The organism is Streptomyces sp. NPDC028368 (assembly GCF_055565615.1).
On the sequence record NZ_JBVHTY010000017.1, the window covers coordinates 1 to 56,618 of the forward strand.

The following is a 56,618-nucleotide window of genomic DNA, read 5'->3' on the forward strand; positions in this document are numbered from 1 at the left end:
AACCCAGACCCTTCACCTGGACGAAAACAGCCGACGAAATCCTCGACAAAATCGCCGCCTACTGCCACCGAATCTCTGACTCAGGTCACTAGGTGCATCGAGTCGGAAACAGGGGGAGCAGTTATGTCCGGAACCCAGAACTACATCAATCACGTTGCTCTTGTGTTGGATGCCAGTTCGTCCATGTCGCAACTGAGCCGCAAGGTCGTCGAAGTCGCCGACCAGCAGATCGCCTATCTGGCCCGCCGATCGAAGGAACTGGACCAGGAAACCCGCGTTACGGTGTACGTCTTCGCAGACAAGGTGGAGTGCGTCATCTACGACAAGGACGTGCTGCGGATGCCGTCCCTGAAGCAGCTGTACCGGGTCGGTGGAATGACGGCTCTGCTGGCGGCCACGCTGAAGTCGCAGCGGGAGCTGGCGCAGACAGCTCAACTCTACGGCGACCACAGCTTCCTGACGTTCGTACTGACTGACGGACAGGAGAATGCAAGTCATCGCTGCCTGGATGCCCCTGCCAGGGATCCGCAGGAACTGGTGCAGGCCGTGGCCAAGATGATCGCGACGCAGGAGGACAACTGGACGCTGGCCGTCCTTGTGCCGGACCAGATGGGCAAGCGCGAGGCCATGCAGTGCGGTTTCCCGAAGGACAACATCGCCATCTGGGACGCCACGAGCACACAGGGCCTGGAGGAGGCCGGGCAGGTCATCCAGCAGGCAACCGAGAAATTCATGGTGGGCCGCGCCCAGGGCATCCGGGGATCACGGGCGGTGTTCTCCACGGGTGCCGACGCTGTCAACAAGGACACCATAAAGGCAGCCGGTCTCACCCCGGCGAATCCGTCCGAGTACCAGCTGCTCCCGGTGGCTCGCGCAGCGATGATCCGGGACTGGGTCACAGAATCCGGGCACACTTTCCGTAACGGTTGTGCATTCTATCAGCTGAGCAAGCCGGAGAAGATCCAGGCGCGGAAGCAGATTGCGGTCCTGGAGAAGAAAACGGACCGGGTGTACACGGGGCCGGAGGCGCGAGCCCTGCTCGGCCTGCCGGACATGGAAGTTCGTATCAAGCCGGACCACAACGACGACTTCACGATCTTTGTGCAGAGCACCAGCGTGAACCGGAAGCTGGTACCGCACACGCGGCTACTGCTGATGATCTGACGCCTCAGCAGCCCCGAAAGCCCCGCCGGTCCGACTGGCGGGGCTCCCTTCGCGGTCGGTATCTCCGCAGCCAATACCCACGACGGTCTCGCCCTGCAACCAACTGGTGCAGTCCATACTTCCCGTCCGCAGCCATCGTGGACCACGCCGACGTCGACCCGGCAAGCTGCACGCCGACAAAGGCTACGACTGCAACGGTGTGCAGACCGTCCGGCACGTGCCCGGACTGCTCGGCTCCAGCCAGGCCGAACTCGTCCCCCAGATCGACTACTTCTGCCAGATCCTGGACGGAGTACGGCCCAACGCCCCCGGCCCCGACCAGCACCTGGCCCACGCTGCGCTCATCGCTACGGGGCAGCCCATCGCGCCCAGCCATTGCAGCAGACGGCCCAGCAGCTGATGCATGAACGAGGTCAGGAAGTGGGCTCCGTCCACGATCAGGGTTCGCCCGGACAGGGCAAGCAGGCGCAGTGCGCTGAAACGGACCGGGAGCGCTGCCATGAGGGCCTGGTCGTACGTAGCGACGGTGCACTGGCCAGAGCGGCCAAGACGTCCCAGTCCGCCGCGTTTTGGTTTGCGGCTCGTGCTCAGACCAAGGTGGAGATGCAGAACGGGTGGCCGGCGGGGTCTAGCAGAACCCGCCACCGGTCGGGGTCCGGCTGGAATTCGGGCGTGACGGCCCCCAGGGCAAGGAGCCGGGCCTGGGCGGCATCCAAGTCATCGACGCCCAGTTCGATGTGGGCCTGCTTTTCCTGGTCAGGGTCCGGCCAGGTGGGACGGCGGTAGTCGGACAGCCGGTTGAATCCCAGTCCGGCCGCGCCCTCCTGGCCAAGCAGGACGAAGTGGTCGGTGGAGAAGACGACGGGCAGCCCGAGGACCTCGCCGTAGAAGCGGGCCAGTTCGGCGGGGTCCGGGCAGTCGAAGGTGACGGCCGAGTAGCGGAAGGTGGGTGCGGAGGTGTTTCCCGTGTTCATGGAGAAGACGCTACGACGGGACCAGGACAGATTCGGTCCTGGTCATGTGGAACACTTCAGAACGTGATCAGCTCATCCGCCCGCCTGCTGCGACTGGTCTCCTTGCTGGCCGCCCGGCCGTCGTGGACGTGCGCAGAGCTGGCCGACCGGATAGCAGTCACCGACCGCACGGTGCGGCGGGACATCGCCAAGCTCCGGGAACTCGGCTACGCCATCGAGTCCGACCCCGGGCCATGGGGCGGATATCGCCTCCGTGCCGGATCCCGGGTGCCGCCGCTGATCCTCGATGACGAAGAAGCACTTGCCGTGGCTGTCGGGCTGCGCGAGGCGGCCCTGAGCGGCGCTCTCGGCGGCGACCAAGCCGCACTGTCGGCGCTGCTGAAACTGCGGCAGGTTCTGCCGCAGCGGATCGCGGACCGGCTGGGTGAGATGGACGCCGCCTTCGTGCACACCCCCAGACCCGACGAGCCACAGATCACGCCCGGCATGCTGCTGGAACTGGCCGCCGCATGCCGCCAGGGTGAGCGCGCCCACCTGTCCTACCGCGACTGGCAAGGCAGGGCCACGGTCCGGGAGGTCGACCCGTACCGCCTCGTCCACACAGGACGCCGGTGGTACTTCGTCGCCCGGGACGTGGCGCGTGGTCAATGGCGGACCTTTCGGGCCGACAGGGTCGACCGACTACAGCCAACCGGGCACCCGGTGGAACTCATCGACCCGCCCGACCCGGCGCTGCTCGTCTCCCGCTCCGTCGCGACCGGCCCCTACCCGCTCTCTGCGACCATCCGCCTCCCGGTGTCCATGAACGAGGCTCTGCGGCTGATCCCATCGACGGTCGGTACGCACCGTCCCGAAGGCCCCGACGTCACAATCGTCGACGTCGGCGGTCCCGACGCAGACGGGCTCGCCAGGTACCTCCTCAGCCTGGCCACACCCCTGCGAGTCCTGTCACCGGAGGCTGTACGGCAAGCCCTGCTGCGCCGTACCCAGGAACTCTTCGAGGACAACGCGAATGGTCAGCCCCGGTAGCGACGTTGCATGAGAACGAGCGCCGAGCCCACATTGCGAGAGCGACGAGCTACCTGATCGAGGAGACACGGCCCAGATAGCGAACAAGGCTTCGCTTGACAGGGAACAGACCCGATCGGTGTAGAGCGTCGTGGTCAGCTGAACACCGCAGCCTCCGAGCAGGAGCCCGTACCAGAACGTGTCGTGCTCGTGCCGCCGGCGGAAGGCGTCCAGCTCGATCGGTTCCAGCGGCAGTATCAGCGGCTCCTCCTAATCCGCACCGCCCAGGACCGCCGTCTGAATCTGCCGCCTGTCACCCCGCACGAACCCTCATCTTTCGCCCCAACTCACCCTGCCCCCAAAGGCGTTGCCTCCGCAGACGTTCGCTGTGTTCAAGCCGTCGGACAAGGCCGGGACTGCCGTCGACCACCGTCACGCGCCCCGGTCGGTCGGACACCGCCCGGACCCCGGTGGCCGGGACGTTCGCGCCTTCTGGCCGGTCTTGTGCGCTTCAAGCGCATGGCCGTAGGGGGCGGAAGGCCTGGAGATTTGAGGGGGCGCGGTCCGGATTGGTTGCGACTCCTGGCCGGCCTTCTCGGCGCGGCGCGGCGCGGCACACCCCACGTGCGGCGGCCGCTGGCGGGCCACGCGGGGCCATCCAGACAGCAGAAAAGACGGCCCGACGCCGTTGCGGGCGTCGCGCCGTCTCCTTGCAGCAGGGCCGGGAATCAGGAGGCGCTGGGGACCTTCGCGGTCCAGGCCGTCAGGGCCAGCGTGCCGTTGTCCACGTCCTCGGCGAACGGTATGACGCTGTGCGCATTGCTGCCCGTCGGGGAGACCTGCAGGTACTTGGCGTGCGCGGTGGAAGCGCCGGTGTGGGTCCAGACGAGGTCGGCGTAGGCAGCCTGGCCGGGCTTGAGGGTGACCTTGTGGACGCCGGGGTCCTGCTCGAAGTACGTGTCACCGTGCCGGACCGTGGTGGTGAGGGCGGTGTGTCCGGCGCCTTCGAGGGCCAGGCCCGCGTACCCGCTGAACGTGCAGCTGCTCGCCCCCCTGTTCACGGCCTTCAGGTAGGTGCCGGCATGGTTCATACCCGCCTGGCTGCCGCCCGCGTCGGTAGCCGTCACCTTCAGCGTTCCCGGCTGGCACGCCCCGGCTGAGAGGGTTGCGGCCGAGGCGACTCCGGCACACATCCCCGCGGCAAGCACGGCAACGGCAGTGGCGGTGACGGCTGTACGCAGACGTCGCATGGTCATCAGCTCCTTCTTTTCCGGCCCGAGCCGGAGGCACGATCGACAGGACACGGCCTCACCCGTGCGTCCCGACGTGCCAGTGAGTCAGTCGTACGCGGCAGGGCCGGAATCCGGGCCCATAGGTGAGGTGACCTTCGGTTCTTCAGAAACAACTCTCCTCCGGCGCGTTGACGCCCCGCTAACGGATCACTAACGGACCGGGCACCCAGCTCACGGACGGCCCGGTCCCTCGTAACGCCGGTATGGCTGCTGTGCAACGTCCCGCGTGCCTACGACGGCAACGGCGCCGGCCGGCCGGGCTCCAAGCGCACCCGGTGGGAAGCGGAGCAGTACCGGCTTCGTGCGAGGCCGGCCGACGGACAGACGTGGGACAGGGATCCGGTCCATGACGCGCTCGAACTGGGTGCAGTCGGCCCGTTGTCCGGGCGTGACCACCAACGACAGCGGGCGGCAGCGGCCGTCCGCGCTCAGGTGGAGCTTGGTGGTGAAGCCGCCGCGCAAGCGGCCGAGCGCCCCGAAGCCGCTCCCACTGCACATCCGGCAGATCTCCCTTATGTCCCGTAGCCCTGTCAACGATTCAGCCGATCGTCGGGGCACTCAGCAGGCGGTGCGCTCCTCGCTGCCGTTGGCCGTCATGGAGGGCCGTCGAGATGGCGCCAGTGAGGCGCCCGACGGGCCGCAGGTGAGGCCCGCGATGAGGTTCTGGCCTCTGTCGTCGAGCACCTGCGCTCTCACGACAGCGTTCGCCCAGCGCTATACCGGACGAAGAACGGGATCGATCTCTGCCAGCATCCCGTGCAGCTGACGAGCTCCCAGCGCAACACGGTCGTCGGTGTCCCGCGACATCTCCTCGCACAGCCGCATCGCATGGTCCCGGTCGTCGGAGAAGATGCCGAATACATCGACGATTGCGGTGTGGATCCAATCGCTGTGATTCGAGTTGGCGACTGCCAGTGCGGACGCGACTATCGTCAGCCCGACCCTGTCCTTTCGCTGAAGCAATGCTTCCGCGGTCCGCCGGGTGACGAAGGTGTCACCCGGGTCGGGCACAAGCTCCAGCAGTGGCCCGAGGGCCTCCTGCATCTCGGCGAACGCTGCCAGGCCGTGACCGGCATCCGCCCGATCACGGTAGTCACGACTTCGCCCGAGCTCGCCCAGTGCCACCACAGCTGCATGCCGGAGGTCAGTGTCCACCTGTTTGCCCCCTCCACGATGCCGGTCAACGTACCATCGAGGCGCCCTACGGGATGGTCGCGAGGACAGGACCTAGAGGACAGGGCCTAGTGGCCATGACCGCCCGCCTGTGGCACCAGACCCCTCTTCTGCTCCGACCGCGCCCGCTACCCCGTGCCGCTGCATGCGGCACGGCAAATGGACCACGACCACCGGAAGTGCCGGCGCGACGCCGTCGACGCGGAGCCAGGGAGCGGGGACGAAGGGGAAGGAGAAGCCACGAAGTAGGGACGACGGCGCCGTGGACGCGGGCGGGAGGTGGGCGGGAGGTGGGGCAGTTGGCTCCGCCTCCCCCGTGGCCCCGCCGGAGTGAACTGATCCGGTTGCAGTCGGCGGACCGCTCGGGTGGCTCTCCCACTGGGGGAAGCGTGTCGGGCGCCCTTCCTGCTCAGTACCGTTTCGAGGGCTGTTCGGCCCCCAATGGCTTGTTACGACGGGCTGAAGTCCCAACGGGTCCCGCGAATCGAGCCGCGGGGTCCGACGTGCAATTCCCCTTACTGCTTGCCTCAGGCCCAGGGAGGCCTACCGCCGGAGGCCCAGCGGGCAAGGCCGCGGCCGTCGATGAGTCGTAGCGCCTTGGGCAGCATGGCGTTGGTGCGCTCGGCGTCTGCTGTGAAGGCGCTGGTGGTGATGATGGCCGCGCCGACGCAGTTGTGGATGTCCCGGTACGTGCCGTTGATCTTCATGACCTCTTCGGAGCCGACGCGGCCTTTCCAGCGCTTGCACTGAAGGAGGTAGCGGTCCCCACTGTGGAGGTGGACCAGGACGTCGAGACCACGGTCGTTCTTGCCGCCGGAGACTTCGGTTTTGCGGACGGCGGCGTCGCGGCAGGCGAGGTCTGCCATGGCGTGTTCGAACTCGGTGTAGCCCATGCTCTGGTAGGCGGCGATGGTGTGGGTGAAATCCCTGCGGGAACCGGCTCCTGCTGTGCCGACCAAACTCGCGGGGAGGCGGAGTCGGCCGGTGCGGGCCAGGTAGATGGTCAGGGCCGCGGCGGCTGCTAGGACAATAACGATGGTGCTGGTGACGGGGTAGGCACTCACGACCGCGATGGCGAAGGCGCCGACGAGAAGGGCCGCGAAGGCCTTGGCTTCGCGTGCACGGCGCCGGGCGGCCTTGCCGCGGGGGCGGCGCTTGGGGCGGTTCGGGCGTCGGGTGGCGGCGGAGCGACGGCGTGCGGGTGTGGCCATGCGGTTCCCCCCGGAGATGCGGTCTGGTCTGCTCAGTGTTGTGTGGCGACGGGCCTGCGGTGGGCAGGCCCGGTGACATTGGCTGGTTGTGCTTCGTGGTTGGCGTCGAGGCCGATCACTCGTCCGTGTCCAGGGCCGAGGCCGGGCCGAAGCCGTACGTGCTGCAGACGGTCCTGCCACCTTCGGCCTGCCGGGCGTTGGGCGCCCTGGGTGCATCCGCGCCCTGTCAGCGTGCGGGGACGAGACGCAGCCCTGACCGAACGGCCAACAGCCCCTACCGGCTGGCCTGGGAGGCACCGTGCACGAGCTGGGTGAGGACGTTGAGGATGCCTTCGCCGACCGGTGTGGGGGCGAGGACGACGCCCAGGGCCAGCACAATGACGACGGTCATCTTCTCGTCGCGGCGGCTGCGGGCTTCGGTGCGCCGGCGGAGCCGGAGGACGACGATGATGAAGAGCAATACAGCAACGTTGATCGTCAGCACCCGACCGGTCCCCCACGGTGGCAACAGCAGTTGAGGGTCACTGTGGCGGAGACGGGGTTGCGCTGGGGCCGGAGTGGAACGGATTGGCGGACTCGCATCGGTCTGGCCTGATCGACGGCCTTGCGCGCCTGCTCGAGCGTCAGGCGTCGGCAGACGGTGTCCGGGGCCGTCGGCATCTCCCTCTGAAAGGTGCTCCCCACGCCTGCGGGGATGCTTCGCGTCCATTGATCGGGACCTGGTTCGCTCCGATCCACCCGCGGGATGGCCCTCGTCGGGGCGTCGCCGGCCCGCCGGGTACCACGCTCACGGCAATCCGGCGTTCTCGCGGGCGGTGCACTCAGATGCTTGCGTTCTGCCCTGATTCCTCGCCGGGGGGGTCGGTACGCACTCACGAAGCGCACTGATTGATTCCGCTACCCTTCCCTGTCTTCCCAGCGGACTATTTCCCTGCCGTTCCGGTTCACTCCTGGCATCTGCTGGTCCTGCATCAAGCCTCGGCGACTGGCGCCTGATTTCAGCCACAGGGATGCATAACCCCCTGCCGCCGAACAAGCCTTCACGGACGAATGAAAATGAGGAGTCTGGAGTCGGTCACGTCCGGCACTGCATACGCCGGGGACGCGACCATTTACACCACCGATTCTCCCGCCGGCGGCCGGACGGCCAGGGAATAAAGTTCTTGGTAAATTACCTGGACAGCGCAAGCGGCACCCGGACAATACCCCAACTGCGTAAAGCGACACCGTGGGCCCGGAGAAACCCTCCGGGCCCACCGCATCAGAAAGAATTCACTACTGCGGTATCGAAATCCTGATGACGAGTCCGCCGCCTTCGCGTGGCTCGGCCGTGATGGTGCCGTCATGGGCGCGCACCACCGAGCGCACGATGGACAGTCCCAGGCCGACGCCCTTGTCGCTGCCGGTGCGCTCGGTGCGCAGCCGCCGGAAGGGTTCGAAGAGGTTTTCCACCTCGTAGGCGGGGACGACCGGGCCGGTGTTGGAGACGATCATGACCGCGCAGCCGGGTTGCGGCTCGGTGGTGACCTCGACCCAGCCGTCCTCGGGGACGTTGTAGCGCACGGCGTTCTGGACGAGGTTGAGCGCGATGCGCTCCAGCAGGATGCCGTTGCCCTGGACGAAGACCTGTTGGCGGACGCCGCGGAACTCGACTCCCTTGGCCTGCCCCTCCTCCCGGTTCTGGTCGACGGCCTGCGCGGCGACCTCGGAGAGATCGACCGGCTTCTTGTCGACCACCTGGTTCTCGCTGCGGGCGAGCAGCAGCAGGCCCTCCACCAGCTGCTCGCTGCGCTCGTTCGTCGCCAGCAGCGTCTTGCCGAGCTGCGCGAGCTCGGGGGACGCGTCCGGGTCGGCGAGCTGGACCTCCAGCAGCGTGCGGTTGATCGCCAGCGGTGTCCGCAGCTCGTGCGAGGCATTGGAGACAAAGCGACGCTGCGACTCGAAGGCCCGGTCCAGGCGGTCGAGCATCTCGTCGAAGGTGTCGGCCAGCTCCTTGAGCTCGTCGTCGGGCCCGCCCAGCTCGATCCGCCGGTGCAGGTCCGAGCCCGCCACCCGCTGGGCGGTACGCGTGATGCGCCCCAGCGGGGACAGCACCCGGCCGGCCATGGCGTAACCGAAGGCGAAGGCGACGATGCTGAGCCCTACCAACGCCAGCAATGAACGGTTCAGAAGGGTTTGTAGTGCCCCGACACGTTGCTGTTCGATACAGCTGTTCAGGGCGACGTTGACCTCGTGGAGGGAAACAGCCGAGGGCAGAGAAGCACATCTGTCACTGCTGACGCTGATGTCGCTACCGGAGATTCCGAGCGACGGGACGCCGTCCTCCAGGGCGTCCGCAGCCAGCATGTAGATGATGGCGAGCAGCACCATGCCGGCCATCAGGAACATGCCGCCGTACAGCAGCGTCAGCCGTATCCGGATCGTGGGGCGCAGCCAGAGAGCATCCCGGTCCAGTGGTTTGGGAGCCCAAGTCGGTTTCGCAGGCACAGTCAGCGGTGCGGAGGATTCGGAGGATGCAGCCATCGCCGGTCAGCCTCGACAACCCGTAACGGGCACAATAGCCAAAACCAGGATGATGAGTGAACGCACTACTGATCCTCTCTCACGCGCCTTGCACCAGAATGGAGTTGTTTTCCCTCCATCCTGCCCAGAAAGCCATAAACCGACGGTAAGAAGTCCCATCAGCAAGAAACCGACCACTCCTTCACGGCCACGGATGCCCGACAGCCGCGCACAGGCCAGGCAGGCTGCCACCACACTCGTGGCGGTGTCGCGTTGTTGTCCCAGACGTAGGCGCGGCGGTCCTGGAACAGGTCGAAGCGGTTGTTGTGGCCGGAGCGGTCCGACAGGGGTCAGCCGCGCAGGTTGACCGGCACGCGGCCGGTCTTCTTCACCGTCACATGCTCGGCGTCCAGGCTCCGGTTGGAGCGGTCATCGCGCCCCGAGCTGTCGTACTGGATCGCACCGAGCACCACCGCAAAGAGCAGGTAGCGACGGCGGCCGGTGGTGATCAGGCGGGCGGCGGCGGAGAAGAGCCGCAGCCGTATCCGGCGTGGCTCCCAGAGGCGGGTTTAGCCGGTCAGGCGAGCAGGGGCAGCCAGGCCGGCAGTTCGAGGGCGAGCTGGACTATCTCCAGCCAGATCCGGTTCTGCGCGGTGTCATGCAGGGGCAGGTTGGTCAGGCCGGTGGTGCGGGCGGCGCGGATGCGGTCCTCGGCCCGCGCCCGCAGGCGGTGGCGCACCTCCAGCTTCGCGATCGGGGTGTCGGCTGTGTTGGTGGCGAAGCAGGCCAGCCGATGGCCGTCGGCGTCGGTGAAGCGCAACTGGGCGCCGGGGTGCGGACGTTCCTTGCGGAACGATCAGCCGCATCCCCTTCGGCCGGCCGTGAAGCTCGTCGCCGCCCAGCGCGGCCGCGAGCGCCACATCCAGCAGGATCTTGCCCGGACCGTGCACCGCCCGCGGCTTGCGCCACGGCTCCAGCGCCGAAGAGATCGCGCGATACGGTCCGGTCTTGTCGGCAGTCTCGACGAGCAACACCGCGCCGGCCTGGCCGACAACGCCGCGACCGCCGCCTCAACGCGGACACACGGGTAGGACCCAAAACGCTGCTTCACCTGGAAAGCGCCTCCGAACGACGCGCGAACAAGGACCGCGACAATCCTCATTCTCGCCGGGCAGAGGCACTTCCCTCGTTCGTGATCACGATCCGAACAGCCCGCCGTACGAAAGCCCGCAGGTAGAGCCCGGTGTCGGAATCGGTCAGTCGTCCCTACCTTGTTGATCGGGATGAGCGAGCCATTCGTAGGGTTGGCTCACCCAGGGGCGCTGGGTGTGGCTTTCAGTCGTCTGCCGTGGTTGTGGCTTCCCACGATTCGCCGCCCGGTGCCCCACGACGACTCGGCTGCTCATTAGGAATTGCGGCATTGATCGCTCAGTAGGGACTCGACAGCGAGGTCGTCCGTGGTGCCTGTACGAACACGACCTGCGGAGAAGCGAGTGACAGCGATCTGGGCCGGTATCGACGCAGGGAAGACCCATCACCACTGCGTGGTGATCGACGACACGGGCAAGCGGCTGCTGTCCCGGCGCGTCGCCAACGACGAGACCGAGCTGCTGAAGCTCCTCGCAGACGTTCTCGCCCTGGGCGACGAAGCGGTCTGGGGCATCGACCTGGCGGACGGCGGGGCCGCCCCGGTCATCGCGGTCCTGCTCAACCACGGCCAGCAGCTCCTCTACATCCCCGGACGCACGGTCAACCGGGCCTCCGAGGGCTACCGGGGTGACGGCAAGACCGATGCCAAGGACGCAGCGGTAATCGCCGACCAGGCCCGCATCCGACGTGACCTCACGCCCTTGCGGCCCGGTGACGAGCTGGTGTCCGAGCTGAAGGTCCTCACCCGGCACCGCCGTGACCTCAGCGACGACCGCACCCGGACCATCAACCGACTCCGCGGCCACCTCACCGAGATCTTCCCCGGGCTGGAGCGCGAACTCGACCTGGACAACGTCGGACCCCTGGTACTTCTGACCGGCTACCAGACCCCGGCCGCCATCCGCCGCACCGGCCGACGGCGTCTGGTCACCTGGCTGCGCAACCGCAAGGTCCGCGGCGCCGACGAACTCGCCGCCAGGGCCGTCCAGGCCGCCGAAGGGCAGCACACCAGCGTCTCCGGCGAGGACATGACCGCCCACGTCGTGCACTCCCTGGCCCGGGAGGTGATGGCCCTCAACGAGAAGATCGCGGAGACCGACAAGCTCATCGAGGGCCGGTTTCGCCGCCACCGCAACGCGGAGGTGATCACGAGCATGCCCGGCATCGGCGTCCTGCTGGGCGCCGAATTCCTGGCCGCCATCGGCGGGGGCATAGGCGCATTCGCCAGCGCGGACCGGCTGGCCGCCTTCGCCGGCGTCTCCCCGGCGCCTCGTGACTCCGGGAAGGTGAGCGGCAACCTGCACCGCCCCACCCGCTACAGCCGACGTCTCCAACGCGTCTTCTACACCTCCGCGTTGATCAGCATCCGCTGCTGCGACGAATCCCGTCGCTTTTACGACCGCAAGCGAGCCGAAGGCAAACGACACAGTCAGGCTGTCATGGCGCTCGCCCGGCGCCGGGTCAACGTCCTGTGGGCACTCCTGCGTGACGGACGGTGCTACGACCCCATACCACCCGTCACCCTGGCCGCTTGACAACTCCATTAGGAATCCTGGGGTTTGCCGAACTCTTCGATCAGCACGGGATACTGCTCCCCACCGTGTCCGGCGGCGATCGCGCGGTCGGCCATCGCCTTGATCAGCTTCGGCAGTTCGGCGTTGACGCCCACCGCCTCGCTCTCCTCGATCAGGTGATCCATCGACCGGGCGTGGGTCTCCAGGGACGCCACCTCGGCCGGGAAGCAGCCGCTGTCGATCTGCTCGGCATGCCCGGGCAGCCATTCGGCCACACTGGCGGCGATCTGCCGGGCGAACGGCGCGTACGTCGCGGCGTCGACACCGGCCGTCCTGAGCAGGGCACTGCCCTGGAGCCAGGCGTTCAGGACGCTCCACATCATGGCCAAGCCGGCCACGTCGTACAGGGACGCCAGCCCATGGTCCGCGCCAAGGTAGGTGACGGTGCCGAGCGCGTCGAGCGTCGACTTGTGTGCCTCGAAGTCCGACTGCGGCCCGCTGTGCAGAATCACCGCCTCGGCGGTCCCGATCGCCGACGGGATGGCCATGATGGCGCCGTCCAGGTAACGGGCACCGCGCCGCTCGGCCCAATGGGCGGCTTCCCGGGCCTGGGCCGAGTCGCCCGAGGTCAGGTTGATCAACATCGTGCCGTCCAGCTCGATATCGCTCGCGCCGAGCAGATCGTGCATGGCCTGGTAGTCGGTGACACAGATGATCGTCAGGGAACCTGCCTTGAGCGCGTCGCCAACCGTTGGCGCCAGCCGTGCCCCCTCGGCCACCAACTGGTCGGCCTTGGAAGCCGTACGGTTCCACACGGTTGTGGGACGCCCGGCTTTGAGGAACGCGCCGGCGAGTGCCTGGCCCATCAGTCCGAGTCCGATGACTGTCACGGGTGTATCGGTTTTGTTGTTCATGGCAGCATCGTCAACGTTGATACCGGTGTGAAGGTCAAGCGAGGTTGCGATGCGGATCGGGGAACTGAGTCGTCGGACAGGCGTCAACACCCATCAGTTGCGCTACTACGAGGCCCAGGAACTGCTGGAGGCAGACCGCGGCGCGAACGGATACCGCGAGTACGACGAGGACGCCGTGCTGCGGGTGAAGCAGATCCGCCACCTGCTTGGCGCCGGTCTGTCCTCCGACGACATCGCGTACCTGCTGCCCTGTGCGGTCGGAGAGGCCCCGGAGCTGCCCGGCTGTTCCGAGTTGCTGGACGCGATGCGGTCACGGATGCAACGACTGGACGATCAGATGAACAGGCTTGCTCAATCCCGCGACGCTCTTGCCGGCTACATCGATGCGGCCGAGCGAATGGGCAACGAGAGCTACCCACCCTTCGACGATGCCGACCAGGAGCCCACCCCCGCCTGAACAGCCGGGATCCCCCATCTTGCGGAACCGTCTCGACCAGCAACACCCAGCCGGCCTGCGAGACCACCGCCGACACCCCGGCCTGGACACGAACACGCGGGGACAGAGCCGCACGCTTCACCTGGTGAGAGACTTCTTTCCCACAGTGGACGGAGCCTTCGACAAGCCCCATCCTCCCAGGTCGGGAGCACGGCCACTCATTCGATCAGCGTCCCAGCCCAAGCGGGAACTGTCAGGGAACTTCTGAATCAGGTCACTCGAGCATGAGCACTGGTTGTTAGTGTCACAGTCATGAGCCTGCCACGCCCGCTCCCCCTCGCCGAGTGGACTATGCGCAACGCCGTCCGTCTTGCCACTCCTGGCCTTGCCGCCCCGCTCGACGACCTGGAGCCGCTGCGCCGACTCGTCGGTGACGCGCGAGTGGTCGCGCTGGGCGAGAACTCCCACCAGATACGCGAGTTCGGGCTGATGCGCGATCGAATGCTGCGCTTTTTGGTCCAGGAGTGCGGATTTACCGTCTACGCAGTGGAGTTCGGGGCCGCCTCCGGCCGAGCCGTTGACGCCTGGGTTAAGGGCGATGACGGTGATCTCGACGCGCTGATCACGCCTCGCAGCGACGGCTATCCGGGCCAGTCCGCCGAGGGCCGCGACACCCTGCGGTGGCTGCGCGCCCACAATGCCACCGCGCCGCATCCGGTCCGCTTCGCCGGGCTCGACGTCCCGGCAGCCGGCGGCTCGCTGGCGCCCGTGCTGGAGCCGGTCGCCAGGTATCTGGCCGATGTCGACTCCGGCGCGGTGCACTATGCGCGTACCGCTCTGGCGCTGTCGGAGCCGCTTGCGGGCGGCTCGGGTCTGGTCCCCGCCCACGCCCGCCTCCGCCTCGATCCCGCAGTCCAGGATCGGCTCTCGGCCATCCTCGGCCGGCTGCTCAATCGGGTCACCGTCATGCGTGAGGTCTATGTCGAGAGCGGCGGCCGCCAGGCATACGAGAATGCCCTCTCGGACGTCTGGGCGGCCTGGCGCACCGACCAGATGCAGCGCGCGATGTCCGAACTGCTCGGCGGCGCACCCGACGCCGCCGACCTTGCTGCCCGAGACCGCTACCTGGCAGACAGCCTGTTGCACCTGCTCGACCGATCCGCACCCGGTACCCGCATTGTCGTCTCCGCGCACAACGCCCACATCCAACGCACCGCCAACCCCGAGGGCGGCCCGCTCGCCCGGACGCCCATGGGATACCCCCTCGCCCAAGAGCTCGGGACGGACTATGTGTCCGTGGCGCTGACCAGCGGTGGCGGCCGGACCGTGGCGAACGTCCCCGATCCGGCGCACCCTTCCGGGATGCGCCAATCTGCAGCCGACGCCCCCGAAGCGACACCTGACAGCGTGGAGTCGCTGTTCGCAGGCGTGCTCGAAGGGCCGGCGCTGGTGGACACCCGCGCGCTGCGCACGCACGCCCTGCGACATGGCCTGCCGGAGCCAACCCGGATCCGCATGGACAACGGCTTCCTGCCCGTGTCGGCCCTGGAGGCCTACGACGCGGTGATCAGCGTGCCACGCACCACTCTCACTGTGGACTTCGCCGAAGCAGCCTCCACATCGCATGCATCTTCACCAGACAGGCCCCAGTGACGTGAGTTGGAGGTTCGTCGTTGGTTGTGTGTGACGCGTCCTGGACCGACGATTCCGCCGTTGTCGGTAACTGATGCCCAGCGGGCTGTGCTTGAGGGGTGGGTGCGTCGGCGCTCGACCGCGCAGGCGTTGGCTCTGCGGTCGCGGATCGTGCTGGAGTGCGCCGCGGGGCATTCGATCATGGGGGTTTCGCGTCGTCTCGGGGTTGCTCCGGACACGGTTCGCACCTGGCGCCGACGCTTCCTTGACCGGGGCCTGGATGGCCTGTGCGACGAGCCGAGCCCGGGGGCCCCGCGGAAGATCACCGACGCGGACGTCGAGCGGGTGATCGTCAAGACACTCGAGGAGAAGCCGGCGAACGCAACCCACTGGTCGACGCGGACGATGGCCCAGGCCACCGGGATGTCGCAGTCGGCCATCTCCCGGATCTGGCGGGCCTTCGCCCTGGCCCCCACCGGTCCCAGAGCGGTGGTTCGCCGAACTGACCGCCAAGAAACTCCGCCGCGGAGTCCACCGCTCCGTCCAGGCCCTTGTCGCCGAGACCGGCGCCACACTCTGATGTGACAACGGCCCTCGAAGGGAAAACTCAGTAGCGAGCTTGGCCGTCACGGACGACCATGCGACGTATGAGTGACCAACCCGCGCGATGGAGCCCTGCAACCGTCTACCCCGACATGTGGGCCGATCCGGACGACGACCCCCGCAACAAAGATGGGGACAGTCCCGAGGGCGAACTGGCCACGCTGCATGACTACCTGACGGACTACCGCCTGACCTTGCGGATGAAGTGCGAGGGCCTGGATGCGAAGCAACTGGCCCATCGGTCGGTTCCGCCGTCGACGATGTCGCTGCTCGGTCTGGTTCGGCACCTCGCCAAGGTGGAACGGGACTGGCGCAACTGGATCAGCGACGGTGACCCGCTGCCGAAGCTGTACGGCGAGAAGGACGCGGACTTCCACGGAGCGGTCGCCGAGCAGGCCGTGGTCGATGCGGCGTTCTCCGATCTGGAGCGCGAGCAGGCCTCGACCGACGCCGCGCTGGCCGAGCACCCGGACCTGGGCGAGCGCGTGGGGAAGAACAAGATCGCAGTTCGGGAGCTGATGGTGCACAGGATCGACGAGTACGCCCGTCACTGCGGGCACGCCGACCTGTTGCGCGAGTGCATCGACGGAAGGGTGGGCCAGTAACGAGGGCGGGATCTACTCCCGCCCCACCAAGCACGTCACCTCGAAGTGAAAGCCTCAGAGGTGGCTGGTCCGTGCTCGCCTCGTTGACCCGGGCATGGGGCGGGGCGATCCGACGTGGCGGGACGCCTGACCTTCTTGCCGGCGGTGGTCTGCGCGGCGCTGGTCTTCGCCACCCTGACCGTCTACGACCTGGTCATCCTCGACTGGATCAGCTTCGCGGGCCCGCGTCCCCGCCTGCCGGCCCTGCCTGGCACGGAGGACATGACGGAGTACTGGGACCGGCGCTTCCAAAGCGTCCTGGATGCTGCCCTCCCATTCGACGCAGGTACCGCGCGCGTCAAGGTAGACGGGCCCGGCGTAGCTGGTGAAGTTGCCGTAGTCCCGTACCGGTGTGCGCTCGTGGCCGACGATGACGTTGCGGTGGGGACGGAAGACGCGGCAGCGGTGGTGGAGTTGGCTGCGACGGATTCCGCCGACGCGGACGCGGGTGCTACGAAGGTGGTGGCGCTGCCCAAGGTCAGGGCCGCCGGCGCCGCAGCCGTGGCCGTGCGGCAAGAGGTCGGTGTTACGCGCACCGCGGCCCGAGTTCGGCGACGAGGGCGCCCGCTACCAGCTCCCGCGCCCGCTCGATCGTCAGCGAGCCGCTGAGCCAGCGTTCACTGACGCCCTCCACCAGTGCGGTCAGCCGCTCGGCCGCGTCGAGCGCATGGGCTTCCGCGACGGCCAGGCCGGCGCGCTGGGCCTCTCGGATCACCTCGGCGGTGTCTTCCACCCAGGTGTGGGTGGAGCGGGCCAGGGTGTCCCGGAGGTCGGTCTCGAAGATGGCGCTGGCTCGCAGTTCGCCCCAGGCCGTGCTGTTCTCCCGTACGCGCGGGGTGTCCTGGAGTTCGGTCAGTAGCAGCTGTTCCAGCTTGGTGCGGGCGTCATGAGTGCCGTTCAGGCCCTCGTCGGTGTACTCCTCGGCCCGGTCGCTGATGAACTCCAGGGTTCTGCGGACGAGGCCGGAGCGGTCTCCGAAGTGGTAGTAGATCAGCGCCGTGGAGACGCCGGCCTCGGCTGCCAGCTTCTCGACGCGCAGTCCCCGTACGCCATGACGGGCGATGACGCGGACGGCCGCTTCCAAGATCAATGCCTGACGGTCGGTCGCACGGTCGGCCACTGCCTCGCACCTCGGAACTCTCGGGAATCGCGTTCACACCACTTGACTGAAAATTCAGTCAGTCCCAGGATAGCGGCACGGCGCCAGGCTGACCGAATTTTCAGCCAGGGAGGAAACCGCGAGCGACCCGATCGGTGCGCTCACCGTGTCGCCGCTCTCGCGAGCACCCAGGTCGCCGCTCAGCGGCGTGACGAAGGAGAACGAGCGATGAATCCGCGTATGCCGGCCGAGTGGGCCGAGCACGAGGCATGTCTGATGGCGTGGCCGAGCCGGGAGTCCCTGTGGGGCGCCGCCTTCGGCTCGGCGCAGCGGGAGTACGCGGCGGTGGCCCGCGCCATCTCCGCCTTCGAGCCGGTGATCATGATCGCCGCGCCGGGGCACGGCGCGGTGGCCCAGGAGAGGTGCGGCGAGGACGTCGAGGTGATCGAGCTGCCCCTCGACGACTCGTGGCTGCGCGACTCGGGGCCGATCTTCGCCTTCACCGAGGACGGGCACCGGGTCGGAACGGACTTCCGCTTCAATGCCTGGGGCGAGAAGCACTACCCCTGGGATGCCGACGACAAGCTGGCCGCGCTGCTGCTGGACCGGCTCGGCATCGAGCGCGTCCACTCCTCGATGGTCCTTGAAGGCGGGGCGATCACCGTCGACGGGGAAGGCACCCTGATCACCACCGAGCAGTGCCTGCTCCACCCGAACCGCAACCCCCGGATGGACCGTGCGGAGATCGAGGCCGAGCTGATGCGGCGGCTCGGCGTGGAAAAGGTGATCTGGCTGCCGTACGGCGGTCTGGAGGACACCGAGACGGACGGCCATGTCGATGGTGTCTGTGCCTTCATCGCCCCCGGCAAGGTGGTCGTCTCCCTCCCCGGCGACCCGCAGCACCCCGACCACGCACGGATGCGGGCCAACCGCGCCGTGCTGGAAACGGTCACCGACGCACACGGCCGCAAGCTGGAGATCATTGAGCTCCCGCAGACCACATATGGCGAGGTCGAGGGGGAAGAGGTCGAGGTCGGCTATCTGAACTTCTATCTGGCCAACGGCGGGGTGGTCGTCCCGGTCGGCGGCGGCGACGAGGACGAAGCGGCACTCGCGGTGCTCGCTGCCGCGATGCCCGACCGTACGGTGGTCGGCGTGCCGACTCCTACGCTGGCCTTCGGCGGTGGCGGCGTGCACTGCATCACCCAACAGCTTCCCAAGGCGTTCGCCGCCGCGGCGAAGGGGGCAACGGCGTGAGCGACGAGACCTACCAACTGCTCACCGCCGCCGGCTCGCCCCTGGGTTCGCCCGCCCGGCTGACGCCGCCGGAGCGGCCGATGCTGCGGGTCGGACTCGTCCAGATGCGCTGGCAGGCCGACGAGAGCGTGCATGACGAAGCGCTGCGTGCGGGGGTCCGGCTCGCCGCCGCGCAGGGTGCCGAGGTGGTCTGTCTGCCGGAGCTGACACGCAGTCCCTACTTCGCGGCCGTCGAGGACCCGATGGCCGAAGGGGCCGCCCGGTATCTGGAGGACCTGCCCGACGGGCCGACGACCCACCTCGCCACCGAACTCGCGGTCGACCTCGGCGTCACCGTGCACGCCTCGCTGTACGAGCGGGCCACCGACGGCGGGCTCGGCTACAACACCGCGATCTGCGTCGCCCCCGACGGCCGGCTCCTCGCCCGCACCCGCAAGAACCACATTCCGGCGTTCCCCGGCTACCGCGAAGACCGCTGTTTCCGGCCCGGCGACAGCGGCTTCCCGGTCGTCGAGGTGGCGGGCGCCCGGTTCGGCTTCCCGACCTGCTGGGACGAGTGGTTCCCGGAGCTGGCCCGCGCCTACGCGCTGCGCGGTGCCGAAGTGCTGGTACACCCCACCGCCATCGGCTCCGAAGTGGACCTGCCCGACTTCGACACCCGCCCGATGTGGGAGCAGGCCATCAGCTCCAACGGCCTGGCCAACGCCCTGTTCATGGTCGTGCCCAACCGGGTCGGCACCGAAGGCGTGAGCACCTTCTACGGTTCCTCCTTCCTCTCCGACCCCTACGGCCGGGTGATGCTCCGCGCACCGCGCGACCGGCCCGCCGTACTGGTGGCCGATCTCGACCTCGACCAGCGGCGGGACTGGCTCGCCTTCGGACTGCTCCATACCCGACGCCCTGAGCTGTACGGGCAGTTGACCGAGCCACTGGCCCTCTGAATCCGCAGAATCAAGCGAGCCATCGAAGGGGTCCGCGCGATGCCGACATCCTCGTTCTCTCTTCGGCCGCGCGGGCCCGCCGCCGGCCGCCGGACCCGTATCGCGGCTGCCGCAGTCCTCTCGCTGGCCCTCGCGGCCGCGGGCTGCGGCACGCCGGCAGGCGCCAACAGCGCCGCGGACCTGCGGCTCTCCCGCGATACGCCGCCGGCCAAAGGGGACATCAAGAGTTTCAACTGGGCGCTGTACGCCGAGCCTCCGGTACTCGACTACCTCTACGCGTTCGACTATCCGCAGAACACGGTGGTGTCGAATGTCTGCGAGAGCCTGATGCGCTGGACGCCGGAGCTGAAGACGGCGCCGGGACTGGCGCGGCGGGCCACCAACCCCGACCCGAAGACCTGGGTCTACGACCTGCGGCCGGGTGTCAGGTTCCATGACGGCGGTGTGCTGACCGCTGACGACGCGGTCTACAGCCTGCGCCGTCATATGGACCCCGAACTGGGCTCGTACTGGGTGGAGGACTTCAAGAACGTGCAGTCCATCGACAAGACCGGCCCGCTCCAGATCACCGTCCGGCTCAAGCGCCCCGACGCGCTGTTCCCGCAGGCGATGGCCAATTCGGCCGGCACGGTGGCCAGTGCCCGCACCATGAAGAAGGAGGGCGCCGCGTTCGGCACCGCCGACGGCGGCCTGGACTGCACCGGCCCCTACAAGCTCGGCAGATGGGACAAGGGCCAGTCCCTCGAACTCGACCGCTTCGACGGCTACTGGGGCCACCGTGCCAAGGCCGGCAAGGTGACCTTCACCTTCCTGCCCGACTCCGCCGCCCGCACCAACGCCCTGCTCACCGGCGAGGTCGACGGCACCTTCGGCGTCCCGCCCGAAAGCCTCTCCCGGCTGCGCGCCGACGACGCGGGCTCGCTCCGCTTCGGGGAAGGGCTCACCACCATCAACCTCGCCGTTTCCCACCTCAAGGGCACTCTCAAGGACGTCCGGGTGCGACGGGCGCTGATGCTGGCGCTGGACCGTCGGGGCTTCGCGAAGGCCGCGATGCGGAATTCGGTCATACCCAGCAGCGCACTCGCCTCGCGGGCGGCGTGGCAGGGCGTACGACAGCGGACAGTGGACGCGGCGTATGCCGAACTACCGTCTACCGCACGGGACTTGACTCGGGCCAAGCAGCTGATCGCGCGGGCCGGCGCCACCGGCAAGAAGATCACGGTGGCCACCAGCCCGATCGGCCCCGACGTCTCGATGCTCGCCATCGCCGTCCAGGACGCCGGCCGCCGCATCGGCCTCGACGTCGAGGTGAAGACCATCGCCCCGGACGCCTTCACCTCGCTGTACTCCGACGCCAAGGCACGCGAGGGCCTGGACCTCTTCCCCTACACGTACTACCTGTCGATCACCGATCCGCTGGGTATGTACACCAACTTCCGCACCGGCGAGTTCGAGAATTACGGGGGCTACAGCGACCCGGCGTACGACAGGACCGCCAATGCGGCGACCGCGGAGTACGACCCGCAGAAGCGGGGCGTGCTCACCGCCCGGCTGCAGAAGATGGCGAGCGACCAGGTGCTCAGCCTGCCGGTCGCCGAATACCCGAACACGGTGTTCCAGAACAAGCGCATCACCGGAGCCCCGACCAGCATCGCCTACATGTACTACCCGTGGGCCGCGGACGTGGGGGCGGCCCGATGATGATCCGCTTCCTGCTGAGGCGACTGGCGGAACTGGCCGCCACCCTCCTGCTCGCCTCGTTCCTGGTCTTCGCCTCCGTCCACCTCGCCCCTGGCAAACCGGAGACCTTCCTGCTCGGCGGGCGCGGCGCCAACCCCCAGGCGCTCGCCGCCATCCGCGCCCACTACCACCTCGATGACCCCTTCCTCGTCCAGTACGTCAAATGGCTGGGCAACGCCCTGACCGGCGACTTCGGGAGCTCCGTGCAGTACCGCAGCGACGTCGCGGCGCTCATCACGGCCCGGCTTCCCACCACCTTGCTCCTCATCGCCATGGCCTGCGTCCTGGTGCTGGTGTGCGGACTGGCCCTGGGCGTGCTGGGCGCGGTACGCGGCGGGCGGACCGACTCCGCGGTCCTGGTGGGTACCTCGGTGGCGGTGGCGACGCCGTCGTTCATCGCCGCGATCCTGCTGTTGGCACTGTTCTCGGTCCGCCTCGGCTGGTTCCCCGCTCTCGGCAGTGGTGACGGCCTGTTCGGCACCCTCTACCACCTGGCCCTCCCCTCGCTCGCGCTCGCGCTGCCCTTCGTCGGCGTACTGGCACGGGTGACCAGGGCCGCGATGGTCGAGCAGTTCGACCGGGAGCATGTCGCCGTGGCCCGCAGCCGAGGCGTCCCCGAAAGGACCGTGATCCGGCGGCATGTGCTGCGCAACGCCCTCGACGCCGTGGTCACCCAAGGCGGACTGACGCTCTCCGGCCTCGTGGTCTGCACGATCCTCGTGGAGTCCGCGTTCGGGCTCGGCGGGCTCGGCGAATTTCTCGCCAAGTCCGTGACCGTCAAGGACTATCCCGTCGTGCAAGCCGTCTCACTGCTGATCGTCGCCCTGTTCGTCGCCGTCAACCTGCTCATCGATCTCGTGTACCCGCTGATCGACCCCCGGGTACGGCTCGGCACGAGGAGTACCGCATGACCGCCGCGAGCGTCCTCGTCCGCCGGCCCGGCCTGGCCCGGCTGCGCACCCGCCGCAACTGGCTGCACCTCAGCTGTCTCGGCTTCGTCGCCTTGCTGGTGATCGTCGCCCTCAGCGCCCCCTGGCTGACTCCCGGCGACCCCAACGACGTCGACTTCGGCGCGGCGCTGGCCGGCCCGTCCACCCACCATCTGCTCGGCGGAGACATCTCCGGCCGCGACACCCTCTCCCGGCTGATCGCCGGCTCCCGCACCTCCCTGCTGGGCCCGCTCGGCGTCGTCGTCCTGTCCACTCTCCTCGGGCTGGCTCTCGGCGTCGCCGCCGCATGGCGGGGCGGCCGGCTCGACGCGGTCCTCTCCCGCGGCAGCGAACTGCTGCTCGCCTTCCCCGGATTGCTGCTGGCGATGCTGCTGGTGGCCCTGTACGGACGGGGGCTGCTCGCCCCCGTGGTCGCCCTGTCCCTCGCCTACATCCCCTTCGTCAGCCGGCTCGCCCGCGGCCTCGCCCTGGCCGAGGCCGAACGTCCCTATCTGGCCGCCTATCGGGTCCAGGGATTCTCCGGACTGTGGATCTGCCTGCGGCATCTGATCCCCAACATCGCACCCGTCGTGATGGCCCAGTCGACCGTCAACTTCGGCTACGCACTGCTCGACCTGGCCGCCCTGTCCTTCCTCGGGCTCGGCGTGCCCCCGCTCACCCCGGACTGGGGATCCATGATCAACGACGGCCAGTCCGCGATCCTGGAAGGACTCCCGCTGTCCGCGGTCGCCCCGTGCGTGGCGGTCGTCCTGAGCGTCGTCGCGTTCAACGTCGTCGGCGAAAAACTCGCCGACCGAGTCGCAGGCAGGCCCTGATGCCCCCACCGCACGCAGCCCTTCCCGCAGCCCCCACACCGGCCGAACGGGACCGGACGGGACCCGTACTGGAAACGGATGGCCTGTGCCTGAGCCTGCCGGAGCTCGCCCGGCCGGTGCTCGCGGGAGTGGACCTCACGGTCGGCGCGGGCGAGACCGTCGCGCTGGTGGGCGAGTCCGGTTCCGGGAAAACCCTCACCTCACGCTCGGCCCTCGGCCTGCTCCCGCCGCACGCCCAGGTCTCCGGCGCGGTACGGGTCGCCGGGCACGACGTCCTCACCATGGCACCGGACCGGCTACGCACCCTGCGCGCACGGACCGCATCGATGATCTTCCAAGACCCGCGTGCCGCCATCAACCCACTGCGCCGCCTGGGCGACTTCCTCACCGAAGGGCTCAGAGCATCCCCCGACGGTCGGACGGACCCGCGCGCCCGGTCCGTCGAACTCCTCGACGCCGTCGGCCTGTCCCCGCGCGTCCTGCGCCAGTACCCGCACGAAGTCTCCGGCGGGATGCTCCAGCGCATCATGATCGCCGCCGCCCTGATGCCAGGCCCCGAACTGCTCCTGGCCGACGAACCCACCACCGCCCTCGACGTCACCACCCAGGCCGAGATCATCGCCCTGCTCGCAGAGCTGCGCGCACGCTTCGACACCGGGCTGCTGTTCGTCACTCACGACCTCGAACTCGCGGCCGCCATCAGTGACCGGGTCTACGTCATGTACGCCGGCCGCATCGTCGAAACCGGCCCCGCACATACCCTCTTCACCTTCCCGCGCCACCCCTACACAGCCGCCCTGCTGGCCGCCACCCCGCGCCTGGACGCACCGCTCGCGCGCCTGACCGCGATCCCGGGACGGCCACCGGACCTTCGCACCGCCCTGACCGGCTGCGCCTTCGCCCCGCGCTGCCCCTACGCCACCGCCGTCTGCGCGACCGAGGACCCGGCTGCGGTGGCACGTCAGGACGGCACGGCGGCATGCCATCACACCGAGGACCTGACACTCCAGGGAGCCACCGCCGATGACTGAACAAGCCGATCCGGCGCTGCAGGTCACCGGCCTTTGCCGGTCCTACGGCGCGGTCCGGGCCGTCGACGACGTGACCTTCACGCTCCCCGAGGGAGGCTCGCTGGGCCTGGTCGGCGAGTCCGGCTCCGGCAAGACCACCACCGCGCGCATCATCACCGGCCTGGAGCGGGCCGACACGGGAACGGTGACGGTACGCGGCCACGACCGCACGCCCCGGCAACGGCAGAGCACGGTGCGCGGCCGGGCCGCCCGGCTGCGCACCGCCCGCGAAGTGCAGATGGTCTTCCAGGACCCGCTCCTCTCGCTCGACCCCCGGATCCCCGTGCGCGCCGTACTGCGCGAGACGCTGCGCCTGCACTTCCCCGGCACTGGCCACGACCGCAGAATCACCGAACTCCTCGACCAAGTGGGCCTGGGCGAGCGGGAGTCCGCAGCCCGGCCGCGCGAACTGTCCGGAGGCCAGCGGCAACGGGTGGCCATCGCACGCGCCCTGGCGGTCGAACCGGCCGTCCTCGTCCTGGACGAGGCCGTCGCCGCGCTCGATGTCTCCGTCCAGGCCCAGATCCTCAACCTGCTCTCCGATATCAGGGAACAGACGAAGATCAGCTATCTCTTCATCACCCACGACCTGGGAGTGGTGAAAGCCGTGACCGACAACGTCGTGGTCCTGCGCGCCGGACGCATCGTCGAACAGGGCCCCACCGCGGACGTCCTCGCCGACCCCGGCCATGCCTACACCCGGCTGTTGCTGGATTCCGTACCCCGCGTCGGCTGGAACCCGCGGCACATCGCCGAAGCCCGGCGCGCACTCAACGCTCCCGCGCACACAGCGGCGGACGGAGCATAGGCGGTCCGGTGGCCTCTGGCGCGAGCAGGGCATACCGGAGGTCCCGCACCCCGATTCGTGAGGCCCTGCTGCTGCTCGCCACCGAGGACCTGGTGCGGCTGGTGCCCAAGCGCGGCGCGCGCACACGTCCGTTACTCTGACTCGCCGACGTCGACAAGATCGCCAGGAATCGGCTGGGAACGAGCACCACGCAGAGGGGACGGGACAGCGGTGAAGACGGACGCGGGCGTCGAGTGGAACCTGCGGAAGGCCGGAACGGGCACGCCCCTTGCGAAGCGGGGCGTCGGCGCCCGCATCGGGGCGGGGGCGCTGGGCGTCCTTATCCTGCTCTTCGGTCTGATCCTCATCGGCGCGGGCTACGAGGAGGGCCCCAGAACGGCGGCCGACGGCACTCCCGGGACGATCACCATCGAGCGCTGCGACAGGGATAACAGGCGTGCCGACGTGGAGTGCTCCGGCACCTTCCGCTCCGATGAAGGCAAGCTCCGCTACAACGTGAAGGGCTTCCAGCCCAGCACGGAGTACGACAAGGGCGAGAACGTCGCCGCGGTGGCCCTCAGCCCGGTGTCGTTCGACCGCGGCGCCTCGGCGCTCTACATCGAAGGTGCGCAGTACTGGTGCGTCGCTGCGGCGATGTTCGGCGTGGCGGTGCTCGTGCTGAGATCCGCCTTCCGCATCAGCAGGCGCCCCCTGCAACGCGGGACGACCGTCACCGGCGTCAGCCTGGTCTTCGGTGGCCTGATGGGCGGCGGCCTCTGTGCCCTTGCAAACTCGATGGCGGCATAGGCCACTTGGGCCGGCGCAGGCACCGCTCGGACTCCTGAACGCCCGCAGGCCGCCGCCCACGAACCCGCCCCGGGCCCCGGGCCCGGCGAACGGGCCGGCCCTCACCCGTCGGCGTCAGCGCCTCCAAGGCCGCTCCGGGCCGTGGCTCAACATCACAATGGAGCCCATGAGCTCAGACGATTTCCCCCGCGCAGAGGGCGTCCGCCTCACGGGCGTCACGAACCTGCCGGCCATCACAAGGGAACCCGATCTGAACGACAACTGGCCGGGCCCGGCAACGCTGGTCGAACGCCGACGGTGTGAACCTCCCAATACCCCAGCTCGAACGCCCCAAGGTTTGGATCCGCGTACGCATCCGCGAGGTCTCCGGCCACCCTGATGCGCCGGCACGGCCGCTTGTGGCTTCCATCGATTGGCCGCCCGATGCCCCGAGCCGGAGCAGGACGGTGCCCGAGCCGGACGCTGCGCACCGCCGTAGCCCCCGCGCGCGGTGAGCGGTTGCCGCATTACGGAGGACGGAGGAACGCGAGCGGGTTACGGACCAGGCCGGCGGGACGCCGCCGGCCTGCACGACTCGCCGACGTTCGGCTTACTGCTCGTGAACGGCGCTGCGTTTCCTTGCCCGGGAAGGCCCGGGTGTCAGCGGAAGATGGATATGGATAAGGATATGGATAAGGGAAACGGAAAGGGATCTTCCATGTCTCACGCTTCCGCTGTCGCTGTCGCTGTTCTCGGCGCAGGCGCACTCGGCGCCGCGATGGCGATGCGGCTCGGAGACAGTGGCCACGAGGTTCGGCTGCGTTCAATCGTTCGTTTGGTCGGTCAGCTGCGGGGCCGCATCGGTCGAGCCTCTTCCAGGGTTGAGGTACACAAATGACGATTGCCGCCCAGGACGGCCCGCGTATCGGTTGGATCGGTGCCGGACGCATGGGCTTCCAGCTGGCTACCCGGCTGCTGGATGCGGGGCACGACGTAGCCGTCTACAACCGGGCCCGCGCCAAGGCCGAACCGCTGGCTGGACGGGGAGCGAGAATCGCCGACCGGCCGGCTGATCTGGCCGACCGGGACGTCGTGTTCACCATGGTGACCGCCTCGGCCGCCCTGGAGGCGGTCACCACGGGCCCCGGCGGTGTGCTGACTTCGCCGGATGCTGCGCCGGGGGTGCTGATCGACTGCTCCACGGTGTCCACCCAGGTGTCCGCGCTGATCCGGAATGCAGCCGCCACGCGGGGGACCGACTTCCTGGCCGCCACGGTGAGCGGGAACCCGAAGGTGATCACCGCAGGCAAGCTGACGGTCGCGGTCTCCGGCTCACCCGAGGTGTTCGGTCAGGTCGAGCCGTTGCTGGCTCTGCTGGGACGTGGGGTGAGCTATGTCGGTGAGGGCGAAGTCGCCCGTCTCGTCAAGATCGCGCACAACGTCTTCCTCGGTGTCGTCACCCAGTCGCTCGCCGAGATCACCATCCTCGCGGAGAAGGGCGGTGTCAGCCGTGCCGCCTTCCTGGAATTCCTCAACGATTCGGTGATGGGCTCGGTCTTCACCCGTTACAAGTCGCCCGCGCTGGTCAATCTGGACTTCGAGCCGACGTTCACCATGCCGCTGCTGCGCAAGGACTTCGATCTTGGGCTCTCCGCGGCCCGCGAGCTGGAGGTCCCGATGCCGCTCGCCGCCGCCACCGCCCAGCTCGTCGCCGGTGCCATCGGCGCGGGGCATGTCGAAGAGGACTTCGCGTCCTTGATCCTCGAGCAGGCCAGGAACTCCGGCATCACGCTGGAAGCCCAGAACGTGCCAGTGGACGACGGTCTGTCACCGCAGACCTGATCCGCCGACCATACGGAAGCGCCCACGCCCACGCCCCCGCCCACCGCTGGTACGACACAGTGAACGTGCCCGCGCGCGGCGAAACCGTCATCCGCATCCACTTCACCGACTTCACCGACTTCACCGACTTCACCGACTTCACCGACTTCACCGACTTCACCGACAAGACCGTCGTGCGCTGATCGCCGTTACACCGTCAGACAGGGCAGTGGTGCCAGGTGACGTGCAGTCCGTCGTCGAGAGACAGAGGGCCTCGACGGCGTCGGTGCTCCCGCGCCGGTTCTGCAGCCCGCTGCGGCTCAGCCGGAACTCGCCAGCGGCACGGCGGCACCGTCCTCTGCCACCGCAGTCGTCTACTTCCGGCGCCCGGGTGTGTGGTTGAACAGCAGGTTCAGCAGGAAGGCGGCGACGGTCGCGCTGGTGATGGCACTGCCGCCGATGATCTGCACCCAGGTCGGGAAGGCGTGGTAGAACGACGGCGCCACCACCGGGAGCATGCCCACGCCGATGGAGACGGCGACGATCAGCAGGTTATTGGTGCCCTCGAACTCCACCTTGCGCAGGGTGTTGATGCCGACCGAGGTGACGGTGGCGAACATGACCAGTCCGGCCGCGCCGATGACCGGCCCCGGCAGGGAGGCGACGATCTCGCCGAGCTTGGGGATGAGGGCAAGGACGACGAGGATGCCGCCGGCGACGGCGGCAACGTAGCGGCTGCGGACCTTGGTCATGCCGACCAGGCCGACGTTCTGGGCGAAGACGGTGTCCAGAAAGCCGTTCATGATGCCACCGAAGATGCCGGAGACGCCGTCGGCGGCCAGGCCGCGGGCGAGGTCGCGCGGGGAGAGCGGGCGTCCGGTCATCTCGCCGACGGCGAGCATGTCGGCAGTCGACTCCGTGAACGCCACCAGCATGACCATGCACATGGAGATGACGGCGGCGACGGGAAAGTGCGGGGCACCGAAGTGGAACGGTGAGGCGAGACCGAACCAGTCGGCGCCCTTCGCGGAGGAGAAGTCCGTCAGGCCCATGGGGAGCGCGATCAGCGTACCGACCACCAGGCCGAGCAGGACGCCGAGTTGGGCGACGAACCCGCTGGTGAAGCGGTTGATCAGAACGATGAGCAGCACGATGCCGCCGGCCAGGGCGAGGTGGCTCGGAGCGGCGTAGTCCTTGGCGGTGGAGTCCTGTCCGGCGATCAGCCCGGCCGCCACGCCAATCAGGGACAGCCCGATGACGGTGATGACGGACCCGCTGACCAACGGCGGGAAGAACCTGACCGCGCGGGCGAACGGCACCGCGACCAGCAGCCCGAAGACACCGGCGGCAATCATCGATCCGTAGACCGCCTGCATGCCGTACTCCCCCGCGATGAGGACCATCGGGGTCACGGCGGTGAAGGTGGCACCCGCGACGACCGGCAGCCGCACACCCAACACCTTGCCGATGCCGAGCGCCTGAAGGAGCGTCACCAGGCCGGCCACCAGCAGGTCGGCGTTGATCAGCAGGCCGATGGTGGAGGTGTCGAGCTTGGCCGCCGCCCCGAAGACCAGCGGGACGGCGACACAGCCGGTGTACATCACCAGCACGTGCTGCAGACCGAGCAGTCCCAGCCGGGCAGGTGGCAGGACCTCATCGACCGGGTGCCGGGCTGGGGCCACGGCTTCGGGCGCGGTGGGGTCAGGGGTCTGGGTCAAGGAGAGCCTCCGGGGCGGGGTTGGCGCGATGTCAGGAGAGGGGGGAGGTACGGGGAGGCGGCGTGCGAGGGGACACAGCCGGCACGGGGGCGTGGGGGCCTGACGACCAGAACAGCGGGTCAAACTTTTTGTTGATCTCGTTTCGCCGGCGTTTCCGCGATCGAACAGCGGTGTTGCTTTTGCTGAGGCCCGGCGTTCGCGATCACCCGCAGTACCCCGGACGCCCACTGTTAACAACAGCGGAACGGTCGCGATACGGCAATGCGTCACCGTCACTTCCATCGACCCCGACGACTGGGCCATCCTCGCCCAGCACTGGTATCCGGTCGCGCTGTCGAGCGAGATCGGCGACGAGCCGGTCTCCGTGCGTCTCCTCGACGAACCCCTCGTGGTCTACCGCGCCGAGTGAGGGCGGCCGCTGCACCGACGTACCCGCGCACCCCGCCTCGAAGATCCCCGCCCGGCTTCAACCTGCGCAGCTACCCCACCGTCGAGCGCTACGACGAGGGCTTCCAGCAGATCAACTGCCCCTCGTACGAGAACAGCTGGTGGACGGCCGGAGCGGGTGCGGTCGGATCGGCCATGGGGCGAAGTCTCCTTCGGGGGCGAGTGGAATGGTGCTCAAGCTGTCCGGGAGCAGTCCGCGGCCGGACACAGGCTCTGCGTGAACGGCGTGCGGGTTGTCGACGGCTGGGAACAGCGCGTGCCGTACGGTCCGTTCAGCGTCGACGACCAGGATCAGGCGTTTGTGCCGCAACCGGCCCGCACCGCGGAGGGTCTCGGGTCCAGGTCGGTCACGCAGGGCTTCCCCGCGGGGCGGCGTGGTGGGCGGACTCGCCCAGCGGCCTCCCCGCCGAGTCGCTCCGCCGGCTTCCTGCGAGACGAGCGAGGCGGACTCCCGGCAGGCCCAGGGACCGGTACCGCCATCCGAAGATCAAGGCACGTACGCTGATAGACATGGTTGAGCATCGAATGGTTGACGTGAACGGCGTTCGGCTGCACATCGCCGAGCAAGGCGACGGCCCCTTGGTGGTGCTTCTGCACGGCTTCCCCGAGTCGTGGCACTCCTGGCACCACCAGTTCGGCCCTCTGACCGATGCGGGCTTCCGAGTGGTCGCCCCCGATCAGCGTGGATACGGACGCAGCGACCATCCCGAGGACGTCGACGCGTACAGCATCCTCCACCTGGTCGGCGACGTCGTCGGACTGATCCAGGCCCTGGGCGAGGAGAAGGCGTACGTCGTCGGGCACGACTGGGGCGCGCCGGTCGCCTGGCACACCGCGCTGCTGCGACCGGACATGGTGCTCGGGGTGGCCGGCCTGAGCGTGCCACCCCCCTTCCGGGGCACGCAGCCGCCGCTGGCCGCCATGGACAAGAAGTTCGGCGGCCGCTTCTACTGGAACTACTTCAACCGCCCCGGTGTCGCCGACGCCGAGTTCGCCAGGGACACACGCACCACCCTCCGGAAGTTCTTCTACTCGGCTTCCGGCTCCGCTCCTCACTCCGGCGAGGTCAAGCAGCCGCTGATCGAACCCGGGCAGGGCTGGCTCGAGACCATGCCGGACCCCGAGGTACTGCCGGAGTGGTTCACCGAGGACGATCTCGACGCACTCACCGAGAGCTTTTCCAACGGTTTCACCGGGGCCCTCAACTGGTACCGCAACCTCGACCGCAACTGGGAACTGACCGCTCCGTGGCACGGCGCCGTCGTCACCCGGCCTGCCCTGTACATCTACGGCGACCGCGACCTCGTCCCCGCCTTCCCCGGCACACCCGAACTCATCGAGCGCCTCCCCGGCCTCATGCCCAACCTCCGGCGCGAGCCCCTCAAACTGGCCGACTGCGGGCACTGGACTCAGCAGGAACGCCCGGACGAGGTGAACGCGGCGCTCATCGAATTCCTCAGGGCCTGTGCCTGAGCCTGGCCTGGCCAGGCGAATCGTCGAACCAGGTACCGGAGCCGGCCCTCTCCGCCGTCGTAGGCGGCTGTGAGGTCGAGGTGGACGAGGTGTCGCTCCTCCTCGTATCGGCCGGCGCAGTCCATTCGGCCTGCGCCGGCCCCTCGCCTTCAGGCGTCGGATTGGCCTTCCGCGATCTCGTCCAGGAGGTGTGGGCCGTTGTTGCGGACGTTGTTGACCGCGGTGGACACGGCGCGGGCATCCAGGTGGCCGGCGGCGGGGGCTGCCAGCAGGGCGCGCAGTTCGCCGGGGTCGTGGTGGGCGGGGTCGAGCCAGGAGCTCCAGTCGTCGGAGGCAATCGTCAGGGGCATGCGAGGGTGGACGCGTCCGGCGGCGTCGGCGGCCTCGGTGGTGATGATCGTGCAGGTGGTCCACCAGGCACCCGGGGCGTCGTCATCGGAGACGGCAGGGTCGCGCCAGAACTCGTACAGCCCGGCGAGCGCCATGACCTGGCCGTCCTCGGGGCTGATGAAGTACGGCTGCTTGCGGGCCTTGGCCGTCTCGGTCGCGGCGACGGCCTGCCACTCGTAGAAGCCGTCCGCCGGCAGCAGGCACCGGCGCTTGGCGAACGCGCGGCGGTAGGCAGGCTTCTCCGCTACCGTCTCCACCCGGGCATTGATCATTTTCGCGCCGACGTTCAGGCTCTTCGCCCACGACGGCACCAGGCCCCAGCGCAGCGATCGCAGCTGCCGGGTGACCTCGCCGGTGTCGTGGTCGATCCGTTCCAGGACCGACCACACGTCGTCGGTCGGGGCCACGTTCCAGCTCGGATCCAGTACCTGGCCAAGATCCCAGCGCGTGACGTCGAACAGGTCGACCAGATCCTGCGGACGGCGGGTGGAGGCATATCGGCCACACATGCCTCCACCCTGCCACGCCATGGCCCGTCGGCCGGCACGATGTCCACCTGCCGTACGGGGGGGCATCGCCCCACACCTCAGTGACACGGGCTTACCGCGGAGACGACGCCGATCTGATGCAGACCTCCGTTGACGCGGTCGACCAGGTATGACCCGTTTCCGGCCGGCATGAAGTCCGGATTCCGGGTGCGCAGATATTCCTTGGACGTCCAGGAGACGATCCACACCAGCTCGTGCTCTTCTCCATGCGCCACGGTCATGCGCATCGGGTCCAGGCGCGCCGACAGTTCCTTCTGGTAGTCGCCAGGCACCGACCGGACCCCGGCGGCCCTACTGAATGTGAGGGCAGATGCCCACCACCATCTTCGACCAGTCCGCCCGACACGCACGGGCATGCCGTCGGCGACCGCGTACTGGCGGGTCACGCCCTGGCTGCCGAGTCCCCGGAAGCGGAGGGGACCGGGCCGCCGACCGCCTCGAACCCGCGTGCTCAGGCAGACGGCCGGTCCGCCGAACGAGGTGCGGCGGCGGCGCGGGCTATCTGCTGCGCGACACGCGCCGCCGGTTGCGCGTCACCGGACCGGTCGCCGGCGGCCGCGGGGACCGTGAGACACACCGCAAGCGCCAGCGGCCTCCCGTCTCGGGAGCGGGTGAAGGAAACGGACCAGGCGGCCGCTTCGCCGCGGCCGTCCGCGTCCGGCCGCAACTCCCACCCGGTCACACCGCCCGCCGCCGAACCCCGCAGAGCCGACCGCAGCTGATCGGCGGTCTTCCGCCCCACGACCCCGCCACCTCCCGTGGCGACATCCTTCGGCCCCTGCGAGCTGCCGTCGGCGCGGATCACCTGGGTGACCAGTTGCGGATTGACCTGCCTGCCGCCGCCCGCGATGACGGCCATCACGCGGGCCATCTCGAGGGGCGTCGCGGTGACCCCCGCGGCCCCGTCGCCGACGGCGGCCAGATCCGCCGCGCTGAGAGCCTTGCGTGGGTAGTTGCTCGGCCAAACGCGCACGGGCATGAGCAGTTTGCCGTCGTTGAAGCCGAACGTCTCGGCCATCGCGGCGAGATCCCTTTGCCCTACATCGACCGCCATCCGTGCAAAGACGTTGTCGCACGCATACCGGAGCGCGGTTCGTATGGATGCGTTTTTGCAGTGGGCGCGATCACCGGTGAACTTCCCGGTGCCGCCGGGCGCTGCGTAGGAGACCGGACTGTGCGTCGCCTCGTCCACGGAGGCGTACAACCCCTTCTCCAGGGCCGCGGCCGCGACGACGAGATGGAACGGATCGCCGGGAGGCGGGGCGTCGCCGCGCACGGGACGGTTCATCAGCGGTTCGTTCTCGTCGCTGTTCACTTTCTTCCACGCGGTCGCGTCGTCATCGTGGTTGCCGCTGAAGGCACTGGGGTCGTACGACGGGGCGCTGAACAGCGCCCGGATGTGGCCGGTCCGCACATCCAGGGCGACCGCGGAGCCCTCCCGGCCGTGTAGCGCGTCGGCGGCGGCTTTCTGCACCGCCGGGTCGATGGCCGTCACCACATTGCCCAGCGGGCCGCCCTTGGGAGAGGTGGGGCGCAGTACGTCGTCGTAGACCCCCTCCAGTCCCGCCTGCGCGAACGCCACCGACCGGTAACCCGTTACGGCGGCGTACAACTCCCCGTCCGTGTAGGTGCGTTCATAGGGAACCTTTGCCAGCCCGGTCGGCTTGGAACCGGTGATGGCCCGCCCCGCGACGATGATGTTGCCGAGCCCGGCCTTCGGCGGCCTCGGCGGCGACTGCTTTTCACGCGGTGTGCCGGGCGGCTTCCCGGAGCCCGCGTGGGTGTCTCCGCCTGCCGTGCAGCCCGACAACGGGGCCGAGAGGAGTGCAAACAGGGCGGCGGCAACCGAGGCCCGGAGGCGCTTCGTCGAGGGCATGACGATCATCCTAGAAGGACGGTGCGTACAGGTGGGCGTCGTTCGGGAGGACGTCGTTCGGGAGCACGTCCTTCAGGAAGGTGCCGGCCAAGAGGGTTCCGCCCACACGCCTTAACCACAGCGGCCGTTGAGCTGCCGTGGGCCCGCCGGTAAGCGCAGGGGGCGAGCCCGAGTCCGGGTAAGTGCACCCGCCGTGGCCGACGCGTTCGGTCGGCGCCCTCTTCGACGTCAGCCCTGGTCGGGTTGAAGCGGCCCGTTGAGGCCCGCAGGGTCGTGGTTACGGGTCAGCGGTCAGCTTTCACCTGACGCCGTCAGTCACGCGTGGAAAATGCCTGGACGTCTGCGAGCGACCGCGACTACGGTAAGCACACGCCCGTGATCACAGATAAGGAGGCGAGAGCGATGCTCACCACAACAACTGTGCGCTCCCGCCCCGTCCACCGGGCGTCCCAGGTCTGATCCGGGAGCGCGTCACTCTCCCGAAGGATCGCTTCACCCATGACTGAACTGGTCATCCGTCCGCTCACCGCGGGCGAGACTCCCCTCTTCGCCTCCCTGCCCGACCCGGGCATCGTCGGCCGCGCCGTCCTCGGCCACACCTACGGCATGATTGCCGACGGCGGCGAGTACCGGCCCGAATGGACCTGGGTCGCTCTGCGCGACGGCGTCGTTGTTGCCCGCGCGGCCTGGTGGGCCAAGCCCGGGGACGAAAAACCCATCGCCCTCGATTGGTTCGACTTCACCGACGCCAAGGCCGCTGTCCAACTGCTGCGCGCCGCACCTTTCCACGCCGAGTACAGCCTGCTGCTGCCGGCTGGCTGGCGCGAGAAGCCAGACGTGCGGGCCGCAGCCGAGGCCCGCACGGCCGCAGCCGAGGCGGCCGGGCTCCGGAAGCTGGTCGAGCGCTACCGCTACACCTGGACCTCCGACTGCCCGCTCCCCGAGCGCACCGGGCGCCTGGAGTACCGGCCGGAGCCGGACGACAACGTCATCCGGGGTGTGGTACGCCGTATCCAGGAAGGCTCCTTGGACGCCCACGACCTGCACGGCATCGCGGAGTACGGCAGGGACGGCGCCGTCGAGGAACTCCTCAACCTCCTCACCTGGATGCCTTCCCCACGGGACTGGTGGCGCCTGGCCTACACCCCGACCGGCGAAATAGCGGGCTTCCACGTCCCCGCCCGCAACCCGTCAGGCTCCTGCATCGGCTTCATCGGCGTCCTCCCCGAGCAGCGCGGCCACGGCTATGCCTACGACCTGCTGGTCGAGTGCACACAAGACCTGGTGGCGCGGGGCGCGACGCGTATCGCGGCCGCCACCGACCAGGGGAACTTCCCGATGGCAGCACATTTCGCGACAGCGGGTTATCCGGTCAGCGAGGAGCGCATCGACTTCGTCTGACCGCCCGACGGCTCGTAGCCGGAGACAGGTTACCCGGAACCGCCTCCGGACATTGACCGGACATTGATGCGCCCAAAGAGGCTGTTCCGGACGGAGCGGGCCGCCACAACTCCAGGAGCGGACACCGCCCTCGTTCGCATGCGGTGTCCACATACGACAGCTCAACGTACGTGGACACCGCAAGATCCGCCCCAGCCGGTACGAAGCCGCCGTCAACAAGCACATCGGCAACATCTTCAATAAACTCGATCTGCCGGTGGACACGGACGGGCATCGCCGGGTCCTGGCGGTGCTGGCGTTCCTCAGAGCATGAGCTGCTACGCACCGCCCATCCCCGTCGACATCATGCGACATCATCAAGGTGGATCACGACGGCTGAACGGGCGCATATCTTCCACTAACTTCCACGGCACGGTGGCCATCGTTGCTCTTCGCCTCTGGCTTCGCTCGTGATCCGCCTGACGGCCCTCAGGGCCAGTGGCAGACGGCCTCGACGTTGTTGCCGTTGGGATCGCGAACGAAGGCTCCGTAGTAGGAGTCGTGGTACTCGGGCCAGAGTCGGGGCGCGTGCAGGACTTCGGCACCCACTGCCAGGGCCGCAGCGTAGAAGGCGTCCACGGCAGCGCGGTCGGCTGCGGTGAACGCGATGTGCACCTCGCGCGAGGGCGCGGGGTCCTTCGCCGGGACCAGCCACAGCGGGTGCCCCGTGACACCAAAGCTGACGTTCTCGCCGAACTGCTTCTTGCGCTCGCCGCCGAGCGGGGCGAGTACGGCATCGTAGAAAGCGGTGCTGGCCGCGATGTCATTCACCTGAATAGCGATGTGATCTAACATGCGCCAACCTTGCACGGCCGCAGGAGAGTTGTCGCGCAGTTTTCTTTCCGCCCGACCAGCCGCCCCCTGGCCCTGGCCCTGGCTCTGTCCCTGGTGAAGCTCGCCGGCAGGTGAATGTCACATCGACCATCACGTGGGGGGTCTGGCGCACCCTGGGCGCACCCGGACCGAGGCGGGCGAAGCCTGGCCCGTTCGTCCCCTGCGCAACCACGCGGGAAGCACAGCGGACCGGGCCGTCTTTGACGCTCTGACCACAGTTTTTCCGTGGGCCCCAGGCGGCTGCGAGAATTCCCCTGCCGGGAGTCGTCGATCCCCTCGCTCGCGCTCGCAGCGCGACGGCGTCGCTCGTCACGGCAGCGGACGTGTGAACGCCTCTGGAGGAGATCCGGAACCGCATGGCGTCAGGGCGGGCCGGGGACGGCCCGGCCTCGCGGCATGCCGGCGGCGCAGCTGCGGTGAGCGGCTCACCGATGCAGGGGGCGCCCTGAGCCTACTGCGGGCGTGTGGTCACATGAGCCCTTTGAGCCCTCCGGGGGAAGAGGGCCGGTAGTGGTTGATCAGGCCTGCGTGTTGGTTGGGCCGGGCGGCTCGGTGGGATTCAGCGTGGTCGAACCGGGGCCGCCGTCCGCGCAGCAGGAATGATGCGGTGCGGGTGGCCAGACGGCTGAGGGGGGTATTCATCGATCCTCCGTTCGTGGCGTTCGGTACTTCGAGCGTACGGAACTTGGGTCGAGCGTGTAGCGATCTGAGCGAGAACTGAGGATGCGCGACGGGACTCGCCAACCGCCACTGGGTCGCGCGGATCGTGGGCGCCCCGCCCTGCTCCCCGTCGCCGACCACCACCGGCACACTCTCGGCGTCTGTGCTGTAACGCCCCTTCCGCAGGGCACCATTGGGCCTGATCCGGCGTGGCTCGATCCCACGGTGAGGTGCACCGGCATCCACATCTGCACGATGTCCGCTTCCGACCGGCGTCACACGGCGGTCAAGCGGTCAAGCGGTCAAGGGGAGTTGTCTTCGGTGGCGGTGACCGTGGCAGTCGGCAGGCAATATCCGCGAGTGGTGAACCGGGGTCGCGCATGTCGGGTCAGCAGGAGCCGGTCTTGCGCCGCGCGATGCCGGGCAACGGCCAGATGTCCGCACGCCGCCATCCCGGATGATTGTCAATTGCCTGTGGGTCGGCGGTTGTCCCGGAGAGCTCCAGTCCGTGACCGAAAAAACGAGATGCGCGCGGCCTGTGGCGCTGACAAGCTGCGCCGGTGAACCGTGAACAGATCTCCCAGATCGCCCATGCCGATCACCCGATCAAGTCTCCGCTCGACGACGAATCGGTGCGCCGGCTTCTGGAACGCGCCCTCCCGCGTGGGGACGAGCGTGTGCTCGACCTTGGTTGCGGCGGCGGGGAATGGCTCCTGCGCGCCCTGGCCACGCGCCCGCACCTGCACGCCGAGGGCGTCGACGTCTCCGAGGTCGCCTTGGGGAAAGCCCGCCAGGCAGCGAGCCACCTCGGCGTCCAGGAACGCCTCGTCCTCCACCACCAGGAGGCCGCGGATTTCGTCTCCTCACAGCCGTTCGACCTGGTGCTCAGCGTCGGGGCCACGCATGCCTTCGGCGGCCTGCTCCCCACCCTCGCAGCGGCACGCAAGCACCTGGCTCCCGGTGGCCATGTCCTGATCGGTGAAGGGTTCTGGGACCGCGCCCCTTCCCAGGATGCCGTGGAGATGCTCGGGGACTTCACCGACCTGGCGACCACTGTGGACCGTGTCGTCGCCGACGGGTGGACACCTGTCAACGGGCACGTCAGCACGCGCCGCGAACTGGACGACTACGAATGGGCCTGCTGGGGGTCACTGGCCTCATGGGCTCTGGACCGCCCTGCCGATCCGGACAGCTCGCACGTGCTCGCGACGGCCACCACCCGGCGCTCCGAATGGCTGCGCGTCTACCGGGACACTTGGGGCTTCGTCTCCCTGGTCCTGCGTCAGACGTCCGACTGACGAACCTCGGGCCGACCCAAGCCCGGCCCCGACACACCACCACACTCCGCGGCCGGGTCTCGTGGTTCGTCTCTCCTGAGCGACGAGGTGGGGCGCCTACGCCGTCCGGCTCGTGAACCGGGCCGATGACCGACTCCGGCTCACCCCGCCGACCGTTGCCCGGCCGAAAGGCGTCAAGGGCTTCGTTGTCATCCCCCCATCGCTGGAAGGCCGAGCGCACCCTGGGCCGGCTGATGAACGCCCGCCGCACCGTCCGGGACCACGAACGACTGCCCAGCACTGCGAAGTCCGCCCGACCTGGGCACTGATCACCGTGATGACCAAGCGCGTCACCCGCAAGAAGCCGTCCCGGCGCTGGCCAAGGAAGCCCGCACCCATCGGGCTGATCGGGCATGGTCGCCGTCAGCGAAATGCCTTGTCAGCGGCCGATGGTCGGGCGATTCCAGCGCCTGGCCGAACACGGCGCGGCAATCACCACCGCACAACCATGAGCTCGTGCCGTCGCACCCTACGGCGCAGTTGCCCGGTCAATGCCTGGCTCCCCCGCCCGGCAAGTGCCTTCACAAACGCCCTACGGGACAGCCCTTAGTTCTCTCACCATCCGAGCCACGAGCGGCACAGGGATGCCGTGCCGCTCGGCTGCTCGCAGCAAGGATCCCCCGATTGCGTCGAGTTCCAGCGGCCGGCCGGCCTCCGCGTCGCGCAGCATGGACGATTTGCTGCCGGGCAGGAACGCGTCGTACCGCGCCAGGACCTGGGCGGCGTCCGCCGGCCCACCGCAGGCCCCGCTCACGGCAGTGGCCTCCTCGACCAGGGTCTCCAGCTCCTCCCTCCGCTCGGAGCGGATGTTGCCGATGGGCAGCCGGTAGCGGGTGGTGAGCAGGGCGAACGGGGCCAGGAAGGCCAGCTTGGCCCATAGGACGGCGTTCTCGTCCGGCACGACGCGAGTGTCCACGCCGGCGGCCGTGAGCAGCGCGGCGAGCGGGGTGAGACGCTCCTGCGGACCGGCCAGGTCTATCTCGGTGAACGGGCTGCCGTGTTCGATTACGCCGGGAGCCGTGCGGGTGGACTCGACACGGATCACGGCCGGTACCACCTGCCGCAAGCCGTAGCGTGCGCGCAGGACAGCAGGGTGTTCGACGCCGTTGAGCAGGGGCAGGACGAGTCCGTCACCGAGCTGTTGGGGCGGTATGCGCTCGAGCGCCGCGTCGAGCGCGGTGTGCTTCACCGTCACCAGGCACACGTCGATGGGCTCCCGCAGGGCGGTGTCCGCCTCGACCTCGGCCGTGAACGCACCGTGGTGACCGCTGCGTACCCGGATGCCGTTGTGGCGCAGTGCGCGTGCACTCTCCTCACCGGCGATACAGATGACGCGATGTCCGGCGCGTGAGAGCAGCGCAGCCAGCAGTCCCCCCACCCCTCCGGGGCCGAGTACGGCCACGGTCCGGGCAGAGGGGGTCGCGGCAGTGAAGTGGCCGGTGAGCGGTCCGGTGTGGTGCATGGTTGGGGCTCCTGTCAGCTCGCGGGTCGGCACCCGTCCCGCCCCTTCGCCATGTCCGGACTGGGCAGGAGGGGCGAGACGGGTTGCCGCCCTGGGCCCGAACTGATCATCGGCGAACCCCGAGAGGCAAGTCAATCCTCGGGTTTTCTTCCATACCCCCAAGAGATTCCTTAGGTTGAGGCGGCCTTACCGTGGCATCCGTGCCCATGACCTTCGATGACCTGCGAATCTTCGTGGCCGTGTGCCGGGCGGGAAGCCTGAGCGCCGTCGCCCGGGACCTGTCCTGCACCCAGTCAGCGGTGAGCCAGCACGTAAAACGGCTGGAACGGCAAACAGGGGTGCGGCTGCTGGAGCGCCGGCCACGGGGCGTCGTGCCCACCCCGGAAGGACGCCTGCTGCAGGCTGCGGCCCTGGAGGGGATCGCCGGCCTGGATCTCGCCCTGCGCCGGCTGGGCGAACTCGCGCGCGGCGAAGCCGGATCGGTGCGGGTGACCACGGGCGCCACGACAGTGCGGCACTTCATGGCCGAGGCCATCGTCGCCTTCCGCGAGAGTCACCCAAGGGTGAGCTTGGAGTTCTGGACGGAAACCTCCAGCCAGAGCTGCTTCGACGCGCTCATCGACGGCGCGGTCGACCTGGCCTGGATCACGATCGGCAGCCCGGTACGGGGCATCGAGCAACGTCCCGTCGTGAAGCTGCCGTGGGTACTGGCGGTCCGGACCGACGATCCGCTCGCCCTCCGGTCACAGATCACAGCCGCCGACCTCGCCGGCATCCGGCACATCCGGCTCCCGGAGAACTCCTCCTCAAGGGCCCACCTGGACACAGCCTTCGCCCGCCTGGACATCCACCCCACCTCAGACACCGGCGTCGCCGACTGGGACACCGCCATCCTGCTGGCAGAACTCGGCATCGGACACGCCATCGTCCCCGCCCTACCGGGGCAGAACACCGCCGGCCCGTCAAGCGAAAGCGGCCCGCTGAAGTTTCTGTCCCTCCCGGACCTGCCACCACTACCGGTGGGCTGGGCAGTCCGCCGCTGGGACACACTCACCCCACTCGCCCGCACCTTCGCCGACATCGTCGAACAGCGATGCACGGCAGGCCCGGCCCCCCAGTAATCACCGCCGCCACACCCACCCCGCGAGACAACACACCGAGACCGTCCCAGGCCAGACAGCCCCAAGCATCGGCCACTCCCCGAACGGAACAGGTACGAGACCAGCGGCGCCCCGCGCCACTTCACCGACCCCAAACCGCCCCCCCGATGCGCACCGTCGAAGTTCCCGGTTGGTGACGTCCGGCACCCGGCCGGTGACGCCGGCTCACTCCTTGTCCACTTCCGCAAGCGAAGCCCGCAACTGCTGCTGCAGATCCGGGTGTTCCTCCGCTCGCTCCAGGGCCAGTGCCGTAGAAAACTCCCGTCGTGCCCGTATCCGCTCTCCTGCTGCCACGTACGACTGACCGAGGCGGTGCCGGATCTCCATCTCGAGTCGTGTGCGGTGCGGTTCCGAACGCCGCGAGATGCCTGTGTGCAGCGCCAATGCCTGGCGATGGCGGCGTTCCGCCTCCGCAAGGTCCTCCGCGACCGACCCCAGCCGTGTCAACGTCAACGCCAGCAGCAGCGCGTCGCCGGCCTCCCGCAGCAGTGCCTCACTGCGCAGCAGCACCGCCCGCGCCTCCGCCCGTTCGCCGAGCGCCGCATGCCCGTCTGCAAGGGAGACCAGGCGCTGGCTGACCGGTATCGGGCGGCCGTTGCGCTCCGCCGCGGCGAGCGCCGCCCGCGCGTCGGCGAACGCTGTAGGCACCTCACCCTGCATGAACCGGCTTATCGACCGCAGCGCCAATGCCAGAGATACTCCCCACTCGTCGTCGGCCCGCTTCAGGACCGGCAGCACCTCATCCACAGTGGCCGTCACCGTGTCGTACCGCCCCTGCAGGAGGTCTTGGAGGGCCAGACCGGTCAGAGGCAGCGCCGCCATCGTCTCGTCGCCGCTCTCGCGGGCGGACTTCAGAGCCTGCCGGAGCCAGTCGCCACCCTGCGCGTGCCGGCCCTGCTGGTGGTCCAGCAGACCGAGCGACGCCGCCACCCGGACCCGCAGCGCCGGATCCCCGCTCCGCTCAGCGGCGCGCAGCGCCGTCGTCAGCGCCGTGCGGCCCTCGTCGTAGCGATCGTGGTGAAGGAAGTAGTCCCGCAGTGCCTCACCCAGCTGCGTCGCCAGGACGTCCTCGCCGTGCGCCGCCGCGTAGCTCGGTACGGTCGCCAGGTCCGCCCCCGCCTCGTCCAGCCACCGCGCCGCCTCCCGCGCGGAGTCGAACCGCTGCGGATCCCCGTCCGACGCCCGGCCATCGTCACTGGTGAGCCGGCCCGCTTGGACATACAGCTCCAGTACCTGCCGACGGGCCTGCGCCGCCTCCTCAGGCCGGGTGCCGGCCAGCTTCCGCGCGTGGACCCGCACGAGGTCGTGGAGGCGATACCGTCCCGGGCCCGGCTGCAGCACCAGGCTCGCGTCGTACAGCTCCTCCAGCACGGTCTCCGCCTCGTCGACGCCCACCCCGAGCATCACCGCCGGCGTCCACGCGTCGAACTCCGGCGTCGGCGCATGGCCCAACAGCCGGAACGCCCGCTGCCGGGCCTCACTCAACTGCTCGTAGGACATGTGGAACGCGGCCTCCACGCTGCGGTCCCCGGCGCTCAGCTCGCCCAGTCGCCGCTCCTCCCGCGCCATACGCGCCGCCAGGTGGGCCGGCGACCACGACGGCCGGTGCTGCAGCCGCGCGCCGGCGATCCGCAGGGCCAGCGGCAGGCCCCCGCACAGCCGCGCCAGGTCGGTGACCGCCTCGGGTTCGGCGTCGGTGCGCGCGGCGCCGATCAGGCGGCGCAGCAGATCGATCGATTCGGTGGTCGGCAGTGGGTCCAGGGTCACGCATCGGTCCGCGTCCAGCCCGGTCAGCCTGCGCCGTCCCGCCACCAGCACGCGGCTGCCCGGACCGGCAGGCAGCAGGGGCCGCACCTGCGCGGCGCTTCCCGCATCGTCGAGAACGAGCAGCAGCCGCAGCCTGCTGGTGGCGTCGCGCCATGCAGCGATCAGGCCGTCGTGGTCCTGGGGGATGTCCGCGTCGGCCATACCGAGCGTGCGCAGCAGCCGCTGGAGCAGCCGCTGCGTCAAGGGTCGGTCGCCTGCCGGCAAGTGGTGCGTGAGCAGATCGAGGAAGAGGACGCCGTCCGGGTGCTGGGGGCGAAGCGTCCACGCCGCGTGCACCAGCAGCGATGTCTTCCCGACCCCGGCAGGGCCGTCCACCGTCGCGACCATGACGCCCTCGTGGGGGGCGGGCGCGGTCAGTGCGGCGACCTCAGCGACGCGGCCGATCAACTTGCCCGCGTTTCCGGGGAGTTGGTTCACCGTGCGAAGCGGCCGGGCCTGCGTCGGCACCGACGGTACCGATGCCCGGGGGCGCCGCGAGGCAACCGCCGTGGGGACCTTCGAGGCAGTCGCTGCGTCCGGGAAGGCAGAGCCGCCGGCGGTGGGCGAGCCGCCGAGGACGGCCGTGTCGTCGTGGCGGAGCACTGCCGCGTGCAGGTCCCGCAGGGCTGCGGACGGTGCGGCACCCAGCTCCTCTCGCAGCCGCCGCCGCAGCCCCTCGTACGCGGCGAGCGCCTCGCCCTGCCGGCCCGTGCCGTACAGCGCCCGGATCCTCAGCGCCTGTACCGGCTCGTCCAGCGGATCGGCTGCCTCCGAAGAGGCCAGGTCCGCGAGGACCTCGCTGCCGCGGCCGAGCTGCAGCAGACACTCCAGCCGTTGCTGCTGCAGGGAGCGGCGCTCGATCAGCAGCCGCTGGCGTTCCCCGAGCGCGTACGGCCCGGGCAGCCCCGCCAGCGGTTCCCCGCGGAAAAGCCGCAGGCCCTGCTCAGCGGCGGCCAGCGCCCGCGAGATGTCTCCGGCATCCAGCAACCGTCGTGTTTCCACGGAGAGTTCGGCGAGGCGTGCGGTGTCGAGGCGGACCGGCGCGGCGAAGCGGTAGCCGCCCGGCCCGCCACGGATCACCGAGGCGTTCTGCCCCGCACTCGGCACGTCCAGGGCCTGCCGCAGCGCGTATACGTAGCTGGGCAGGACGCGCCGCCCCGTCGGCGGCGGCCTGTCGCCCCACACTCCGTCGATCAGTTGCTCGTGGCTGACCAGCCGGCCGCCGCGCAGCACCAGCGCCGCCAGCACCGCCTGTCGGCGGGCCGGACCGATTGCCGCCTCCAGGTCGCCTCGCCATGTCTGCACGGGGCCGAGTATCGCGACGTGCAGCTCCTGCGACGCCCCCATTGCCATCCGGGCCCCTCTGTCATCACGGATCATCAGAGTTTCATCGCTATTCCAGCGGCGTGCATCACAGTTGGCAAGTCAGAGCCGGAACAGCGGTCGTCGCCGTGCCGTACGGGGGACAGCACCGCCGCCTGCAACCCGGCACCGGGCGCGCCCGACCCGCGGAGGTGCCATGACCCCTGAGGTTGCACTGCTCCTGGGCCGTTGCGGCCTGGTTCTGTACGGCCTGGGCGACGGCAGCTGCCGAATCCGTGCTGCCGGCGGCCCGGTCGTCGGCCGGGTTGAAGGCAGCGCGGGCGCCTGGAACGCCTGGGCGCGGCGGCACGACGGGTGTCAGGTCCTGGTCGCCACCGACCTGCCCAGCCGGAACGCGGCGGTGTGCGCGGTCGCCGATCACGCCGAGTGGGAGGACCTGGCACGGGTCCGGCCCGACAAGACGTCACGGAGGTACCACATGACGAGCATGAAGCGGCGCCACCTGTGGAGCCTGGCCCGAGAGGCCCGCAGGGCGAGGGAAGCGGGAGAGATGACACACACGGTGCAGCTCTACCTCAATCGGCCGGTGTACGGAAAGCGGGCCGTCAGGCGGGTGGACCGCGGAGTCGATGAAACGATCCGGGCCATTGAGCGCGAAGGCTGGGAGTGCTGTGGAGTCGAGCCGTGGCTCGGCACCGGAGTGCTGCTCAACTTCGTACGGGCCAACTGATGGCGTCACGCCGGGCCGGTGTCGACGGTCAGGCAATTCCCCACCCTGAACGTCATGTAATGGGCTGCGGGGACGGTGACCGTGTGCCGAGATCCCCATGGCGCAGCCCAGGGGGGAAGCGCATGACCGCCGACTGCGCTCAACCATCAGCCGCGACCTCTCGAAGCGGCTCCGACAGCGTCAGTCAGCGCCCAATTCAGGCCCCCGCGTGCACGGGTACTCGCCGCCGTCGCACTAGTGACCTGAGTCGGAGATTCGTCGGCAGTAGGCGGCGACTTTGTCGAGGATTTCGTCGGCGGTTTTGGTCCAGGTGAAGGGTCTGGGTTGCTCGTTCCAGTCGGCCAGCCAGGCACGGATATCGCGTTCGAGGGCTTGGACGGAGCGGTGGACTCCTCGCTTGAGTTTCTTCTGGGTCAGCTCTGCGAACCACCGTTCCACCAGGTTCAGCCATGACGCGCTCGTGGGTGTGAAGTGCAGGTGGAATCGGGGGTGGGCCAGTAGCCACCGCTTGATGTCGGGTGTCTTGTGGGTCGCGTAGTTGTCGAGAATCAGGTGGACCTGGAGGCCGGCGGGGACTTCTTTGTCGACCTTGGCCAGGAACTTCTTGAACTCGGCAGCCCGGTGCCGGCGGTGCAGGGAGCCGATGACCTTTCCCGTCGCGACCTCCAGGGCGGCGAAGAGGGTGGTGGTGCCGGCGCGGATGTAGTCGTGGCTGCGGCGTTCGGGAACGCCGGGCATCATCGGCAGGACCGGTTGGGACCGGTCCAGGGCCTGGATCTGCGACTTCTCGTCCACACACAGCACCAGCGCCTTCTCCGGCGGGTCGAGGTAGAGGCCGACGACGTCGCGGACTTTGTCGATGAACAGCGGGTCCGTCGACAGCTTGAACGTCTGCGAGCGATGTGGGGCCAGGGCGAAAGCCCGCCAGATCCGCGAGATCGCCGACTGCGACATCCCGGTCGCCGCGGCCATTGACCGGGTCGACCAGTGGGTGGCATTCTTCGGTTTCTCCTCGAGCGTCTTGACGATGACACGCTCGACGTCTGCGTCTGTGATCTTGCGCGGGACGCCGGGCCGCGGCTCGTCGGACAGGCCGTTCAGACCACGTTCGAGGAAGCGCCGTCGCCAGGTGCGGACCATGTCCGCGGTGACGCCGAGCCGGCGTGACACCTCCATGATCGAGTACCCCTCAGCGCACTCCAGAACGATCCTTGAGCGCTGAGCCAGAGACTGGGCCGTCGAACGACGACGCACCCAGCCTTCCAGCACGGTCCGTTGGGCATCAGTGACCGACAACGGCGGAATCTTCGGACCCGGACGACTCATACCCAACCAACGACGAATCTCCGACTCAGGTCACTAGGGCGTGCCCGGCGGATCATTGCCCCACGGCAGATGAGTCCCAGGCAAGGATCTGAGTCCCAGGCAATGATCCGCCGGACTGGGAACGGGGCGTCAGGCCAATGAGAACTTGGCTACGTACTCGTCGAAGGGCTCGATGCCAACTTCCGCACGCTGTTCGTCCATGCGCTCGGGCTCTTCACAGGGCCACGGAACAGGAGCCCCGTCCTTCACGCCGGCGATCTGAGTGCCATAGATTTGCTTGCGGCCCTCATTGACCAGTGTGCGGTCGCGCAGGAAGGCCAGCTCGCGGGGGCTGGCTGAGCCTGCCGTCACCGCCTGCTGCATCAGGTGGAGGGCGCGTCGCTGAACGTCGAGCTGTCGGTCGGCGTGCTGGGCGAGCAGCCAAGCCGAGCGTGTGGCCTCCTCGCCGACCAGTTCTGCTGTCGGCCAGCCGTACTCATCCATGATCTCGCCGAGTCGGTCACCGTGCCGTGCGGTCAGCCGGCGCCAGGCCAACTGCACGGCGGGGTCATCGCTGTTCGCATGGGCTGAGGACTGGCGATCGGCCGCAGCCATGTCCGTTAGTTCCAGCGCCAGCGCCAGCGCGGCAACGTCGTGCGCCACTCTTAACTCCTAAGTCAGATCGGTGCGTTGTGCTCGTTGTCGTCCGTAACCCTAAAGGCACATACTGGGCGTAAAGATCATTCCGGAGAACGGTGACAGGCACCTCCGGTCACGGGGATAATGGATCTATCCCCGGAACCAGAGCCGGATGGCTGCGACGGTGACGGCGCCCTGGAAGCGACAGGCGAGCTTGTCGTATCGCGTGGCCACCGCACGGAACGCCCGACCTCGCCGAAGGACTGTGCGACCTCGCCGTCATTCGCGCCACCCTCGACCTGTGGCCCGCGCACGAGCAGCCCGCCGTCGAGTACACCCAGGACATCGACGACCGGCTCGCCGCCATCGCCACCGGCCGCCGCATCGGCCTCACCGCGCAGGCCACCGCCGCCCAGTACCGCCGCGACGGCATCACCTACCGCCCCCTGTGCGACGCGCAGCCCGTACCCGTCCACCTCATCTGGCGGACCCACGACCCCCACCCCGCCACCCACACCGCCATCGCCCTTGCCAACGTCCTCCACCGCGAGGACCGCAGCACCCCGCGCTCGCATAATTGACCCCGCAACGCATGCGCCGTCGACGTCGGCATGCCGGCCATCAGGAACGAGGAGTATTGAGCACCCGAGCCGACCGAGAAGAGCTGGGCCCCGACCTCTGCACCTGGACTATGGCGCGTCTATGGCTACTCGCTGACGAAGCTGAAGGCCGGGAGATCGAAGCGATACGCGTCGTCGCCCAGGGTCACGCTTACCGATCCGACGAATCCCGAGAAGCCCGCAAGCAGTGGGCCAAGCTGTCACTGCACGCCAACGGGCGCCTGCGCGCCAACGGTCCCCGGCAGCAATCACGGGCGGATCACCAGGAGTTCATGCTCCGGACGTGGGCCATCGACCGCCTCGGCCCTGACGAGGACGACCCCGACTGGGCGCCCGAGAGGCTCGCCTCGGACACTCTCGCCACACTGGCTCTCGCTCCTGCCGAGGCCCGTGCCCTCGCCGTTCACTGGCGCCGGCTCCCCATTGAGCGAATCCGGGAGCTGCGGCGACACAAAACCCTGACGGCCCATCTCGACACCCTCGTCAGCTATCTGCAGTCCAGCCCGAACCGGGACCAACTTCTCCTCTGGCTACAGATCCGCCAGGAACTGCCCTGATCGGCCCCCATCAGCCCTCATCGGCCGTCATCGGCGTCATCGGCTCGCGAAGCCCACGCCGCAATGGCGTGCCGCCTCGATGTTCGGAGAAGCCTGCGGACGACGCCCCGTCCTCACATCTCCCCCCAGAGAGGCCGCGACTGGTCGAGATCCGCGACAACCGCACCGACCGGATCGTTGACGCCCAACGCGAGGGCCGGCTCGGCGAAGTCGAAGGACTCTCCATCAGTCTCGCCGCCGCGGAGACACTCACCCAACTCGCCGCGCAACAAGAGCGCCAAGGGCCCACTGTCCTCCTGGGCATCCCCGCACTCGATCAGATCGTCGCCCGCACCAGCGAGGTGAGCGAGCCCCGAGCCGGTCCACCCAGAGCACCAGCCGGGACGCAGAGGCGCCAGCCTGCGAGCGGTGATTGAGGTGATCGGTGTATCCGCTCCGTTCCAACAGCGCGGGCAGCGAGCTGAGCGCGCCGCCGCGGACGCCGCCGCGCACCGCAGTGACGCATTGGAGAGATCCGGCGTCCGCGGTCGAGTCCTAGTCGGTGGTTCCGTACGCGGCCATGAACATGTCCAGCAGTCCGTCGACCGCGCTCTCGTCGATGGGGCGGGTTGACAGCAGGCTGCGGTAGTACAGAGTGCCGCACAGCACCTCGGCGGCGAATTCCAGGTTTGTTTCCGCTACCAGTTCACCGGTGCGCTGGGCGCGGGTGATCCGGTCGAGGGTGCTCTGCTCGACGGTGACCAGGAATCGTTCGTGCAGGGTCGCCCGCAGCGCGGAATCGGACTGAGCCTCCGCGATGACCGCGCGGTAGACGGGGCCGATCGGCGGGCTGGAGAGGGCGCGGCCTGAGCGTAGGAACTGTTCGCGCAAATCCGCGCGGACGTCCCCGGTGTCGCGGTAGTCCAGGTCGCTGGCCCACACACGGCTGAGCGCGTCGAGCAGCAGCGCCGCCATGGACGGCCAGCGCCGGTAGATCGTGTGCTTCCCGACCCCGGCCCGTCTGGCAACCGCCTCGATACTCAGCCCCGCGTAACCGACCTCCGCAGCCAGATCGAGGGTTACCTGCAGCAGCTCTTCGGTGCGCGCGGCGCCCCGGCGTCTCGGCGTGGCGGGCGTGTCGGTCATGCCACCACTCTATCGACACGTGGCGTGCCGTTGACAATCCCGAGGGCTGCGCGCAGTATTCAGTCTCGATCGGCACGGATCGTGCCGATGTTGATCTGGTGGCACGTCGCCACCCACGCGCCCAGGATCCAACACATCAGATCCTCAAGGGGAGTTCTGCCATGAGCAGCACCGAAAGCAGCAGCACGCACGAGGGATTCACGGCCGAGGAACGGGCCGCGATGAAGGACCACGCCCAAGAGCTGAAGAAGGCAGCCCGCCGCAGCTCGCGCGCGGACAAGGCGGCGGAGGCGGAGCGGGACGTGCTCGCGAAGATCGCCGAGATGCAGGACTCGGACCGGATCATGGCCGAGCGCGTCCATGCCGTCATCACAGCCGGCGCCCCGGCCCTCGCACCGAAGCTCTGGTACGGCATGCCCGCCTACGCGCTGGACGGCAAAGTCGTCTGCTTCTTCCAGAGCGCGGAGAAGTTCAAGGCGCGCTACGCGACGCTCGGGTTCAGCGACCAGGCGAAGCTGGACGAGGGCACGATGTGGGCAGCCGGTTTCGCCCTGACCGAGGTGACGACCGAAGTGGAGGCGCGGATCGCCGCACTCGTGAAGCAGGCTGTGAGCTGAGGCGCGCCCGGCAACGGGCCGGGCCCGCGCCGTCTTCACGTGCTCGACGGCCCGCGCCATGCACAGTGGCATGTGCGCGAAGACCAAGGCGGTTCGCGCCGGCCGTACGAAAGACCGCGGCGGTGTGGACAGCAGCGGCGGAGGGTTCATCGCCGTACCTGCCCGGGTGGGCGGCATGGGTCTGCCGCCAGTGCGCACGCTGCGCCTGCGCCAGTTCTCGGTCCTCGTGCATCCGTACTCCCCTGGTCCCCATCGCCCCGGCCGGGACGGTACTCGGCCTGGATTCCGGCCCGCCGCTCACGTGATCACACTCTGGCCAGCAGCACAGGCGGCGGTCAGCAGCCCGACGGGCCGGTCGATACCGTCCGCGGTGGTCCTGCCCGACAGGGGCCAGGCGGGGCAGGAGCACGAACGCCGGGGCGAGGCGCCGGAGAACGGGGTCTCCGACGGGCCCGGCAGGCTCGCCGGCCCCCCGGCACGGTCGATCACCGGTTCACGGGAGAGGAGTGAGCCGCCGGCAGCACAGGGGCCGGTCGTCTCCGTAGGCCGCCGACGACAGTACGGGTGACCTGCGGGTCGGCCGGTTCCTGCGGTGCCCGTACCTGGCGCGTCGCCCGCAGGACACATGGCCCGGACGCGGATGCCTGGCGGCTCCTGTCCCTTCGCGCGCGTCGTGGAACGCTCGCTGCCTGCGCCGCCGTTGCGGCGTTCGCGCTTGTCCTCAGTGGCCGTTCATCAAACGGGAAGGCGGCGTCCGGAGCAACCGGGGAAGAGCGGTGAGGGATTCCCCGTCAAGGTCAAGAGTGCGCTCGGGACGGCGGAGATACCCAAGCGCCCCGAACGTGTCGTCACCCTCGGCCAGGGCTCGGCCGAGACCTCCATCGCGCTCGTGCCACACACCCGTGGTCGGGCACCACCAAGGAGCAGCACTCCATCCTGCCGGACATCGCACCAACCGTCGCCTACCCGGACCAGGCATGGAGCACGAACCGGGACCAGCAGATCGACATCGTCGCCAACGCTCTCGGCCGGCCGAGCCAGGCGAAGACGCTGGACGCTGATCGCAAACTCAGGCCACTGCGACGAGGACAGCTGTGAAAGCCAGTAGGCCGAGCCCGGCGAGCATGCAGTCAACCGCAGCCTGGATAAGACGAAACTTCCGCATGGCGAGTGTGGCCATGAACCTCAGGTGCTCCACCTGGTAGCCGGATGTCAGCAGATCGCGCAATTGATCGGTGCTCAACCGAGACCAACTCGTCCAGCCGTTGCCTCCGAGGTACGGACGGATCGCGAGTAACAGGATCATCGTCGAGGCCAGGAGCGCAGCGGCAGCGAGGGACGCGGCCACGGCAGCTGGAACGGTCGGGTGGAGGTTCGATGCCGTCGAGGCCAGCGCCACAAGTGCGGCTCCCGACAGGGCCAGCAGCAGGCTTGCTTTGGCATCGGTGCGCGCCAGGTCGGCCTGAAGGGAGGTGACGGTCGCGGCGATACGGTCCTGCGCCATGTCCTGCTGCGGATCAGGTGCGGTGGGTGCCATCGGTGTGCCCTTCCTCGCCGGCCGACTTCACCTTGCCCAGGGCCTGCCAGCAGCCCGCGAAGGACTCTGCGCAGCCATCGAGACGTAGGACGTCGCGATCGGCCACTCGGTTTCCGTGGGCTCTTCCTTACCTGGTCAGATGCCTTGGCCCGCCATGGCCGACTCGCAGGCAGACACCCCGAGTCATCGGCAACCCCCAAGTCATCGGCAACCCCCAAGTCATCGGCAACTGGGCACGTTCATCTGCACGAAGCTGAGCACCTTGCCGGCCGCGCACTGCTGGTCGGGGTGTCGGCGCCCGTGGTGCGGTCCAGTCGATGATCTGCGCCGCCCGATCAAGCTCACCGCCCCCACGCCCAGTTCTTCCACGCCCTTCCTCGGACTTGCTCCTCGGAACCGTTCTTTCGAACATTTCTTCGCGCACGGCGGGAGAGTTGGCCGCGTTCGTCGCCGGGGAGGAGAACGACCCGAGCGCGCAGCTCGCCGCCTACCGCGACGGGAAGCCGGTCGTGGACCTGTGGGCGGGTGATGTCACCGGCGGCTCGCTGACCGGTGTCTTTTCCACCACCAAGGGCGCCGCCCACCTGGTCGTCGCGCTGCTCGTCCAGAACGGGGTCCTGGATCTCGACCGCAAGGTCGCCGACTACTGGCCGGAGTTCGCCATCGAGGGCAAGGGCGCGGTGACGCTGCGGCCACCCTCTTGGACATCACCTGGCATCACCAGGCATCACATGAAGTCGGATGGCGCAGCTTGGCGCCATCCGGCGTCGCCCGGCGTCGCCCGGCGCCATTCCACGCTCCCGAAAACGAATGAGCACGCGTGGCACCACAATGACTCAGGTCACCCCTTCACCTTTCACCAGCTCAGGGCGGCCACCCTCAAGCCCGCGCCACAAAAGGCGCCACGTGACTTGTACATGGCGCCACAGTGGTGCCATCATGACGTCATGGACCTCACTCCGTATGTCGACACCCTGCGTCGCGAACTCGCGGTGGCCGCCGAAGCCGGCGGGGAAGATGCCCGCGAGCTGGCCGAGCGGCTCACCGCTCCTCTGGAGTCGGCGACCCGTCTGACCATGCTCAATGTGCTCTCCGCCGCGATGGACGAGGTCACCCGCGAGCTCGCCCCCGGCTCGGTCGACGTACGGCTGCGCGGGCTCGACCCCGACTTCGTGGTGACGCTGCCGCCCGGTGACAGCGGCCACCCGGAAGCAGCGGCCGCACCCGCCGAACCGCTCGCGTCGCCGCCCCCCGCGGACGGTGACGACGGTGGCACCGCCCGCGTCAATCTGCGACTGCCTGCCCACCTCAAGGCGCGCGCCGAGGAGGCCGCGAACCGCGAGGGCCTGTCGGTCAACGCGTGGCTGGTGCGCGCCGTGTCGGCCGCGGTCGATGGCGGCACGCGGCCACGTACGACGGAGAAGGCCCACGGCGTCGGACAGAACTTCAAGGGCTGGGTGCGCTAGCCGCGCCCGCGCCCGCCCCACTTCACCCACACCACGTCCCCACCAGCGGGGACGACCATGAGACCCAAGAGGACGGGACAGCCATGCCTTCTTTCGACACTCCCGAACCGATCTCGGCCACGGCGCACGTGGAGGCCGGTTCCATCCAGTTCACCGCGGGCGACCGTCTCGATACGGTCGTCGAGGTGCGGCCCCGCGACCCGCAGCGGGATGCGGATGTGCGGGCCGCCGATCAGACCGAGGTGACGTACGCGAGCGGCGCCCTGACCGTCCGGACGCCCAAGCAGCGCTATCTGCTCGGGCGCACCGGCACCGTCGACGTGACGGTCGACCTGCCCACCGGCTCGCGCATCGACATGACCGGCGCCTGGGCCCAGGTGCTCGGCGAGGGCCGGCTCGGCGAGGTCCGGGTGAAGACCTCCTCCGGCGATGTACGCCTGAGCACGACCGGGCCGCTGCATCTGACCGCGTCGCATGGCTCGATCACCGTGGACCGCGTCGAGGGCAAGGCCGAGATCACCACCAGCTCCGGCAGCCTGCGCGTCGGCCTCGTCGACGGACCCGCGATCCTGAAGAACTCGCACGGCAGCACGACCGTCGGCGCCGCGACCGGGGAGCTGCGGGTGAGCGGCGCCAACGGCGACATCGACATCGTGCGCGCCGAGGACTCGGTCGCCGCGACCACCGCCCACGGCACCCTGCGCGTGGCCGAAGTAGCCCGCGGCACCGTCCAGTTGGAGACCTCCTACGGCGCCATCGAGGTCGGCATCCGCGAGGGCACAGCCGCCTGGCTCGACGTCAGCTCGGGCTCCGGGCAGGTGCGCAACACGCTCACCGCGTCCGAGTCCCCGGAGAAGGCCGAGGACACCGTCGAGGTCCGCGCCCGTACCCGGCACGGCAACATCGACATCCTCCGCGCCAAGCCCTGAGCACCCCCGCGCACCCCGCATCACCTGCAACTCGCCCCATTCCCCTGCCACTTCACCCTTCGAGCCGAAGGGCCCCAGGCCGCCTTCTGTCATGCCCACGCCATGACGGCGCTAGTCCGCAATCGCCCGCCGCTGTCCGGCCGCAACAACCGCCACGAAAGGTCATCCGATGAGTGAAACGGTTCCCACCCCGCACGGCCTCCCCATGGATCGCGACGCGGGCCCCTTCGACCCGCCCAGCCAGATCACCCGGCTGCGCGAGACTCGCCCCGTCAGCCCCATGCTCTTCCCCGACGGTCACGAGGGCTGGCTCGTCACCGGCTACGACGCGGTCCGCCGGCTCATGGCCGACACCCGGTTCAGCTCCCGCCAGGACATCGGCGTTCTCCACATGCCGTTCGAGACCCCCAACATGCCCACCCCCACCGAACCCTCCCCGCAGATTCCGGGCATGTTCGTCGCCATGGACCCGCCGGACCACACCCGGCTGCGGCGCAAGCTCACCGGCGCCTTCACCGTCAAACGCATGAAGCAGCTCGAAGAGCACATCATCGACATCGCCGAGCGGCAACTGGACGAACTGGCGCGCCTTACCCCGCCGGTCGACCTGGTCAAGGAGTTCGCGCTGCCGGTGCCCTCGCTGGTGATCTGCGCACTGCTCGGCGTCCCCTACGCGGACCGGGAGAACTTCCAGGTCAACTCCGCCAAGATCCTGGTCAGGGACCAGTCGCTCGACGAGAAGATGGCCGCGTACAGCGCACTGTCCACGTACCTCTCCGAACTGGTCACGCGCAAACGCGCCGCCCCCGGCGAAGACATACTGTCCGACCTGGCCCGCCATGACGACCTCACCATCGAGGAGCTGACCGGCATCGCCTTCCTGCTGCTGTTCGCGGGCCACGAGACCACCGCCAACGTGCTGGGGCTGGGCACCTTCGCGCTCCTGGAGCATCCCGAGCAGCTGGCCGAACTGCGCGCCAACCCGGACCTGATGTCCGGCGCCGTCGAGGAACTCATGCGCTACCTGTCCATTGCCGACATCTTCTTCCGCTACGCCACGGAGGACATCGAGCTCGGCGGTGAAACAATCGGCAAGGGTTCGACCGTCGTTGTCTCGCTGCTGGCCGCCAACCGCGACCCCCGGCGCTTCGACAACCCCGACACCCTGGACATCCACCGCAAGGCCCGCGGTCACCTGTCCTTCGGCCACGGCATCCACCAATGCCTCGGCCAGCAACTGGCCCGCATCGAGATGCGCGCCGGTTTCGACGGACTGCTGCGTCGCTTCCCGACCCTCAAGCTCGCCATCCCCGCCGGCGAGGTGAAACTCAGGACCGACATGAATATCTACGGCGTCCACGAACTGCCGGTCACCTGGACGGAAACGGCCCGGTAAATCCGTCGGCCGAGCGCGTCACCTGTGTGGGAACACTCCTTGAGGGCCGGTCTTGTGGTCCATTCCGGTGAGGGTTGTGGCGTAGTGCGGCGAACAACTCGTTGAACCGTCCGTCCGGGATTCGCCGCGGCAACCGGCGCCGGACGGGCGGCCGATACCGACGCGAGTCCGCGGCCCCGGCTTCAACCGGACCGATCGTTCTTGGGCGTCAATCGTCAGCGTCCACGCACAGCTCAGACACTCAGGCACTCAGACACTCAGGCACTCAGGCACTCAGGCACTCAGGCACTCAGGCACTCAGGCACTCCTTCGACGGGTCGAATCAGCTGATCTGAGCGGATTCCGGCTGCATGCCCACTGGTCGGTGTTCTCCGACATTCCCGAGGTGCCGTGGGCATGCGAGCCGGTGGCCTTCCGAGCATTTGACGGCGAAACTCTGTTCTCACCTCGGCCCGGTGTGTTGTACACATACTCGGTGACGATGCCTCCGTTTCCGCTTCGCGGCGTAGTTGATCAGGAGTTCGTGCCCTGGGCGCGGATGATTGCCGATACCTACGGCCTGGACCGTTCTGAAGAGGAACTGGCCGACCAGCGAGCTGCGACGGATCTCGGGCGCACCCTGGCGGCTTTCGATGAGGGCGTGCCGGTTGCCGGCGCCTCCGTCTACACGCGGTTGTTGACCGTTCCAGGGAGCGTCCTGCCTGTGGCGGGCGTCGCTTCTGTGGGCGTGGCCCCGACACATCGACGCCGCGGCATCCTCACCTCGATGATGCGCACGCAGCTGACAGATCTGCACGAGAACCAACGCGAACCCATAGCCGTTCTTCGCCCTTCCGAAGCCGGGATATACGGGCGCTACGGCTATGGTCCGGCCACGCGGGGAAACCGGATGCGTTGCGATCGGAGTGCCATGCGCTTCCGCCCAGACGCGGACTTCGGGGACGGAACCGTGCGGCTGCTGACAGCAGCACAGGCCCGTCCCGCCCTCGAGCGGGTCTACGACCAGGCGCGCACCGAAGCGGTCGGCTGGCCCGACCGGCAGGAGCCACACTGGAGGGTTCGCCTCGCTGACCGACCGCAGGCACGCGGCACGGCCACCTCCCTGCGCTTCGCCGTGCACCATGACCTCGACGGCCAGGCAACCGGCTACACGCTCTACCGGCACAACACCGTGCCGGACGGGCGCGGCGACAGCACCGGCATGATGCAGGTGGTGGAACTGGCAGCGCTCTCGCGCCAGGCCTACGCCGCGTTGTGGCGCTTCCTCGCCGGGATCGACCTCGTGACGTGGATCGACTATGAGGGCGCTGCGGACGAGCCGCTCCCACACCTGCTGACCGAGCCTCGGGCGATCAACTCCACGCTCGTCGACCGCCTGTGGGTGCGGCTGGCAGACGTCGACCGGGCCCTGGCGGCCCGGCGCTATGCCGTCCCAGTCGACCTTGTCGTGGATGTGCACCACGCGTTCTGCCCGTGGAACAGCGGACACCACCGGCTGCACGCGGAGGGCGAGACGGTTGTCTGCGAACCCACCACAGCCCCGGCCGACCTGCGTCTGACAGCAGCGCAGCTCGGCGCCGCCTTCCTTGGCGGCACCACACTGACCGCCCTCGCCGCCGCGGGCCTCGTTCAGGAACTGCGCCCCGGCGCGCTTGCTCTCGCCTCGGCCGCCTTCCGCGGCGAACGAGAGCCCTGGTACCCCGGCGGCTGGGCCTTCCCGCTCTACTGAACACAGCCGCCT

51 protein-coding genes and 6 pseudogenes are annotated in these 56,618 nt (G+C 68.8%); 31 read left to right on the forward strand and 26 right to left on the reverse strand.

Annotation, left to right across the window (positions count from 1 at the left end):
- Window positions 1-123: 123 nt before the first annotated feature.
- The 3 genes and pseudogenes from ACZ4S3_RS31655 (at window position 124) to ACZ4S3_RS31665 (ending at window position 1,564) form a co-directional block, all read left to right on the forward strand.
- Entirely contained in the window at window positions 124-1,164 is a 1,041-nt protein-coding gene (locus ACZ4S3_RS31655; protein ID WP_467940447.1) for a vWA domain-containing protein, read from the forward strand.
- A 39-nt stretch (window positions 1,165-1,203) separates the two neighbouring features.
- Window positions 1,204-1,354, forward strand: a pseudogene (locus ACZ4S3_RS31660) (IS5/IS1182 family transposase); the annotation flags it as partial.
- Window positions 1,355-1,381: 27 nt separating this feature from the next.
- Window positions 1,382-1,564: a hypothetical protein gene (locus tag ACZ4S3_RS31665; protein WP_467940449.1), complete on the forward strand. Its 183-nt coding sequence runs from the start codon at window positions 1,382-1,384 to the stop codon at window positions 1,562-1,564.
- A 187-nt stretch (window positions 1,565-1,751) separates the two neighbouring features.
- Here ACZ4S3_RS31665 and ACZ4S3_RS31670 read toward each other — a convergent pair whose 3' ends face one another.
- Window positions 1,752-2,138 carry a VOC family protein gene (locus ACZ4S3_RS31670; protein WP_467940451.1) on the reverse strand — a complete coding sequence of 129 codons (387 nt, stop codon included), beginning with the start codon at window positions 2,136-2,138 and terminating at the stop codon, window positions 1,752-1,754.
- A 63-nt stretch (window positions 2,139-2,201) separates the two neighbouring features.
- Between ACZ4S3_RS31670 and ACZ4S3_RS31675 the strand changes: the two genes are divergently transcribed.
- Entirely contained in the window at window positions 2,202-3,167 is a 966-nt protein-coding gene (locus ACZ4S3_RS31675; protein WP_467940454.1) for a helix-turn-helix transcriptional regulator, read from the forward strand.
- A gap of 707 nt (window positions 3,168-3,874) precedes the next feature.
- On the opposite strand, the gene ACZ4S3_RS31680 is transcribed toward ACZ4S3_RS31675, so the two are convergent.
- The 8 genes and pseudogenes from ACZ4S3_RS31680 to ACZ4S3_RS31715 form a co-directional block, all read right to left on the reverse strand.
- Window positions 3,875-4,396 carry a DUF4232 domain-containing protein gene (locus ACZ4S3_RS31680; protein ID WP_467940456.1) on the reverse strand — a complete coding sequence of 174 codons (522 nt, stop codon included), beginning with the start codon at window positions 4,394-4,396 and terminating at the stop codon, window positions 3,875-3,877.
- Window positions 4,397-4,996: 600 nt separating this feature from the next.
- Window positions 4,997-5,122: a hypothetical protein gene (locus ACZ4S3_RS31685; RefSeq protein ID WP_467940458.1), complete on the reverse strand. Its 126-nt coding sequence runs from the start codon at window positions 5,120-5,122 to the stop codon at window positions 4,997-4,999.
- Window positions 5,123-5,152: 30 nt separating this feature from the next.
- Window positions 5,153-5,593 carry a hypothetical protein gene (locus ACZ4S3_RS31690; protein ID WP_467940460.1) on the reverse strand — a complete coding sequence of 147 codons (441 nt, stop codon included), beginning with the start codon at window positions 5,591-5,593 and terminating at the stop codon, window positions 5,153-5,155.
- A gap of 545 nt (window positions 5,594-6,138) precedes the next feature.
- On the reverse strand, window positions 6,139-6,822 hold the full coding sequence (locus ACZ4S3_RS31695) for a restriction endonuclease (RefSeq protein ID WP_467940463.1): 684 nt from the start codon (window positions 6,820-6,822) through the stop codon (window positions 6,139-6,141).
- A 274-nt stretch (window positions 6,823-7,096) separates the two neighbouring features.
- Window positions 7,097-7,306, reverse strand: coding sequence for a hypothetical protein (locus ACZ4S3_RS31700; protein WP_467940465.1), 210 nt, complete (start codon window positions 7,304-7,306; stop codon window positions 7,097-7,099).
- A gap of 791 nt (window positions 7,307-8,097) precedes the next feature.
- On the reverse strand, window positions 8,098-9,345 hold the full coding sequence (locus tag ACZ4S3_RS31705; protein ID WP_467940467.1) for a sensor histidine kinase: 1,248 nt from the start codon (window positions 9,343-9,345) through the stop codon (window positions 8,098-8,100).
- Between the two features lie 329 nt (window positions 9,346-9,674).
- Entirely contained in the window at window positions 9,675-9,797 is a 123-nt protein-coding gene (locus ACZ4S3_RS31710) for a hypothetical protein (protein WP_467940790.1), read from the reverse strand.
- Window positions 9,798-10,247, reverse strand: a pseudogene (locus ACZ4S3_RS31715) (transposase); the annotation flags it as partial.
- A gap of 570 nt (window positions 10,248-10,817) precedes the next feature.
- Between ACZ4S3_RS31715 and ACZ4S3_RS31720 the strand changes: the two are divergent.
- Window positions 10,818-12,008, forward strand: coding sequence for an IS110 family RNA-guided transposase (locus ACZ4S3_RS31720; protein ID WP_467940469.1), 1,191 nt, complete (start codon window positions 10,818-10,820; stop codon window positions 12,006-12,008).
- Window positions 12,009-12,016: 8 nt separating this feature from the next.
- Here the strand turns inward: ACZ4S3_RS31720 and ACZ4S3_RS31725 are convergent, their stop codons facing one another.
- A complete protein-coding gene (locus ACZ4S3_RS31725) occupies window positions 12,017-12,901 on the reverse strand; it encodes an NAD(P)-dependent oxidoreductase (RefSeq protein ID WP_467940471.1) in 885 nt (294 codons plus the stop codon).
- Between the two features lie 49 nt (window positions 12,902-12,950).
- Here ACZ4S3_RS31725 and ACZ4S3_RS31730 point away from each other — a divergent pair, with 49 nt between their 5' ends.
- The 4 genes from ACZ4S3_RS31730 to ACZ4S3_RS31745 all read left to right on the forward strand — a co-directional run bounded on the left by ACZ4S3_RS31730 (window position 12,951) and on the right by ACZ4S3_RS31745 (window position 16,177).
- Window positions 12,951-13,358 carry a MerR family transcriptional regulator gene (locus ACZ4S3_RS31730; protein ID WP_467940473.1) on the forward strand — a complete coding sequence of 136 codons (408 nt, stop codon included), beginning with the start codon at window positions 12,951-12,953 and terminating at the stop codon, window positions 13,356-13,358.
- Between the two features lie 291 nt (window positions 13,359-13,649).
- A complete protein-coding gene (locus ACZ4S3_RS31735) occupies window positions 13,650-14,990 on the forward strand; it encodes an erythromycin esterase family protein (RefSeq protein WP_467940475.1) in 1,341 nt (446 codons plus the stop codon).
- Window positions 14,991-15,092: 102 nt separating this feature from the next.
- A complete protein-coding gene (locus tag ACZ4S3_RS31740; RefSeq protein WP_467940769.1) occupies window positions 15,093-15,554 on the forward strand; it encodes a helix-turn-helix domain-containing protein in 462 nt (153 codons plus the stop codon).
- A 53-nt stretch (window positions 15,555-15,607) separates the two neighbouring features.
- Complete coding sequence (locus ACZ4S3_RS31745) at window positions 15,608-16,177, forward strand: DinB family protein (RefSeq protein ID WP_467940477.1); 570 nt, start codon at window positions 15,608-15,610, stop codon at window positions 16,175-16,177.
- Between the two features lie 565 nt (window positions 16,178-16,742).
- Here the strand turns inward: ACZ4S3_RS31745 and ACZ4S3_RS31750 are convergent.
- On the reverse strand, window positions 16,743-17,336 hold the full coding sequence (locus ACZ4S3_RS31750; protein ID WP_467940479.1) for a TetR/AcrR family transcriptional regulator: 594 nt from the start codon (window positions 17,334-17,336) through the stop codon (window positions 16,743-16,745).
- A 207-nt stretch (window positions 17,337-17,543) separates the two neighbouring features.
- Between ACZ4S3_RS31750 and ACZ4S3_RS31755 the strand changes: the two genes are divergently transcribed.
- The 9 genes from ACZ4S3_RS31755 (at window position 17,544) to ACZ4S3_RS31795 (ending at window position 27,503) form a co-directional block, all read left to right on the forward strand.
- A complete protein-coding gene (locus ACZ4S3_RS31755) occupies window positions 17,544-18,572 on the forward strand; it encodes an agmatine deiminase family protein (protein WP_467940481.1) in 1,029 nt (342 codons plus the stop codon).
- The gene (locus tag ACZ4S3_RS31760; RefSeq protein ID WP_467940482.1) at window positions 18,569-19,513 is read left to right on the forward strand and encodes a nitrilase-related carbon-nitrogen hydrolase; all 945 of its coding nucleotides are present in this window, start codon (window positions 18,569-18,571) and stop codon (window positions 19,511-19,513) included. Before ACZ4S3_RS31755 ends, ACZ4S3_RS31760 begins: the two co-directional genes overlap by 4 nt.
- A 39-nt stretch (window positions 19,514-19,552) precedes the next feature.
- The gene (locus ACZ4S3_RS31765) at window positions 19,553-21,214 is read left to right on the forward strand and encodes an ABC transporter substrate-binding protein (protein ID WP_467940485.1); all 1,662 of its coding nucleotides are present in this window, start codon (window positions 19,553-19,555) and stop codon (window positions 21,212-21,214) included.
- A complete protein-coding gene (locus tag ACZ4S3_RS31770; protein WP_467940771.1) occupies window positions 21,214-22,164 on the forward strand; it encodes an ABC transporter permease in 951 nt (316 codons plus the stop codon). The genes ACZ4S3_RS31765 and ACZ4S3_RS31770 overlap by 1 nt, the downstream gene beginning before the upstream one ends.
- Window positions 22,161-23,018: an ABC transporter permease gene (locus ACZ4S3_RS31775; protein ID WP_467940486.1), complete on the forward strand. Its 858-nt coding sequence runs from the start codon at window positions 22,161-22,163 to the stop codon at window positions 23,016-23,018. Before ACZ4S3_RS31770 ends, ACZ4S3_RS31775 begins: the two co-directional genes overlap by 4 nt.
- Window positions 23,018-24,049, forward strand: a complete 1,032-nt coding sequence (locus ACZ4S3_RS31780; protein WP_467940488.1) for an ABC transporter ATP-binding protein — start codon at window positions 23,018-23,020, stop codon at window positions 24,047-24,049. The genes ACZ4S3_RS31775 and ACZ4S3_RS31780 overlap by 1 nt, the downstream gene beginning before the upstream one ends.
- Window positions 24,042-24,896 (forward strand): ABC transporter ATP-binding protein, encoded by an 855-nt coding sequence (locus tag ACZ4S3_RS31785; RefSeq protein ID WP_467940490.1) that lies wholly within the window; start codon window positions 24,042-24,044, stop codon window positions 24,894-24,896. Before ACZ4S3_RS31780 ends, ACZ4S3_RS31785 begins: the two co-directional genes overlap by 8 nt.
- Before the next feature lie 210 nt (window positions 24,897-25,106).
- Window positions 25,107-25,682: a hypothetical protein gene (locus tag ACZ4S3_RS31790; protein WP_467940492.1), complete on the forward strand. Its 576-nt coding sequence runs from the start codon at window positions 25,107-25,109 to the stop codon at window positions 25,680-25,682.
- 873 nt (window positions 25,683-26,555) lie between these two features.
- Window positions 26,556-27,503 carry an NAD(P)-dependent oxidoreductase gene (locus ACZ4S3_RS31795; RefSeq protein WP_467940494.1) on the forward strand — a complete coding sequence of 316 codons (948 nt, stop codon included), beginning with the start codon at window positions 26,556-26,558 and terminating at the stop codon, window positions 27,501-27,503.
- 353 nt (window positions 27,504-27,856) lie between these two features.
- Here ACZ4S3_RS31795 and ACZ4S3_RS31800 read toward each other — a convergent pair whose 3' ends face one another.
- Window positions 27,857-29,200 carry a nucleobase:cation symporter-2 family protein gene (locus ACZ4S3_RS31800; protein WP_467940496.1) on the reverse strand — a complete coding sequence of 448 codons (1,344 nt, stop codon included), beginning with the start codon at window positions 29,198-29,200 and terminating at the stop codon, window positions 27,857-27,859.
- A gap of 621 nt (window positions 29,201-29,821) precedes the next feature.
- A pseudogene (locus ACZ4S3_RS31805) lies at window positions 29,822-29,972 on the reverse strand (winged helix-turn-helix transcriptional regulator); the annotation flags it as partial.
- Window positions 29,973-30,172: 200 nt separating this feature from the next.
- Here ACZ4S3_RS31805 and ACZ4S3_RS31810 point away from each other — a divergent pair.
- On the forward strand, window positions 30,173-31,120 hold the full coding sequence (locus tag ACZ4S3_RS31810) for an alpha/beta fold hydrolase (RefSeq protein WP_467940773.1): 948 nt from the start codon (window positions 30,173-30,175) through the stop codon (window positions 31,118-31,120).
- Between the two features lie 149 nt (window positions 31,121-31,269).
- Here ACZ4S3_RS31810 and ACZ4S3_RS31815 read toward each other — a convergent pair whose 3' ends face one another.
- From ACZ4S3_RS31815 to ACZ4S3_RS31825, 3 genes are all read right to left on the reverse strand, one after another.
- Entirely contained in the window at window positions 31,270-32,019 is a 750-nt protein-coding gene (locus ACZ4S3_RS31815; protein WP_467940498.1) for an SOS response-associated peptidase, read from the reverse strand.
- Between the two features lie 77 nt (window positions 32,020-32,096).
- On the reverse strand, window positions 32,097-32,330 hold the full coding sequence (locus ACZ4S3_RS31820; protein WP_467940500.1) for a YrhB domain-containing protein: 234 nt from the start codon (window positions 32,328-32,330) through the stop codon (window positions 32,097-32,099).
- A 179-nt stretch (window positions 32,331-32,509) separates the two neighbouring features.
- On the reverse strand, window positions 32,510-33,934 hold the full coding sequence (locus ACZ4S3_RS31825; protein WP_467940502.1) for a penicillin-binding transpeptidase domain-containing protein: 1,425 nt from the start codon (window positions 33,932-33,934) through the stop codon (window positions 32,510-32,512).
- Between the two features lie 498 nt (window positions 33,935-34,432).
- Between ACZ4S3_RS31825 and ACZ4S3_RS31830 the strand changes: the two genes are divergently transcribed.
- Both ACZ4S3_RS31830 and ACZ4S3_RS31835 read left to right on the forward strand, forming a co-directional pair.
- Window positions 34,433-35,335 carry a GNAT family N-acetyltransferase gene (locus ACZ4S3_RS31830; protein WP_467940504.1) on the forward strand — a complete coding sequence of 301 codons (903 nt, stop codon included), beginning with the start codon at window positions 34,433-34,435 and terminating at the stop codon, window positions 35,333-35,335.
- 202 nt (window positions 35,336-35,537) lie between these two features.
- A pseudogene (locus tag ACZ4S3_RS31835) lies at window positions 35,538-35,648 on the forward strand (DNA-binding response regulator); the annotation flags it as partial.
- Between the two features lie 155 nt (window positions 35,649-35,803).
- Here the strand turns inward: ACZ4S3_RS31835 and ACZ4S3_RS31840 are convergent.
- Window positions 35,804-36,169 (reverse strand): VOC family protein, encoded by a 366-nt coding sequence (locus ACZ4S3_RS31840; protein WP_467940506.1) that lies wholly within the window; start codon window positions 36,167-36,169, stop codon window positions 35,804-35,806.
- A gap of 1,259 nt (window positions 36,170-37,428) precedes the next feature.
- Here ACZ4S3_RS31840 and ACZ4S3_RS31845 point away from each other — a divergent pair.
- On the forward strand, window positions 37,429-38,166 hold the full coding sequence (locus ACZ4S3_RS31845) for an SAM-dependent methyltransferase (protein ID WP_467940509.1): 738 nt from the start codon (window positions 37,429-37,431) through the stop codon (window positions 38,164-38,166).
- Window positions 38,167-38,737: 571 nt separating this feature from the next.
- On the opposite strand, the gene ACZ4S3_RS31850 is transcribed toward ACZ4S3_RS31845, so the two are convergent.
- Window positions 38,738-39,667 carry a ketopantoate reductase family protein gene (locus tag ACZ4S3_RS31850; RefSeq protein WP_467940511.1) on the reverse strand — a complete coding sequence of 310 codons (930 nt, stop codon included), beginning with the start codon at window positions 39,665-39,667 and terminating at the stop codon, window positions 38,738-38,740.
- Window positions 39,668-39,873: 206 nt separating this feature from the next.
- On the opposite strand from ACZ4S3_RS31850, the gene ACZ4S3_RS31855 reads away from it, so the two are divergent.
- Window positions 39,874-40,788, forward strand: coding sequence for a LysR family transcriptional regulator (locus ACZ4S3_RS31855; RefSeq protein ID WP_467940513.1), 915 nt, complete (start codon window positions 39,874-39,876; stop codon window positions 40,786-40,788).
- A gap of 204 nt (window positions 40,789-40,992) precedes the next feature.
- Here ACZ4S3_RS31855 and ACZ4S3_RS31860 read toward each other — a convergent pair whose 3' ends face one another.
- A complete protein-coding gene (locus ACZ4S3_RS31860; protein ID WP_467940515.1) occupies window positions 40,993-43,938 on the reverse strand; it encodes an AfsR/SARP family transcriptional regulator in 2,946 nt (981 codons plus the stop codon).
- Between the two features lie 214 nt (window positions 43,939-44,152).
- On the opposite strand from ACZ4S3_RS31860, the gene ACZ4S3_RS31865 reads away from it, so the two are divergent.
- On the forward strand, window positions 44,153-44,686 hold the full coding sequence (locus tag ACZ4S3_RS31865; RefSeq protein ID WP_467940517.1) for a hypothetical protein: 534 nt from the start codon (window positions 44,153-44,155) through the stop codon (window positions 44,684-44,686).
- A 234-nt stretch (window positions 44,687-44,920) separates the two neighbouring features.
- Here the strand turns inward: ACZ4S3_RS31865 and ACZ4S3_RS31870 are convergent, their stop codons facing one another.
- From ACZ4S3_RS31870 to ACZ4S3_RS31880, 3 genes and pseudogenes are all read right to left on the reverse strand, one after another.
- Complete coding sequence (locus ACZ4S3_RS31870; protein ID WP_467940519.1) at window positions 44,921-46,012, reverse strand: IS630 family transposase; 1,092 nt, start codon at window positions 46,010-46,012, stop codon at window positions 44,921-44,923.
- 129 nt (window positions 46,013-46,141) lie between these two features.
- The gene (locus ACZ4S3_RS31875; protein WP_467940521.1) at window positions 46,142-46,654 is read right to left on the reverse strand and encodes a DUF6624 domain-containing protein; all 513 of its coding nucleotides are present in this window, start codon (window positions 46,652-46,654) and stop codon (window positions 46,142-46,144) included.
- Between the two features lie 126 nt (window positions 46,655-46,780).
- Window positions 46,781-46,879: pseudogene (locus ACZ4S3_RS31880) on the reverse strand (IS5/IS1182 family transposase); the annotation flags it as partial.
- A 643-nt stretch (window positions 46,880-47,522) separates the two neighbouring features.
- Between ACZ4S3_RS31880 and ACZ4S3_RS31885 the strand changes: the two are divergent.
- The gene (locus ACZ4S3_RS31885) at window positions 47,523-47,807 is read left to right on the forward strand and encodes a hypothetical protein (protein WP_467940523.1); all 285 of its coding nucleotides are present in this window, start codon (window positions 47,523-47,525) and stop codon (window positions 47,805-47,807) included.
- 113 nt (window positions 47,808-47,920) lie between these two features.
- On the opposite strand, the gene ACZ4S3_RS31890 is transcribed toward ACZ4S3_RS31885, so the two are convergent.
- Both ACZ4S3_RS31890 and ACZ4S3_RS31895 read right to left on the reverse strand, forming a co-directional pair.
- Window positions 47,921-48,088, reverse strand: coding sequence for a hypothetical protein (locus ACZ4S3_RS31890; RefSeq protein ID WP_467940525.1), 168 nt, complete (start codon window positions 48,086-48,088; stop codon window positions 47,921-47,923).
- A gap of 253 nt (window positions 48,089-48,341) precedes the next feature.
- Complete coding sequence (locus ACZ4S3_RS31895; RefSeq protein WP_467940527.1) at window positions 48,342-48,932, reverse strand: TetR/AcrR family transcriptional regulator; 591 nt, start codon at window positions 48,930-48,932, stop codon at window positions 48,342-48,344.
- 161 nt (window positions 48,933-49,093) lie between these two features.
- Between ACZ4S3_RS31895 and ACZ4S3_RS31900 the strand changes: the two genes are divergently transcribed.
- Window positions 49,094-49,549, forward strand: a complete 456-nt coding sequence (locus tag ACZ4S3_RS31900; RefSeq protein ID WP_467940529.1) for an iron chaperone — start codon at window positions 49,094-49,096, stop codon at window positions 49,547-49,549.
- Window positions 49,550-50,618: 1,069 nt separating this feature from the next.
- Here the strand turns inward: ACZ4S3_RS31900 and ACZ4S3_RS31905 are convergent.
- Window positions 50,619-51,086, reverse strand: a complete 468-nt coding sequence (locus tag ACZ4S3_RS31905) for a Pycsar system effector family protein (RefSeq protein WP_467940531.1) — start codon at window positions 51,084-51,086, stop codon at window positions 50,619-50,621.
- The gene (locus tag ACZ4S3_RS31910; RefSeq protein WP_467940533.1) at window positions 51,067-51,192 is read right to left on the reverse strand and encodes a hypothetical protein; all 126 of its coding nucleotides are present in this window, start codon (window positions 51,190-51,192) and stop codon (window positions 51,067-51,069) included. Before ACZ4S3_RS31910 ends, ACZ4S3_RS31905 begins: the two co-directional genes overlap by 20 nt.
- Before the next feature lie 328 nt (window positions 51,193-51,520).
- On the opposite strand from ACZ4S3_RS31910, the pseudogene ACZ4S3_RS31915 reads away from it, so the two are divergent.
- The 5 genes and pseudogenes from ACZ4S3_RS31915 to ACZ4S3_RS31935 form a co-directional block, all read left to right on the forward strand.
- A pseudogene (locus tag ACZ4S3_RS31915) lies at window positions 51,521-51,778 on the forward strand (serine hydrolase domain-containing protein); the annotation flags it as partial.
- Window positions 51,779-52,033: 255 nt separating this feature from the next.
- Entirely contained in the window at window positions 52,034-52,552 is a 519-nt protein-coding gene (locus ACZ4S3_RS31920; RefSeq protein WP_467940775.1) for a hypothetical protein, read from the forward strand.
- Window positions 52,553-52,635: 83 nt separating this feature from the next.
- Complete coding sequence (locus ACZ4S3_RS31925) at window positions 52,636-53,481, forward strand: DUF4097 family beta strand repeat-containing protein (protein WP_467940535.1); 846 nt, start codon at window positions 52,636-52,638, stop codon at window positions 53,479-53,481.
- A 169-nt stretch (window positions 53,482-53,650) separates the two neighbouring features.
- Window positions 53,651-54,877, forward strand: coding sequence for a cytochrome P450 (locus tag ACZ4S3_RS31930; protein ID WP_467940537.1), 1,227 nt, complete (start codon window positions 53,651-53,653; stop codon window positions 54,875-54,877).
- A gap of 481 nt (window positions 54,878-55,358) precedes the next feature.
- Entirely contained in the window at window positions 55,359-56,606 is a 1,248-nt protein-coding gene (locus tag ACZ4S3_RS31935) for a GNAT family N-acetyltransferase (RefSeq protein ID WP_467940777.1), read from the forward strand.
- The last annotated feature ends 12 nt before the right edge of the window (window positions 56,607-56,618 follow it).

Bases quoted from the DNA above. Each gene is read 5' to 3' on its own strand.
- ACZ4S3_RS31655 (WP_467940447.1), top strand. From the start codon at position 124: ATGTCCGGAACCCAGAACTACATCAATCACGTTGCTCTTGTGTTGGAT.
- ACZ4S3_RS31670 (WP_467940451.1), bottom strand. From the start codon at position 2,138: ATGAACACGGGAAACACCTCCGCACCCACCTTCCGCTACTCGGCCGTC.
- ACZ4S3_RS31680 (WP_467940456.1), bottom strand. From the start codon at position 4,396: ATGCGACGTCTGCGTACAGCCGTCACCGCCACTGCCGTTGCCGTGCTT.
- ACZ4S3_RS31695 (WP_467940463.1), bottom strand. From the start codon at position 6,822: ATGGCCACACCCGCACGCCGTCGCTCCGCCGCCACCCGACGCCCGAAC.
- ACZ4S3_RS31705 (WP_467940467.1), bottom strand. From the start codon at position 9,345: ATGGCTGCATCCTCCGAATCCTCCGCACCGCTGACTGTGCCTGCGAAA.
- ACZ4S3_RS31725 (WP_467940471.1), bottom strand. From the start codon at position 12,901: ATGAACAACAAAACCGATACACCCGTGACAGTCATCGGACTCGGACTG.
- ACZ4S3_RS31730 (WP_467940473.1), top strand. From the start codon at position 12,951: ATGCGGATCGGGGAACTGAGTCGTCGGACAGGCGTCAACACCCATCAG.
- ACZ4S3_RS31735 (WP_467940475.1), top strand. From the start codon at position 13,650: ATGAGCCTGCCACGCCCGCTCCCCCTCGCCGAGTGGACTATGCGCAAC.
- ACZ4S3_RS31745 (WP_467940477.1), top strand. From the start codon at position 15,608: ATGCGACGTATGAGTGACCAACCCGCGCGATGGAGCCCTGCAACCGTC.
- ACZ4S3_RS31755 (WP_467940481.1), top strand. From the start codon at position 17,544: ATGAATCCGCGTATGCCGGCCGAGTGGGCCGAGCACGAGGCATGTCTG.
- ACZ4S3_RS31765 (WP_467940485.1), top strand. From the start codon at position 19,553: ATGCCGACATCCTCGTTCTCTCTTCGGCCGCGCGGGCCCGCCGCCGGC.
- ACZ4S3_RS31770 (WP_467940771.1), top strand. From the start codon at position 21,214: ATGATCCGCTTCCTGCTGAGGCGACTGGCGGAACTGGCCGCCACCCTC.
- ACZ4S3_RS31775 (WP_467940486.1), top strand. From the start codon at position 22,161: ATGACCGCCGCGAGCGTCCTCGTCCGCCGGCCCGGCCTGGCCCGGCTG.
- ACZ4S3_RS31780 (WP_467940488.1), top strand. From the start codon at position 23,018: ATGCCCCCACCGCACGCAGCCCTTCCCGCAGCCCCCACACCGGCCGAA.
- ACZ4S3_RS31785 (WP_467940490.1), top strand. From the start codon at position 24,042: ATGACTGAACAAGCCGATCCGGCGCTGCAGGTCACCGGCCTTTGCCGG.
- ACZ4S3_RS31795 (WP_467940494.1), top strand. From the start codon at position 26,556: ATGACGATTGCCGCCCAGGACGGCCCGCGTATCGGTTGGATCGGTGCC.
- ACZ4S3_RS31810 (WP_467940773.1), top strand. From the start codon at position 30,173: ATGGTTGACGTGAACGGCGTTCGGCTGCACATCGCCGAGCAAGGCGAC.
- ACZ4S3_RS31815 (WP_467940498.1), bottom strand. From the start codon at position 32,019: ATGTGTGGCCGATATGCCTCCACCCGCCGTCCGCAGGATCTGGTCGAC.
- ACZ4S3_RS31825 (WP_467940502.1), bottom strand. From the start codon at position 33,934: ATGCCCTCGACGAAGCGCCTCCGGGCCTCGGTTGCCGCCGCCCTGTTT.
- ACZ4S3_RS31830 (WP_467940504.1), top strand. From the start codon at position 34,433: ATGACTGAACTGGTCATCCGTCCGCTCACCGCGGGCGAGACTCCCCTC.
- ACZ4S3_RS31840 (WP_467940506.1), bottom strand. From the start codon at position 36,169: ATGTTAGATCACATCGCTATTCAGGTGAATGACATCGCGGCCAGCACC.
- ACZ4S3_RS31850 (WP_467940511.1), bottom strand. From the start codon at position 39,667: ATGCACCACACCGGACCGCTCACCGGCCACTTCACTGCCGCGACCCCC.
- ACZ4S3_RS31855 (WP_467940513.1), top strand. From the start codon at position 39,874: ATGACCTTCGATGACCTGCGAATCTTCGTGGCCGTGTGCCGGGCGGGA.
- ACZ4S3_RS31865 (WP_467940517.1), top strand. From the start codon at position 44,153: ATGACCCCTGAGGTTGCACTGCTCCTGGGCCGTTGCGGCCTGGTTCTG.
- ACZ4S3_RS31870 (WP_467940519.1), bottom strand. From the start codon at position 46,012: ATGAGTCGTCCGGGTCCGAAGATTCCGCCGTTGTCGGTCACTGATGCC.
- ACZ4S3_RS31885 (WP_467940523.1), top strand. From the start codon at position 47,523: ATGCTCCGGACGTGGGCCATCGACCGCCTCGGCCCTGACGAGGACGAC.
- ACZ4S3_RS31895 (WP_467940527.1), bottom strand. From the start codon at position 48,932: ATGACCGACACGCCCGCCACGCCGAGACGCCGGGGCGCCGCGCGCACC.
- ACZ4S3_RS31900 (WP_467940529.1), top strand. From the start codon at position 49,094: ATGAGCAGCACCGAAAGCAGCAGCACGCACGAGGGATTCACGGCCGAG.
- ACZ4S3_RS31905 (WP_467940531.1), bottom strand. From the start codon at position 51,086: ATGGCACCCACCGCACCTGATCCGCAGCAGGACATGGCGCAGGACCGT.
- ACZ4S3_RS31920 (WP_467940775.1), top strand. From the start codon at position 52,034: ATGGACCTCACTCCGTATGTCGACACCCTGCGTCGCGAACTCGCGGTG.
- ACZ4S3_RS31925 (WP_467940535.1), top strand. From the start codon at position 52,636: ATGCCTTCTTTCGACACTCCCGAACCGATCTCGGCCACGGCGCACGTG.
- ACZ4S3_RS31930 (WP_467940537.1), top strand. From the start codon at position 53,651: ATGAGTGAAACGGTTCCCACCCCGCACGGCCTCCCCATGGATCGCGAC.
- ACZ4S3_RS31935 (WP_467940777.1), top strand. From the start codon at position 55,359: ATGCCTCCGTTTCCGCTTCGCGGCGTAGTTGATCAGGAGTTCGTGCCC.